This window comes from Streptomyces sp. R44, from assembly GCF_041053105.1.
GTDB lineage: Bacteria > Actinomycetota > Actinomycetes > Streptomycetales > Streptomycetaceae > Streptomyces.
Window position 1 is genome coordinate 7083045 of the sequence record NZ_CP163444.1, and the last position, 54987, is coordinate 7138031.

General features: G+C 72.0%; 56 protein-coding genes, 1 tRNA gene, 1 pseudogene and 1 riboswitch (2 of these 59 running past the window's edge). Of the genes and pseudogenes, 33 read left to right on the forward strand and 25 right to left on the reverse strand.

What is annotated here, in order from left to right; genetic code table 11:
- From AB5J54_RS33130 to AB5J54_RS33140, 3 genes are all read left to right on the forward strand, one after another.
- A protein-coding gene (locus tag AB5J54_RS33130) for an aspartate aminotransferase family protein (protein ID WP_369147596.1) crosses the window boundary here: on the forward strand, positions 1 to 1367 show its 3' portion. Its footprint begins 19 nt before the window's first position; the window shows 1367 of its 1386 coding nt (coding positions 20-1386); the start codon falls outside the window, past its left edge; its stop codon occupies positions 1365 to 1367.
- Between the two features lie 75 nt (positions 1368 to 1442).
- Positions 1443 to 2072, forward strand: a complete 630-nt coding sequence (locus AB5J54_RS33135) for a helix-turn-helix domain-containing protein (protein ID WP_369147597.1) — start codon at positions 1443 to 1445, stop codon at positions 2070 to 2072.
- A gap of 33 nt (positions 2073 to 2105) precedes the next feature.
- Positions 2106 to 2261 (forward strand): DUF6126 family protein, encoded by a 156-nt coding sequence (locus tag AB5J54_RS33140; RefSeq protein WP_189803391.1) that lies wholly within the window; start codon positions 2106 to 2108, stop codon positions 2259 to 2261.
- 6 nt (positions 2262 to 2267) lie between these two features.
- Here AB5J54_RS33140 and AB5J54_RS33145 read toward each other — a convergent pair whose 3' ends face one another.
- Positions 2268 to 3089, reverse strand: a complete 822-nt coding sequence (locus tag AB5J54_RS33145) for a tyrosine-protein phosphatase (RefSeq protein WP_369147598.1) — start codon at positions 3087 to 3089, stop codon at positions 2268 to 2270.
- 356 nt (positions 3090 to 3445) lie between these two features.
- Positions 3446 to 3618: riboswitch (cyclic di-AMP (ydaO/yuaA leader) on the forward strand.
- Positions 3619 to 3622: 4 nt separating this feature from the next.
- Here AB5J54_RS33145 and AB5J54_RS33150 point away from each other — a divergent pair.
- Positions 3623 to 4564: a peptidoglycan DD-metalloendopeptidase family protein gene (locus tag AB5J54_RS33150; protein ID WP_369147599.1), complete on the forward strand. Its 942-nt coding sequence runs from the start codon at positions 3623 to 3625 to the stop codon at positions 4562 to 4564.
- A 163-nt stretch (positions 4565 to 4727) separates the two neighbouring features.
- Positions 4728 to 5522 (forward strand): SGNH/GDSL hydrolase family protein, encoded by a 795-nt coding sequence (locus AB5J54_RS33155; protein WP_369147600.1) that lies wholly within the window; start codon positions 4728 to 4730, stop codon positions 5520 to 5522.
- On the opposite strand, the gene AB5J54_RS33160 is transcribed toward AB5J54_RS33155, so the two are convergent.
- Genes AB5J54_RS33160 through AB5J54_RS33180 form a run of 5 tightly spaced genes read right to left on the reverse strand, consistent with a single transcriptional unit; the run spans position 5509 to position 10692 of the window.
- The gene (locus tag AB5J54_RS33160) at positions 5509 to 6372 is read right to left on the reverse strand and encodes an STM4011 family radical SAM protein (RefSeq protein WP_369147601.1); all 864 of its coding nucleotides are present in this window, start codon (positions 6370 to 6372) and stop codon (positions 5509 to 5511) included. The two genes, AB5J54_RS33155 and AB5J54_RS33160, sit on opposite strands and share 14 nt — an antisense overlap.
- A gap of 9 nt (positions 6373 to 6381) precedes the next feature.
- Positions 6382 to 7713, reverse strand: coding sequence for an STM4012 family radical SAM protein (locus AB5J54_RS33165; protein WP_369147602.1), 1332 nt, complete (start codon positions 7711 to 7713; stop codon positions 6382 to 6384).
- Positions 7710 to 8531 carry an STM4013/SEN3800 family hydrolase gene (locus AB5J54_RS33170; protein ID WP_369149541.1) on the reverse strand — a complete coding sequence of 274 codons (822 nt, stop codon included), beginning with the start codon at positions 8529 to 8531 and terminating at the stop codon, positions 7710 to 7712. The genes AB5J54_RS33165 and AB5J54_RS33170 overlap by 4 nt, the downstream gene beginning before the upstream one ends.
- A gap of 11 nt (positions 8532 to 8542) precedes the next feature.
- On the reverse strand, positions 8543 to 9736 hold the full coding sequence (locus AB5J54_RS33175) for an STM4014 family protein (RefSeq protein ID WP_369147603.1): 1194 nt from the start codon (positions 9734 to 9736) through the stop codon (positions 8543 to 8545).
- On the reverse strand, positions 9733 to 10692 hold the full coding sequence (locus AB5J54_RS33180) for an STM4015 family protein (RefSeq protein ID WP_369147604.1): 960 nt from the start codon (positions 10690 to 10692) through the stop codon (positions 9733 to 9735). The genes AB5J54_RS33175 and AB5J54_RS33180 overlap by 4 nt, the downstream gene beginning before the upstream one ends.
- Positions 10693 to 10858: 166 nt before the next feature.
- On the opposite strand from AB5J54_RS33180, the gene AB5J54_RS33185 reads away from it, so the two are divergent.
- The 3 genes from AB5J54_RS33185 (at position 10859) to AB5J54_RS33195 (ending at position 13131) form a co-directional block, all read left to right on the forward strand.
- Complete coding sequence (locus AB5J54_RS33185; protein WP_369147605.1) at positions 10859 to 11185, forward strand: hypothetical protein; 327 nt, start codon at positions 10859 to 10861, stop codon at positions 11183 to 11185.
- Positions 11186 to 11226: 41 nt separating this feature from the next.
- The gene (locus AB5J54_RS33190; protein WP_369147606.1) at positions 11227 to 12228 is read left to right on the forward strand and encodes a DUF6745 domain-containing protein; all 1002 of its coding nucleotides are present in this window, start codon (positions 11227 to 11229) and stop codon (positions 12226 to 12228) included.
- A gap of 123 nt (positions 12229 to 12351) precedes the next feature.
- Positions 12352 to 13131, forward strand: coding sequence for an SIMPL domain-containing protein (locus AB5J54_RS33195; protein WP_369147607.1), 780 nt, complete (start codon positions 12352 to 12354; stop codon positions 13129 to 13131).
- A gap of 32 nt (positions 13132 to 13163) precedes the next feature.
- On the opposite strand, the gene AB5J54_RS33200 is transcribed toward AB5J54_RS33195, so the two are convergent.
- Positions 13164 to 13877 (reverse strand): TetR/AcrR family transcriptional regulator, encoded by a 714-nt coding sequence (locus AB5J54_RS33200; protein ID WP_369147608.1) that lies wholly within the window; start codon positions 13875 to 13877, stop codon positions 13164 to 13166.
- A gap of 176 nt (positions 13878 to 14053) precedes the next feature.
- On the opposite strand from AB5J54_RS33200, the gene AB5J54_RS33205 reads away from it, so the two are divergent.
- On the forward strand, positions 14054 to 15256 hold the full coding sequence (locus AB5J54_RS33205) for an MBL fold metallo-hydrolase (RefSeq protein ID WP_369147609.1): 1203 nt from the start codon (positions 14054 to 14056) through the stop codon (positions 15254 to 15256).
- Between the two features lie 45 nt (positions 15257 to 15301).
- On the opposite strand, the gene AB5J54_RS33210 is transcribed toward AB5J54_RS33205, so the two are convergent.
- Complete coding sequence (locus AB5J54_RS33210; protein ID WP_369147610.1) at positions 15302 to 15574, reverse strand: hypothetical protein; 273 nt, start codon at positions 15572 to 15574, stop codon at positions 15302 to 15304.
- 444 nt (positions 15575 to 16018) lie between these two features.
- Here AB5J54_RS33210 and AB5J54_RS33215 point away from each other — a divergent pair, with 444 nt between their 5' ends.
- From AB5J54_RS33215 to AB5J54_RS33255, 9 genes are all read left to right on the forward strand, one after another.
- Positions 16019 to 16681: a hydrolase gene (locus tag AB5J54_RS33215; protein ID WP_369147611.1), complete on the forward strand. Its 663-nt coding sequence runs from the start codon at positions 16019 to 16021 to the stop codon at positions 16679 to 16681.
- Between the two features lie 5 nt (positions 16682 to 16686).
- Positions 16687 to 17208, forward strand: a complete 522-nt coding sequence (locus AB5J54_RS33220) for a DoxX family membrane protein (RefSeq protein ID WP_369147612.1) — start codon at positions 16687 to 16689, stop codon at positions 17206 to 17208.
- Positions 17209 to 17303: 95 nt separating this feature from the next.
- Positions 17304 to 17885, forward strand: coding sequence for a Dps family protein (locus AB5J54_RS33225; protein ID WP_369147613.1), 582 nt, complete (start codon positions 17304 to 17306; stop codon positions 17883 to 17885).
- A complete protein-coding gene (locus tag AB5J54_RS33230; RefSeq protein WP_369147614.1) occupies positions 17885 to 19324 on the forward strand; it encodes an NAD(P)/FAD-dependent oxidoreductase in 1440 nt (479 codons plus the stop codon). The genes AB5J54_RS33225 and AB5J54_RS33230 overlap by 1 nt, the downstream gene beginning before the upstream one ends.
- A 47-nt stretch (positions 19325 to 19371) precedes the next feature.
- Positions 19372 to 20325, forward strand: coding sequence for an alpha/beta hydrolase (locus AB5J54_RS33235; RefSeq protein ID WP_369147615.1), 954 nt, complete (start codon positions 19372 to 19374; stop codon positions 20323 to 20325).
- Positions 20322 to 22205 (forward strand): amidohydrolase, encoded by a 1884-nt coding sequence (locus AB5J54_RS33240; RefSeq protein ID WP_369147616.1) that lies wholly within the window; start codon positions 20322 to 20324, stop codon positions 22203 to 22205. The genes AB5J54_RS33235 and AB5J54_RS33240 overlap by 4 nt, the downstream gene beginning before the upstream one ends.
- A gap of 15 nt (positions 22206 to 22220) precedes the next feature.
- A complete protein-coding gene (locus AB5J54_RS33245) occupies positions 22221 to 22961 on the forward strand; it encodes a GPR1/FUN34/YaaH family transporter (RefSeq protein ID WP_369147617.1) in 741 nt (246 codons plus the stop codon).
- A gap of 46 nt (positions 22962 to 23007) precedes the next feature.
- Positions 23008 to 23322, forward strand: a complete 315-nt coding sequence (locus AB5J54_RS33250; protein WP_369147618.1) for a GNAT family N-acetyltransferase — start codon at positions 23008 to 23010, stop codon at positions 23320 to 23322.
- Between the two features lie 183 nt (positions 23323 to 23505).
- Positions 23506 to 25764: a helix-turn-helix domain-containing protein gene (locus AB5J54_RS33255; RefSeq protein ID WP_369147619.1), complete on the forward strand. Its 2259-nt coding sequence runs from the start codon at positions 23506 to 23508 to the stop codon at positions 25762 to 25764.
- Between the two features lie 13 nt (positions 25765 to 25777).
- Here AB5J54_RS33255 and AB5J54_RS33260 read toward each other — a convergent pair whose 3' ends face one another.
- Together AB5J54_RS33260 and AB5J54_RS33265 are read right to left on the reverse strand one after the other, a co-directional pair.
- Entirely contained in the window at positions 25778 to 26782 is a 1005-nt protein-coding gene (locus tag AB5J54_RS33260) for an alpha/beta hydrolase (RefSeq protein ID WP_369147620.1), read from the reverse strand.
- Positions 26783 to 26933: 151 nt separating this feature from the next.
- Positions 26934 to 27923 (reverse strand): helix-turn-helix domain-containing protein, encoded by a 990-nt coding sequence (locus tag AB5J54_RS33265; RefSeq protein WP_369149542.1) that lies wholly within the window; start codon positions 27921 to 27923, stop codon positions 26934 to 26936.
- A gap of 293 nt (positions 27924 to 28216) precedes the next feature.
- Between AB5J54_RS33265 and AB5J54_RS33270 the strand changes: the two genes are divergently transcribed.
- Positions 28217 to 29053, forward strand: coding sequence for an alpha/beta fold hydrolase (locus tag AB5J54_RS33270; RefSeq protein WP_369147621.1), 837 nt, complete (start codon positions 28217 to 28219; stop codon positions 29051 to 29053).
- Positions 29054 to 29142: 89 nt separating this feature from the next.
- On the opposite strand, the gene AB5J54_RS33275 is transcribed toward AB5J54_RS33270, so the two are convergent.
- Entirely contained in the window at positions 29143 to 29709 is a 567-nt protein-coding gene (locus AB5J54_RS33275; protein ID WP_369147622.1) for a TetR/AcrR family transcriptional regulator, read from the reverse strand.
- A gap of 97 nt (positions 29710 to 29806) precedes the next feature.
- Between AB5J54_RS33275 and AB5J54_RS33280 the strand changes: the two genes are divergently transcribed.
- Both AB5J54_RS33280 and AB5J54_RS33285 read left to right on the forward strand, forming a co-directional pair.
- Positions 29807 to 30940, forward strand: a complete 1134-nt coding sequence (locus tag AB5J54_RS33280; RefSeq protein WP_369149543.1) for an alpha/beta hydrolase — start codon at positions 29807 to 29809, stop codon at positions 30938 to 30940.
- A 262-nt stretch (positions 30941 to 31202) separates the two neighbouring features.
- Positions 31203 to 32030 carry a glycoside hydrolase domain-containing protein gene (locus AB5J54_RS33285; RefSeq protein WP_369147623.1) on the forward strand — a complete coding sequence of 276 codons (828 nt, stop codon included), beginning with the start codon at positions 31203 to 31205 and terminating at the stop codon, positions 32028 to 32030.
- Between the two features lie 53 nt (positions 32031 to 32083).
- Here the strand turns inward: AB5J54_RS33285 and AB5J54_RS33290 are convergent, their stop codons facing one another.
- Entirely contained in the window at positions 32084 to 32635 is a 552-nt protein-coding gene (locus AB5J54_RS33290; protein ID WP_369147624.1) for a hypothetical protein, read from the reverse strand.
- A 339-nt stretch (positions 32636 to 32974) separates the two neighbouring features.
- Between AB5J54_RS33290 and AB5J54_RS33295 the strand changes: the two genes are divergently transcribed.
- From AB5J54_RS33295 to AB5J54_RS33320, 6 genes are all read left to right on the forward strand, one after another.
- Complete coding sequence (locus AB5J54_RS33295; RefSeq protein WP_369147625.1) at positions 32975 to 34726, forward strand: serine/threonine-protein kinase; 1752 nt, start codon at positions 32975 to 32977, stop codon at positions 34724 to 34726.
- Between the two features lie 533 nt (positions 34727 to 35259).
- The gene (locus AB5J54_RS33300) at positions 35260 to 37257 is read left to right on the forward strand and encodes an ATP-binding protein (protein WP_369147626.1); all 1998 of its coding nucleotides are present in this window, start codon (positions 35260 to 35262) and stop codon (positions 37255 to 37257) included.
- Positions 37258 to 37263: 6 nt separating this feature from the next.
- The gene (locus tag AB5J54_RS33305; RefSeq protein WP_369147627.1) at positions 37264 to 37698 is read left to right on the forward strand and encodes a roadblock/LC7 domain-containing protein; all 435 of its coding nucleotides are present in this window, start codon (positions 37264 to 37266) and stop codon (positions 37696 to 37698) included.
- Positions 37699 to 37700: 2 nt separating this feature from the next.
- Positions 37701 to 38072, forward strand: a complete 372-nt coding sequence (locus AB5J54_RS33310) for a DUF742 domain-containing protein (RefSeq protein ID WP_189806647.1) — start codon at positions 37701 to 37703, stop codon at positions 38070 to 38072.
- Positions 38050 to 38673 carry an ATP/GTP-binding protein gene (locus AB5J54_RS33315; protein ID WP_369147628.1) on the forward strand — a complete coding sequence of 208 codons (624 nt, stop codon included), beginning with the start codon at positions 38050 to 38052 and terminating at the stop codon, positions 38671 to 38673. The genes AB5J54_RS33310 and AB5J54_RS33315 overlap by 23 nt, the downstream gene beginning before the upstream one ends.
- Complete coding sequence (locus tag AB5J54_RS33320; RefSeq protein ID WP_369147629.1) at positions 38670 to 39242, forward strand: GAF domain-containing protein; 573 nt, start codon at positions 38670 to 38672, stop codon at positions 39240 to 39242. Before AB5J54_RS33315 ends, AB5J54_RS33320 begins: the two co-directional genes overlap by 4 nt.
- Before the next feature lie 81 nt (positions 39243 to 39323).
- Here AB5J54_RS33320 and AB5J54_RS33325 read toward each other — a convergent pair whose 3' ends face one another.
- Entirely contained in the window at positions 39324 to 40532 is a 1209-nt protein-coding gene (locus AB5J54_RS33325; protein ID WP_369147631.1) for an acyl-CoA dehydrogenase family protein, read from the reverse strand.
- Positions 40533 to 41116: 584 nt separating this feature from the next.
- On the opposite strand from AB5J54_RS33325, the gene AB5J54_RS33330 reads away from it, so the two are divergent.
- Positions 41117 to 41190, forward strand: a tRNA-Pro gene (locus tag AB5J54_RS33330).
- Positions 41191 to 41289: 99 nt separating this feature from the next.
- Here the strand turns inward: AB5J54_RS33330 and AB5J54_RS33335 are convergent.
- The 7 genes and pseudogenes from AB5J54_RS33335 to AB5J54_RS33365 form a co-directional block, all read right to left on the reverse strand.
- Positions 41290 to 41715 (reverse strand): annotated as a pseudogene (locus AB5J54_RS33335) (tyrosine-type recombinase/integrase); the annotation flags it as partial.
- Between the two features lie 582 nt (positions 41716 to 42297).
- Positions 42298 to 42909, reverse strand: a complete 612-nt coding sequence (locus AB5J54_RS33340; protein ID WP_369147632.1) for a class I SAM-dependent methyltransferase — start codon at positions 42907 to 42909, stop codon at positions 42298 to 42300.
- Between the two features lie 209 nt (positions 42910 to 43118).
- Positions 43119 to 43628 carry a hypothetical protein gene (locus AB5J54_RS33345; protein ID WP_369147633.1) on the reverse strand — a complete coding sequence of 170 codons (510 nt, stop codon included), beginning with the start codon at positions 43626 to 43628 and terminating at the stop codon, positions 43119 to 43121.
- A 46-nt stretch (positions 43629 to 43674) separates the two neighbouring features.
- Positions 43675 to 43842, reverse strand: a complete 168-nt coding sequence (locus tag AB5J54_RS33350) for a hypothetical protein (protein WP_369147635.1) — start codon at positions 43840 to 43842, stop codon at positions 43675 to 43677.
- 567 nt (positions 43843 to 44409) lie between these two features.
- Positions 44410 to 45099: a DUF4097 family beta strand repeat-containing protein gene (locus AB5J54_RS33355; protein ID WP_369147637.1), complete on the reverse strand. Its 690-nt coding sequence runs from the start codon at positions 45097 to 45099 to the stop codon at positions 44410 to 44412.
- Positions 45100 to 45187: 88 nt separating this feature from the next.
- On the reverse strand, positions 45188 to 45832 hold the full coding sequence (locus AB5J54_RS33360; RefSeq protein ID WP_369147638.1) for a response regulator: 645 nt from the start codon (positions 45830 to 45832) through the stop codon (positions 45188 to 45190).
- Positions 45823 to 47148 carry a sensor histidine kinase gene (locus AB5J54_RS33365; RefSeq protein ID WP_369147639.1) on the reverse strand — a complete coding sequence of 442 codons (1326 nt, stop codon included), beginning with the start codon at positions 47146 to 47148 and terminating at the stop codon, positions 45823 to 45825. The genes AB5J54_RS33360 and AB5J54_RS33365 overlap by 10 nt, the downstream gene beginning before the upstream one ends.
- A gap of 200 nt (positions 47149 to 47348) precedes the next feature.
- On the opposite strand from AB5J54_RS33365, the gene AB5J54_RS33370 reads away from it, so the two are divergent.
- On the forward strand, positions 47349 to 47678 hold the full coding sequence (locus tag AB5J54_RS33370) for a hypothetical protein (RefSeq protein ID WP_369147641.1): 330 nt from the start codon (positions 47349 to 47351) through the stop codon (positions 47676 to 47678).
- A gap of 232 nt (positions 47679 to 47910) precedes the next feature.
- On the opposite strand, the gene AB5J54_RS33375 is transcribed toward AB5J54_RS33370, so the two are convergent.
- Positions 47911 to 48981 (reverse strand): MupA/Atu3671 family FMN-dependent luciferase-like monooxygenase, encoded by a 1071-nt coding sequence (locus tag AB5J54_RS33375; protein ID WP_369147642.1) that lies wholly within the window; start codon positions 48979 to 48981, stop codon positions 47911 to 47913.
- A 319-nt stretch (positions 48982 to 49300) separates the two neighbouring features.
- Here AB5J54_RS33375 and AB5J54_RS33380 point away from each other — a divergent pair, with 319 nt between their 5' ends.
- Positions 49301 to 49513, forward strand: coding sequence for an MbtH family protein (locus AB5J54_RS33380; RefSeq protein WP_369147643.1), 213 nt, complete (start codon positions 49301 to 49303; stop codon positions 49511 to 49513).
- Between the two features lie 16 nt (positions 49514 to 49529).
- On the opposite strand, the gene AB5J54_RS33385 is transcribed toward AB5J54_RS33380, so the two are convergent.
- The 4 genes from AB5J54_RS33385 to AB5J54_RS33400 form a co-directional block, all read right to left on the reverse strand.
- Entirely contained in the window at positions 49530 to 50027 is a 498-nt protein-coding gene (locus tag AB5J54_RS33385; protein ID WP_369147644.1) for a hypothetical protein, read from the reverse strand.
- Positions 49955 to 50194, reverse strand: coding sequence for a hypothetical protein (locus tag AB5J54_RS33390; RefSeq protein ID WP_369147645.1), 240 nt, complete (start codon positions 50192 to 50194; stop codon positions 49955 to 49957). The genes AB5J54_RS33385 and AB5J54_RS33390 overlap by 73 nt, the downstream gene beginning before the upstream one ends.
- Positions 50195 to 50262: 68 nt before the next feature.
- Positions 50263 to 50391 carry a hypothetical protein gene (locus AB5J54_RS33395; RefSeq protein ID WP_369147646.1) on the reverse strand — a complete coding sequence of 43 codons (129 nt, stop codon included), beginning with the start codon at positions 50389 to 50391 and terminating at the stop codon, positions 50263 to 50265.
- A gap of 4 nt (positions 50392 to 50395) precedes the next feature.
- Positions 50396 to 51604 (reverse strand): cytochrome P450, encoded by a 1209-nt coding sequence (locus tag AB5J54_RS33400; RefSeq protein ID WP_369147648.1) that lies wholly within the window; start codon positions 51602 to 51604, stop codon positions 50396 to 50398.
- Positions 51605 to 51896: 292 nt separating this feature from the next.
- Here AB5J54_RS33400 and AB5J54_RS33405 point away from each other — a divergent pair, with 292 nt between their 5' ends.
- From AB5J54_RS33405 to AB5J54_RS33415, 3 genes are all read left to right on the forward strand, one after another.
- Entirely contained in the window at positions 51897 to 53480 is a 1584-nt protein-coding gene (locus AB5J54_RS33405) for an MBL fold metallo-hydrolase (protein WP_369147649.1), read from the forward strand.
- Positions 53481 to 53551: 71 nt separating this feature from the next.
- Positions 53552 to 54574, forward strand: a complete 1023-nt coding sequence (hppD, locus tag AB5J54_RS33410; protein WP_369147650.1) for a 4-hydroxyphenylpyruvate dioxygenase — start codon at positions 53552 to 53554, stop codon at positions 54572 to 54574.
- A 29-nt stretch (positions 54575 to 54603) separates the two neighbouring features.
- Positions 54604 to 54987, forward strand: the start of a protein-coding gene (locus AB5J54_RS33415) for an aminotransferase class I/II-fold pyridoxal phosphate-dependent enzyme (RefSeq protein ID WP_369147651.1). Its footprint extends 2007 nt past the window's final position; 384 of the gene's 2391 nt are visible here — the first part of the coding sequence; its start codon is at positions 54604 to 54606; its stop codon lies off the right edge, out of view.

Genomic DNA, 54987 nt, shown 5'->3' on the forward strand with positions numbered 1-54987 from the left:
TGCGGGCGCTGCTCTCCGAGCGCGGCGCGGAGCGGTACGAGCTGCACGCCAAGTACCTCAACCACCAGCTGCCCCGCATGCTGCACACCATCGGCTTCGACAAGGTCTACGAGCGGGCCGAGGGCGCCCACTTCTGGGACGCCGACGGCGTCGACCACCTCGACATGCTCGCCGGTTTCGGCGTGATGGGCCTCGGACGGCACCACCCCGTCGTCCGCAAGGCCCTCCACGACGTCCTGGACGCCCAGCTCGCCGACCTCACCCGCTTCGACTGCCAGCCGCTGCCGGGACTCCTCGCCGAGCGGCTGCTCGCCCACAGCCCGCACCTCGACCGGGTCTTCTTCGGCAACAGCGGCACCGAGGCCGTGGAGACCGCCCTCAAGTTCGCCCGGTACGCCACCGGGCGGCCGAGGGTCCTCTACTGCCACCACGCCTTCCACGGGCTCACCACCGGCTCCCTCTCCGTCAACGGCGAGCAGGGCTTCCGGGAGGGCTTCGACCCGCTCCTGCCGGACACGGCGATCCCGCTGGGTGATCTCGGGGCGCTGGAGCGGGAGCTGCGGAAGGGCGACGTGGCCGCCTTCGTCGTCGAGCCCATCCAGGGCAAGGGCGTCCACGAGGCACCGCCGGGCTTCCTCAGGGGTGCCCAGGAGCTGCTTCACCGGCACGGCGCGCTGCTCATCGCGGACGAGGTGCAGACGGGCCTCGGCAGGACCGGCGACTTCTACGCCTACCAGCACGAGGAGGGCGTCGAGCCGGACCTGGTCTGCGTCGCCAAGGCGCTCTCCGGCGGCTATGTGCCGGTCGGCGCCACCCTCGGCAAGGACTGGATCTTCAAGAAGGTCTACTCGTCGATGGACCGGGTCCTGGTCCACTCGGCCAGCTTCGGATCGAACGCGCAGGCCATGGCCGCCGGGCTCGCCGTCCTCTCGGTCATGGAGGACGAGGGCACCGTCGCCCACGCGCGCCGGATCGGCGAGCTGCTGTCGGGCCGGCTGAAGGAGCTCGTACCCCGGTACGAGCTGCTGCACGAGATCCGCGGGCGCGGCCTGATGATCGGGATCGAGTTCGGGCGGCCCTCCTCGCTCGGGCTGCGCGGGCGCTGGACGATGCTCCAGGCGGCCCGCAAGGGCCTCTTCGCCCAGATGGTCGTCGTCCCGCTGCTCCAGCGGCACCGGATCCTCACGCAGGTCTCCGGGGACCACCTGGAGGTGATCAAGCTGATCCCGCCGCTGATCATCGACGAGGGCGACGTGGACCGGTTCGTCACCGCCTTCACGGCGGTCATGGACGACGCCCACGGCGGCGGCGGGCTGATGTGGGACTTCGGGAAGACGCTGGTCAAGCAGGCGGTCGCGCAGCGCTGACCGGATCTCGCTGAAGGGTTTTGCCTCTGAGGCAAGAAACTTGCCTCAGAGGCATGATCCTGGCGGAATGGACGCATGGACCACGTCCCCGGGGACACCTCCCCGGACCCCGTCACCCCCGACGTCCTGCCCGAGGTCGCCCCCCAGCTGCGGGCCCTGCGCCGCCGCCGGGGACTCACCCTGGAGGCCGCCGCCCAGCGGGCCGGTCTCTCGCCGGCCCACCTCTCGCGCCTGGAGACCGGCAACCGGCAGCCCTCGCTGCCGATGCTGCTCGTCCTGTCCCGTATCTACGGTACGACGGTCTCCGAGCTCCTGGGCGAGACGCCCCCCGAACGCGACCCCGTCGTCCGGGCCGGCCGCTCCGAGCCCGTCGAGGCCGACGGCTGGATCTACCGCCAGGCGGGCGGTGCCGGGCGCGCCCTCCAGTGCCTGCGGGTCCACGTGCCGTACGCCACCCGGGCGGACATCGTGCGCGTCCACCCCGGCGAGGAGTGGATCCACGTCCTGGAGGGGCGGGTGCGGCTCGCGCTCGGCGAGGCCGTCCATGTGCTCGATCCCGGGGACAGCGCGCACTTCGACTCGCTCACCCCGCACCGGATCGGCGCCGCCACACCCGGCGGGGCCGAGCTGCTCTTCGTCCACACCCTGATGCAGAGCCCCGCCGCCGAGCTGTGCCTCGGCGACGGGACCCCGCATCGGCGCTGATGCTCCATGACGATTCTTCAGGAAAGGACCGATATGTCCGAGAAGTCCGTACCGGTCACCGGCGAGGAGCGCGGTGAAGGCAAGTTCCCCAAGGGGCTCGTGCTCCGTCTCTTCGCCTATCTGATCGCCGGCCACCTCTTCGCCGGTTTCCTCTACCTGCTCTTCATGCTGGGCGGGCAGAACCAGTAGCCGTGGCTACGCCTCGGTGAGGAACCGCTCCCGCAGCCGCTCGCGGGTCTCCGGGGCCAGCTTCAGGCCCTCGGAGAGATAGGCGTCCACCGATCCCCAGGTCGTCTCGATCGTGTCGAACGCGGCCCGCAGATACTCCACCCGCGCGTCGAAGAGCGGGCTGAGCAGCTCCATCACCTCGGGCGACATCGCGTCCGGGGAGGTGGAGCTGCGGCGCAGGTTGTAGCGGCGGTGCGGGGCGTTCGACTTCACGTAGTCGGCCTCGATGGCCTCCCGCTCGACCCCGACCGCGAGCAGGGTGATCGCGATGGCGACCCCGGCCCGGTCCTTGCCGGCCGCGCAGTGCAGCAGGGCCGGGACGCTCTCCTCGGCCATGGAGTGCAGAAGCCGGCTGTGCTCCGCGGTCCGCTCCAGCACGTTCCTGCGGTACGAATCGGACATCCGGGCGGCCGCCTTGCCGTCGCCGAGGATCTCCCGCAGCTGCGTGATCTCGCCCTCGCGCACCAGTCGCCAGAACTCCTTGCCGTCGGCCGGGTCGCTGAACGGTATGTTCACGTTCCGCACGCCGGGCAGCTCGACGTCCGTGCCCTCGTACTTCCGGTCCGCCTCGTTCCGGAAGTCGAAGACGGTGTGCAGGCCCAGCGAGGCGAGGAAGGCGGCGTCGTCCTCCGTCGCGTGCGCGAGGTGGCCGCTGCGGAAGAGGCGGCCGGCGCGGACGGCGCGCCCGTCCGTCGTCGGCAGGCCACCCACGTCCCGGAAGTTGCGGACCTCCGTCAGCTCGGGCTCGTCGGCTTCGGCGGGCGGGACCTGCGGCAGCTGCTGCGTCACGGCTGCTCCTGTTCTGTAGATCGGTTCCTGGGGCAATCATCTCGGGTGGGGGCCGGAACACGCACCCCCTCGGACGGGAATGGGTGATCTGTCCGTATTGAGGTGTTCGGGGTAACCCGCCCCGGTTGCAGGGGAGATGGGGATCGGCGCGTGAGCAGCGTCATAACCGTGACGGACCGTGCCTGATCGTCTTTTCCAAATACCCCCCGGGAAAAGGAGATCGAGGGGCCGTCATCCACGGAGGGTGACCGGATATCAGGCCGGATATCACGCGATTCGCGAGCACTTGAAAATCGTGGCTTGTTCACGCCGACCCCCCTCGTCTAGCGTCGCGCTCACTCCGGTCGGACCGCCGAATCCTGCCACCGCCCGGAATCCGCACTCACCCGTACAAGGCAGGAGCGGGGGACCCAGGTAAGTACGCCGATCCCTCGAAGAAGGACGGCTCGGGGTGAAGTCGCGTGAGAACGCGGCCGGACATCTCCAGTCCGAACCCGACAGCTCACCTCGCAGGCGACGGAGAGGAATTCGCCATGCCCGCGAAGGGTAAGCACCGCCGCCCCAAGGTCAACCGCCTGACCCGTGGCATCGCCGCCGCCGGCACCGGCGGCGCCGTCGTCGCCCTCCCGCTCCTCGGAGCCACCGGCGCCCACGCCGCCGAGCAGGCCGCCCCGGCCGCCGCTCCCGTCCACGCCGTCGCCCAGACGAAGGCCGCGCCCGCCGTCCAGGCGAAGGCCGCGCCGAAGACGTACTCCGTCGTCCGAGGCGACTACCTGTCGAAGATCGCCGCCGAGCACCACCTCGTCGGCGGCTGGCAGAAGCTCTACCAGGACAACCGCCAGGTCATCGGCGAGAACCCCTCGCTGATCCTGCCCGGCATGAAGCTCACCCTCGGCGCCAAGGGCACCGGGAAGGCCCACCCGAAGGCCACGCACAAGAGCACGCAGAGCGCCGGCAAGAACGGCGACACCCAGCGCGCCTCCCGCGGCAGCGAGCGCTCCTCGGCCCCGGCCGCCGCGACCACCTCCTCCTCTTCGTCGTCCTCCTCGTCGGCCGGCACGACCTCCTCCTCCGGCTGGGTCGCCCCGGTCAGCGGCGGCATCAGCACCCCGTACCGCGCCGCGGGCTCCATGTGGTCCTCCGGCTACCACACCGGTGTCGACTTCATCGCCTCCACCGGCACCACCGTCGTCGCGGTCGGCCCCGGCACCGTCTACTCCGCCGGCGACGGCGGCGCGTACGGCAACCAGGTCGTCATCCAGCACGCCGACGGCACCTTCTCGCAGTACGCCCACCTCTCCTCGATCTCCGTCTCCGCCGGCCAGACCGTCACCGGCGGCGAGCAGATCGGCCTCTCCGGCGCGACCGGCAACGTGACCGGCCCGCACCTGCACTTCGAGATGCGCACCGGGCCGGAGTACGGCTCCGACATCGACCCGCTGGCCGCGCTGCGGTCGCACGGCGTGAGCATCTGACCCCACGTCAACATGCCCTCGTCATCAGGGAGCCCGGCACGTACGTGCCGGGCTTCCGGCGTATTCCGGCTTGGCGGAATCTTTATCGGTGGCATATGTCACCCGGCGTCAACCCCTCCTTACGGTCGCGTAGGTCACACCCGAAGGGGAAAAATGTGCTCCCGTGGCAGACGATTCGAGATCAACAGACAAGAACGCATTCGGGTCGTACGCGGCGATCGGTGACAGCTTCACCGAGGGCGTCGGAGACCCCGGGCCCGACGGGACGTACGTCGGCTGGGCGGACCGCTTCGCGGTCCTGCTCGCCGACCAGCTGCCGGAGCACGACGACTTCCGCTACGCCAACCTGGCCGTACGCGGGCGCCTTCTCGACCAGATCGTGGCGGAACAGGTCCCCCGGGCGAAGGAACTCGCCCCCGACCTGGTGACCTTCTGCGCAGGCGGCAACGACATCATCCGCCCCGGGACGGACCCCGACGAGGTGGCCGAGCGCTTCGAGCGCGCCGTCGCCGACCTCACCTCCGCCGTCGGCACCGTCATGGTGACCACCGGCTTCGACACCCGTGACGTGACCCTGCTCAAGCACCTGCGCGGCAAGATCGCCACGTACAACGGACACGTCCGGGCCATCGCGGACCGCTACGACTGCCCGGTCCTCGACCTGTGGTCGCTGAAGTCCGTCCAGGACCGCCGTGCCTGGGACGACGACCGGCTGCACCTCTCGCCCGAGGGACACACCCGCGTCGCCCTGCGCGCCGCCCAGGTCCTCGGCATGCCGGTGCCCGCCGACCCCGACCAGCCCTGGCCGCCGGTCCCGCCGCGCGGCACGCTCGAGGTGCGCCGCGACGACATCCACTGGGCCAGGGAGTACCTGGTGCCGTGGATCGGGCGCCGGCTGCGCGGCGAGAGCTCCGGCGACCACGTCGAGGCCAAGCGCCCCGACCTCATGCCCCTGTAGCGGACGGTACGGCGGCGGGGATCCGCTCCAGGACCCCGCCGGCGAACACGTCGTACAGCGGCAGCGTCTCCAGGTGGACGTAGCCGATGTGGCAGTCGCAGACGGCGAGGGGGCAGGCGCGGGGACGCAGGGCGGCACGGTACGAGCCGTCGTACAGGTTCCCCAGCTCGGCCCTGACGAAGTGGCAGCGCCGCACCGTCCCCTCGCCGTCCACCGAGATCACCGATTCACCGGTGCGGCAGGGCAGCCCCGCCGAGCGGTGCGGATGCCGGCTGTACGGGAACAGCGGGTCGAGCTCCGTCCAGCCCTCGGCCTCCGCGTCGGTGTACGTGTGGCCCTCGGCCGCGTTCACCCAGAGGTAGACGTGCGGCGGCAGCGCCGCCCGCAGCCGGCGGGCCTCCTCCCGGTGCTCCGGAAGACCGACCACCCCGACGCTGTAGCGGACGTTCCGCCGGGTGAGCTCCCGGCACTTCGTGAGGAACCGCTCGTACGGAGTCTGCCCCGGGTGGTACGTGCACCAGAGCGCCACGCTCTCCGGGTCCGCCTCGGCCAGCCACTCCGTCCGGCAGCTCAGATTGGTCTGGATCGCCACCCGCTCCACCTGGGGGAGCCGCGACAGCTCGACCAGCGCCCGCCGGTACCAGGAGCGGACCAGGCCCTCGCCCCACGGGGTGAAGAGGATCCGCAGCCGGTCCCCGGTCTGCGCCGCGGCCCAGCCGGTGAACCGTTCCAGCGCCGCCCGGTCCGCGCGCAGCTGCTCCCGGCTGTCCCGGCGCTTGGCGAAGGGACAGTACGGGCAGTCGAAATCGCAGGAGGAGAGCGGGCCCCGGTAGAGCAGGGTGAGATCCACGGCCGCCCCCTACTTCGCTTCGTACGCGGCCATCGCGGCCGCCACGGAGGGGGAGAACAGCTCGGGGCCGAGCCCGTCCGAGTGCGCGAGCCCCTCGGGCGAAAGCCGCAGCAGCCCCGCCGGGGCGTCCGCCAGCCAGCCGTACTCCGCGAACCGGGCGAGCTCCGGGCCGAAGTCCGCGAACGGCGAGGACCCGAACCGCTCCTCGTACCCGGCGACCGGCATGCCCTCGGCCTGGAGCAGCGACTGGAGGAGATGACGGCGACGGGCCTCGTCCCCGTCCACCGCCCGGCCCACCTCCGCGCGGGAGAAGTCCTCCGTCTCCGTGTACGCGTCGATGATCGAGCGGATCTCCCGCATGTCGACGGCGTAGTCGAAGGAGTAGTGCAGGGCCGAGGTGTACGAGCGGGCGCCGCAGCCCAGGCCGATCATGCCGTCCGTCTGGCAGGCGTAGTCGTCCGGGCCCGCGGGAGCGGCGTCCACGCGGCGGAACATCCGCATCGACACCTGCTCGTAGCCGTGGGCGAGGAGATGGTCCCGGCCGTACCGGTAGAGGCGTAGCCGCCGCTCGTCCCACTCCCGGTCGGCGGCCGCCGGATCCTGGAGCCGGCCGAGACCGGTCAGCGGGCGCACGTACAGCGGATAGAGGTACAGCTCCTCGGGCTTCCAGGCGAGGGCCGCGTCGAGCGAGACCCGCCAGGACCGCTCCGTCTGACCGTCGATCCCGTAGATCAGGTCGATGTTGAGCACGGGCACGCCGGTGTCACGGATCCGGCCGAGCGCCGCCTCGACGTCCGCGCGGTGCTGCGGCCGGACGGCGGCCCTCGCCTCGGCCTCCACGAAGCTCTGCACGCCGATGCTGAGCCGGGTCGCGCCCCGGTCCGCGAGGAGCGCGAGCCGGTCGGCGGTCGCGGTCGCCGGCGAGGTCTCCACGGAGAGCGGCACCGCGCGCAGGTCCACGCCCATCCGCTTCTCGGCGATGTCGCAGAGCCGCTCCAGCTCGGCGGCGGTGAGGAAGGTGGGCGTGCCGCCGCCGAACGCGGCCGTGGCGAACCGCACCGGTGCCGCGTCGCCGAGGGCCTCGCGGACGGCGGTCGCCTGGCGGTCGAGGGCGTCGAGGTAGCGGGTGGTCAGCTCGTCCGGGGCGCCGATCCGGGTGAAGAGGTTGCAGAAGCCGCAGCGGACCTCGCAGAACGGTATGTGCGCGTAGAGCGAGAGCGCGTCCTTCGGCTCGGCGGCCCAGAGGGCGGCGAGCCCGGGGGGCTCGGGGAGCGCGCGGTAGGCCGTCTTGTGCGGGTAGGCGTAGACGTAGCTGCGGTACGGGCGGGGGGTCGGGCTCATGCGGCTTCACCGTCCTCGGGGCCGGGCAGGACGAACTGTGCGTACGGCACGGTCCACACGACGTCGTGGCCGAGCCGGTGGCCGGTGAAGCCGTCCTCGCCGTACGCGGTGCCGTGGTCGGAGCAGACGATCGCGAAACAGGGGCGGCGGCTGCTCATCGCGGCGAAGAGCCGCCCGATGTGCCGGTCGACGTACTCCAGGGCGGCCGCGTGGGTCTCCCGGGAGTCGCCGGCCTCGCGGGTCGCCCCCGGCAGATGGAACCAGTTGGGCTGGTGCAGCGCCGACACGTTGACGAAGAGGAAGAGGCGCTCCTCCCGGGGGAGGCCGGCGACGACCTCCTCGGCGCGTGCGACCTGGGACTCGAAGGAGGACGGGGAGGCGACGCCGAAGGAGGGCTCCCAGTGGCTCTCGCGGAACAGGCCGGGGAGTACCGAGCCGAGGGGTGGCTGCTTGTTGAAGAAGCCGACCCCGCCGACGCAGACCGTCCGGTAGCCCTCCCGCGCGAGGGCGGAGACGAAGTCGGGGGTGTCGTGGACCCATGTGCCGTCGGCGGTCGACTCGCTGCCCGCGAAGCGGGCCGCGAACAGCCGGGGGTGCGGCCCCTGCGACGCGGGGGTCGGCAGGAAACCGGCGAAGATCGCCTGGTGGGAGGCGTACGTGAAGCTCCCGGGCGCGTGCCGCCGCTCCCAGACGCCGCCGGGCAGATGCCGGGCCAGGTTCGGGATGCGGCCCTCGGCCGCGAGCTCCGCCGCCACGTCGTACCGGAGGGTGTCGAGGGTGACCAGGAGCAGATCGTGGCTGCCGACGATCGCGTTCATGTCGGGCTGGTTCACGTGGTGCTCGTTCCTGTGGTGCTGGTACCTGTGGTGCTGGTTTCGTAGGGGTGCGGAAACTGCGCCGCGACCTGGGCACCGTACGTGTCGAGCCCCTCGGCTCCGCTGCCGGGCAGGCCCGTGAGGCCGGGCAGCAGATCGCCGAAGGCGTTCACCTCGCCCACCGCGAACCGGCGCCAGCCGCTCGCGGGCAGCAGATCGACGCCCACGCACCGGGTGCCGGGGAAGGCGGCGGCGGCCCGCTCGCACACCCCGAGGGCGTCCGCCCAGCGGCCGCCGGCCGCGGCGATCGCCGTGCGCGCGGCGGCCAGATCGCCCCGGGTGCCGCCCAGGTGCAGATTGGTCATGGGGGAGCGGCTGGTGCGGAGCACGGCATGGGTGGCGCGCCCGTCGACCACCACCACCCGCAGATCGGCGGCCCGGCCGTCCTGCGTGGCCTTCGGCAGCCAGCGCTCCACGTGCAGACCGTCGGGGGCGAGGGCGTCCACGATCGCGGCGACCTCCCGCTCGCTCGTGTAGCGCCGTACCCGCAGGGAGTTGAAGAGCCGTCCGTCGGCTGCGCGCTCCACCGAGGTGGTGGCCTGGACGCGGCCCGCGCCGTTCGTCTCCAGCGCGAGGACCCCCGAGGCGGAGGAGCCGTGCGCGAGCTTCACGAACACCCGGCGCATACCGCTCTCGGCGGTCAGCGTCCTGACGTCCGCCCAGCCGCGCACCACCGGGGCGCCGGGTCCCGACGTCGGCGACTCGGGCACCGGGACACCGGCCGTCCTTAGCCGGCCGTGGCTCAGCCGCTTGTCGAACAGGACCGCGAGCTCGGCGGGGTCGTCGACGAGGACGGCGCCCGCCTCGGCGACGGAGCGGGCGAGGTCCGCCACGGCGGCGGTGAACCGCCCGTACCAGCGGCCGGTGCCCTCGACCCGGGCCGGATCGTCGACCCCGCGCAGCAGCCGGTCCGCCTCCGGATCCTCGCCGGGGGAATCCAGCCGCACGGTCTCGCCCGCTTCGAACCGCGCCCGGCCCCGGAGCACGTCCGGCCACGTCACCGCCCGCGCCTCGGGCAGCCCGGCGGTCCGCAGCGCGTCCTGGAAGAACGCGACGCGGCGGCCCGCCGGATCGCCGACGACGACGAGGCGCGACCTTCGGCGGTCCGTCGGGTCGCCGACGGCCACGGGGCGCGGGCCGGAGGTCATTCGGCGACCGCGACGTAGCGCCAGACGTCCCCGTCGCCGTCGTCCTCCGCCACCTGCGCGTCGGCGAGGTCGACCGTCACCCCGTGCGGGACGAGCGCGGCGCGGACGCGCTCGCACATGGCCTCCGACAGGTAGTGGTGCGAGAGGTCGAGGTGGGCGAGATGGGTCAGCGGCTGCCCGTCGAGGAGGGCCGCCGCGCCCTCGTCGGTGAGCACGCCCATGGAGAGGTCGAGCCGCTCGATCCGGGCGACGACGGGCGCGCCCGCGACAGCGGCTGCCACGGCGTCCTGGATCACGCTGTCGCACAGGCCCAGGTCGCGCAGGGCGGGGAACGCCGTGCCGGCGAGCAGCGGCGCCAGGTCGTCGGTGGTGCTGTCGCCGCCGTACTCGTCGGTGCCGAGCCAGAGTTCCAGCTTCTCCAGGGCGGGCAGGTCGCTGCCGACGATGCCGCGCACCACCTCGGCGCGCAGGCCGCCGGTCTGGACGACCAGGGTCCGCAGACCGGTGTGCCGGATCGACGGGAACGCCAGCTCCGAGCCACCGCGCACCCCGAACTCCGCCAGAGCCGGGTAGGCGGCGAGCAGCGGAGTCACGTCGGACTGGATGATCCAGGAGATCTCGCAGTCCTCGCCCGTCATGTCGCCGAGGAACACCGCCTCCAGGGCCGACAGCCGGTTGTTGGCGCCGATCAGCGCGGTGACGATGTCGGCGGACGAGTTCTCGTAGGCCTCGTCCCAGCCGCCGACGACCAGCGCGCGCACCCGCCCCGGGTCGACCGTCTTCAGGAACCGCTCGAACTGCTGCCCCCACAGCTCGTCGCCGGGATCGGAGTACGTCGGGGCGGAGATCCGCCAGGCGACCGTGTCCGTCGCGGGCAGCTCGACCTGTGCGTCCGCGCCCGGGAAGTCGAACACGGGCAGGCCGTGGAATTCCTGCAGGTGGGTGCCAACGGTCATGACGGTGCTCCAGACAACGGTCGGGGTGGGTCGGCTGATGGAGAGAGTTCTACCAAGCCGCACCGACAACGCCCTTCGCCGGGTGGTGTCCGGACCGATTGTCAGTGCCGGGCCCTAGCGTCGTTCTCGTGTTCGGCCGCACGTGCCGGACGGGGAGGGGAGAGCCATGTACCGGCAGGGAGACGTGCTGATCGCGCCCGTCGCGGAGACCGCGGTTCCGGAGCGGGCCAAGGCGGCGGCGGGGGAACCGAGGGACGCCCGGGGGCGCCTGCTCCTCGCCCTCGGCGAGGTCACCGGGCACGCCCACGCGATCCCCGGCCCCGGCCGGCTCGTGCGCGAACCGGGACCATTGGGCCCGCTCCTGCTCGAACTGCCCGAGGGCGGGCGGGTGGTGCACGAGGAGCACGCGCCGATACCGCTGCCCAAGGGCTGGTACCGGGTCGTGCGGCAGCGGGAGTACGTGCCGGGGGCGTACCGGATCGTGGCGGACTGATGTCCGCCGGAGAGAAGCGAAGGGCAATGGGGGAGAACGAGATGAACCGCACCACCGCCGCGGACACATGGCCGGCCGTCGCCGCCGCCACCGGGCCCGCCGACCGCGCCGCCGCCGAGGCCGGCGTCCGGTTCGCCTACCGCTCGGCGGCCCTCGTCCCTCCGGAGCGCGTGCTCTGGGCGGACTCGCCGCTCGCCGCCGTCACGCTCGTACGGGGCCTGGCGGACCGGGGGCGTTCGGTACGGGACGAGGTGCGCACCCGGCCGTGGGCCGAGGAGCGCCGCCGCCTCCACGACGCGCTCGGCCCGGCCGGCTGGGCAGCACACTGGCAGGCGACCGGAGCCCAGCTCTGGGACCTGACGCGGAGCCTCGCGGACCGGATACGGGCGGGAGTGACGGAAGCGGCGGGCGCCGACGCGGCCGACGTGCGGCTGCTGCTCCTCGACGCCGTCCTCGGGCAGCACGACGCGGCCTGGCTCGCCGCCTTCGACGGACACGGCGTACGGCTCGCGGGACTCGTCACCGCCGCCGAGCACGCGGGCTGGTGGTGGCCCTACGAGAACGCCGTCGTGATCTGCGAGCGGCCCGTCGAGCTCCACCGGGACGAGGCCGGCCGCCTCGACCGGGGCGACGGCCCCGCGCTCGCCTTCCCGGACGGGTTCGCCCTCCATGCCTGGCGGGGCATGCCGGTGCCCGCCGAGTTCCTCGCCGGCCTCGCCGGACTCGCCCCCGAGCGGATACGCGAGGAGGAGAACGCCGAACTGCGGCGGGTGATGCTGGAGTACTACGGCTACGACCGCTACCTCGCCGCCTCCGGCGCCCGGCACGAGCACAGCGACGAGACGGGCGTCCTCTGGCGGATCGAACTCGCCGACGACGAGGACGTGGTGATGGTCGAGGTCGTCAACTCCACGCCCGAACCGGACGGCACCCACCGGACGTACTGGCTGCGGGTGCCGCCCACGACCCGGACCGCGCGGGAGGGCGTCGCCTGGACCTTCGGGCTCCGGCCCGAGGAGTACGAGCCGCTCGTCCAGACCTAGGGCACGGTTGGTGCGGAGAGGTGAAGGGAGCCGCCGGTCAGGAGTGGCGCGCGGGAGGCGGCGGCGCCGGGTGCTGGGATGTGCCCGCCGGAGCCCCGGCACCCACCCCCGAAGGGACCGCCTGTGAGATTCCGCCGGCCCAGCGCCGCCCGCACCGCCCGTCTGCTCGCCGCCACCGCCGTGCTCGGCGGCCTCCTCGCCGGCACCGCGGCCCCCGCCCTGGCCGCCGCGCCCGGTCGGACCGCCCTCCGTGCCGCCCCGGACCCGGCCACGACCCCAACCACTGCCACCGTCACCGTCACGGGCAACGGGCGCGCGTCCGCCGCGCCCGACCTGGCGATCCTGTCCGTCGGGGTCGAGGCCAGCCGCCCGACGGCGAAGGAGGCGATGTCGGCGCAGACCACCGCCGCCGAGGCGCTCCTCGACGTCCTGCACAAGCAGGGGATCGCCGACCGGGACATCCGGACCGACAACCTCTCGCTGGCCCCGGTCTACACCCAGAACACCGCCGGGGACAGCAAGGTGACCGGTTATCAGGCGGGGCAGTCCTTCTCGGTGAAGGTCCGCGACCTCGACAGGACCGGCCAGGTCATCGGCGCCGTCAACGAGGCCACCGGCAACGCGGGCCGGGTCAACGGTGTCGTCTTCGACGTCGCCGACCCCTCGGCGCTGCGGGCGAAGGCCCGGGAGGCCGCCTACCGGGACGCGTACGACAAGGCCTCGCAGCACGCCCAGCTGAGCGGCCACCGGCTCGGCCGGCTGGTCTCCCTCAGCGAGGGGGAGTCGGTCCGCCCGGGACCGGGCGCGGCCCCCACGATGCCGGTGGACGAACCGACGGTGCCGCTGGCTCCGGGCGAGATCGAGGAGCAGGTCACGGTCTCGGCGGTCTACGAACTGATCTGACGGGCCCGCGCGCCGACCGCGGGCCGGTCGGATCAGACCGGCGACTCGCCACCGGCCCCGGCCGCCGGGTTCTCGGTGGTTCCCGTCTCGCCGGCCCCGGCCGCCGGGTTCTCGCCGTTTCCCGCCTCCCCGGCCTCCGCCATCGCGGCCTCGGCCGGGAGGGCCAGTTCCCGGGTGAGGGCCTCGTCCGCCCAGCGGAGCAGGGCGGCGCGGGAGAGGGCACCGGCGTAGGCCGTCGTCTGTACGGCGAGGCCGTCGAGGAAGGCGGTGAGCCGCCAGGCGGCCGCGGCCGGATCCGGGCAGCGGAACTCCCCGGCGGCCGCCCCCTCCTCGATCACCCGGGCCAGAGCCGCCTTCCACTCCAGGTCGAGGGAGGCGGCGACCCGGCGCAGCTCGGGGTCGCGCAGCGAGGCCGCCCAGCCCTCGATCCACAGCCGCCAGCCCTTGGCCTGGCCGGTGGGGGCGTACCAGCGGACGGCGGCCCGCAGCCGCCGCACCGCCGTGGAGCGGCGTCCGAGCAGCTGCCGCAGCCGGGCGAGGTCGGCCTCGGCGGCGTGCGCGAAGGCCGCGGCGACCAGCTGTTCCTTCGACGAGAAGTGGTAGAGCACGAGCGCGTTGCTCACCCCGAGCGCGGCGGCCACGTCGGAGATCCGGACGGCCGCGACACCGCGCGCCTCGATCTGCTCGACTGCGGCCCTCAGCAGTTCGTCCCGCCGCTCGGCCACGCTCAACCGCACTCTCGCCACGCTCTGCAGCCTACACAGCACATGACAAGAGCATGATCATCAAAGGTCACGGCGCGTGTCGGGTTCACCACCGGCCGCAGTGCCGTACTGAACGGGCTTTCAGCATGGCCGACCGCCCGGCCGTCTCCGTCCCGGGCCGCCCATAATGGAACGACCCCCAGAGATCAGGAGGTCCTGTGACCGGTACCGGCTCCGACCGTTCGCCGCGGGCCCGGCTGCGCGCGCTGCGCCCCGAGTCCTTCGGCGCGGAACCCACGGGCGAGCGCCTCGCCCGGATCCGCCGCTCGCCGAACTTCGCGGACGGGATCTTCCAGAACCCCGAACCGGCGCGACGCGGCCCCTCCGGGTCCAGCATCGAGTTCGCCAAGATCTACTTCGAGAAGGAGGGACGTGCGCGCCGAGCCCCCACCGGCGCGATCCCCGTCCACCCCACCACCCTGGCCGACCTGGCCCGGCCGCCGGCCACCGGTCTGCGCCTGACCTGGATGGGACACTCCGGCGTCCTCGCGGAGATCGACGGCCACCGGGTCCTCTTCGACCCGGTCTGGGGCGACCGCTGCTCCCCGTTCCCCTTCGCGGGCCCCAAGCGGCTCCACCCCGTACCCGTGCCGCTGGCCGAGCTCGGCCCGGTCGACGTGGTCGTGATCTCGCACGACCACTACGACCACCTCGACCTGCCGACGATCAAGGCGCTGGCCGGCACGGACACGATCTTCGCGGTGCCGCTCGGCGTCGGCGCGCACCTGGAGCACTGGGGCGTGCCCGCGTCCCGGCTGCGCGAGCTGGACTGGAACGAGTCCACCGAGATCGGCGACCTGCGGCTCACGGCGACACCGGCCCGGCACTTCTGCGGGCGGGGCCTGCGCAACAAGCAGCACACGCTCTGGGCGTCCTGGGTCGTGCGGGGACCGGCCCACCGGATCTTCCACAGCGGCGACACCGGCTACTTCTCCGGCTTCAAGGACATCGGCGCCGCCCATGGCCCCTTCGACGCCACCATGATCCAGATCGGTGCCTACTCGGAGTTCTGGACGGACATCCACATGACGCCCGCCGAGGGCGTCCAGACCCACCTCGACCTCCAGGGAGGCGCTCCGGGCGGGGTGCTGCTGCCGATCCACTGGGGCACGTTCAGCCTGGCTCCGCACGCGTGGGCGGAACCGGGTGAGTGGACGAGGGACGCGGCCGAGGAGGCCGGCCAGGCGGTGGCCTTCCCCCACCCCGGCGAGCCGTTCGAACCCGCGGGGAAGCTGCCCGGGGAGTCGTGGTGGCGCGGAGTGTCGCTCCCGATCCCGAGCCCGTGGCGCAGCCCCAGGGGCGTCGAGGTAGCGACCGAGGAGACCCGCAGCGACGCCCTGGACCTCGCGGGCGACCGCTGAGGCCTGGCGGGACCTGACGCACCTGGATCGCTGTGCCGGTGCGCGTCAGGTCCCGTCCGCGACCGTGAGATGGTGACGGAGCTCGTCGGCCAGAAGCGCCGCGTCCCCGCGGGCAGGCAGGCGCCAGTCCGCCTCGATGCCCCGCTCCACGGCCGGCTCGCTGCTGAAGCGGACGCGGTCGGGAGCGGGCAGGTGGCCGTCGCGCAGCCAGAGGAGAAAGCGGGCCGCCTCACCGGCCGTGGCGTCGGTCAGCATCAGGCAGTCCCGTCCGTGGACGGCGGCGGTCCCGTCGTACTCGGTGCCGTCGCCGGTCGCCACCCAGAACGAGAGGTACGGCTCTCCCGGACCTGGTACCGGACCTCGGTGAACGATTCCCGCAGGGCTTCGCCCAGGCCGGCGAGGTCGAGGGCCCAGGCATGCGGTTCCCGTTCCGGGGCGTAGAACAGGAAAGTGGTCCGGTGGTCGTCGTCATGCGCCATCCCGTGTGTCCTTCCTGAGGCGGCATCACTTCCCGTACCGGAAGCCGTCGGAGCGGGCACGGAAGGGCTTTCGCGTCGAGCTCCCGTGCCCCCTCGTGGTCGGGGCCGAGCCTACGAGACCGGTCGGCCGGGCGTGACGTTCGTGCGGGGCGGGGTGTGCGCTGTCGTGCCAACTCCTGGGCACGGGGAGGAAAGTCGGTCGGGCCGGATGGTCCTAGTTTTCGGGTGTGCCGGGCCGCGAGGTGCGGACGGCACCGTACCGACCGCTCCGAAAGGACCCCTCATGTTCGACATCGCCCAGGTGCAGGCCGCCCCGAGCAAGGACCTCCTGACGCCCGACAACTCGGTCATGCTCTTCGTGGACCACCAGCCGCAGATGTTCTTCGGCACGGGCAGCGGCGACCGTGCCGCGATCATCAACAGCACCGTGGGTCTCGCCAAGGCGGCCCAGGCGTTCGACGTGCCGGCCGTTCTGACCACGGTGGCCGCCGAGTCGTTCTCGGGGCCCCTGCTGCCGCAGCTCGCCGAGGTGTTCCCCAAGCACGAGGTCATCGACCGCACGACCATGAACGCCTGGGAGGACGAGGCGCTCGTGGCGGCGGTCAAGGCGACCGGTCGCAAGAAGATCATCCTGTCGGGTCTGTGGACCGAGGTCTGCCTGGTGCTGCCCGCGCTCTCCGCCCTTGAGCAGGGTTACGAGGTGTACGTGGTCTCCGACGCCTCCGGCGGCGTCAGCCCGGCCGCCCACGAGCACGCGCTCCAGCGGATGATCGCCGCCGGCGCGGTGCCGGTGACCTGGGTGCAGGTGCTCCTGGAGCTGCAGCGCGACTGGGCGCGCCAGGAGACGTACGGCGACGTCATGGAGATCGTCAAGGCCCACGCGGGCGCGTACGGCCTGGGTGTCGTGTACGCGCAGAGCGTCATCGGCGCGCACGCGGCGGGCTGACCTCCTTGGACACCGGCATTCTGATCCTGCGTCTGCTGGTGGGCCTGCTCGTCGCCGGCCACGGGGTGCAGAAGATCAGCTCGCATCTCGGCGGCAGGGGACTGCGGGGCGGCACGGAGGAGTTCCGCGCCGACGGCTTCCGGGGCGGAGCCCTCACCGCCCTGGCGGCGGGCGGCGGCCAGATCGGATCCGGTCTGCTGCTCGCCACCGGCCTCCTGACCCCGCTCGCCGCGACCGGGGCCATCGGGGTCATGACGGTCGCCCTCACCGTGAAGTGGCACAACGGCCTCTGGGTGCAGAACGACGGCTACGAGTACCCGCTCGTCCTCATCGGCACCGCCGCCGCCCTCGCCGCCACCGGACCCGGCGCCTGGTCCCTCGACGCGGCCCTCGGCCTCACCCCGTACCCCCTGTGGTGGGCCGCCCTCGCGCTCGTCGCCGGTCTCGGCAGCGGGCTCCTCACCCGGCTCGTCCTGCACCGGACCGCCCCTGCGGCTCCGCGGACCGCCACGCCCGGCGCGCACTGACCGCTCGCCGCGCAGCCGGGTCCGGTCGTCGTCCACGCCCCGCCCGTGCCGACGGCCGGACCCTCTCCCCCTTCCCCTCCGACCAGGAGTCGTCGATGGACACCACCACCGCACCCCCGCTCGGCGGCGGCCAGCCGCTGCTGCACCAGAAGGGCGCCGAGACCCAGGCGTTCGGCACGCTCAAGCAGCTGCCGATCGGCCTCGGCCACGACACCCGCATGTACGCGTGCCAGCGGCTCAACCGCGTACTCGCCGACACACAGATCCTGTACTCCCTCTACAAGAAGCACCACTGGCTGATGCGCGGGGCGACCTTCTACTCGCTCCACCTCATGCTGGACAAGCACGCGGAGGCCCAACTGGCCATCGTGGACGCGCTGGCCGAGCGGATCCAGAGCCTCGGCGGCGTCGCCGTCGGAGACCCGCGCCACGTCGCGGAGCTGACGTCGATCCCGCGGCCGCCGGACGGCGTGGAGCCGGTTCCCGTCATGCTGTCGCGGCTCCTCGACGCGCACGAGCGGATCCTGATCGACGCCCGGGACGCCGCCGCCCGGCTCTCCGGGGAGGGCGACGAGGGCAGCACCGACCTGCTCGTCTCCGACGTCATCCGTACCGGCGAGGCGCAGGTGTGGTTCCTGGCCGAGCACCTCGTCGACACCCCTCTGGTACGCGGCTGATGGAGGACGCGTACGGGGACGCGTACGACGTGGTCGTCGTCGGCGGCGGACCCGGCGGTGAGGTCGTCGCCGACCGGGTCGTCCGGTCCGGGCTGACCGCCGTCGTCGTCGAGGCCGACGAGGTCGGCGGCGAGTGCTCCTACCGTGCCTGCGTGCCCAGCAAGGCCCTGCTGCGGCCCGCCGCCGCCCTGGAGGCCGCGCGGTCGGTCGACGGGGCACGCCAGGCGGTGACCGCGGCGCCCGACCCGGAGCGTGTCCTGGCCCGCCGCGACCGGTTCACCGGGCGCGGCGACGACTCCGGTCAGGCCGACTGGCTGCACGGCGCCGGCATCACCCTCGTACGAGGACACGGGCGGCTCGCCGGAGAGCGCCGCGTGGAGGTGACCGGGGCCGACGGCACGGTCCGCACCCTGCGGGCCCGGCTCGCGGTCGTCCTCGCCCCCGGCACGGAACCCGCGCTGCCGCCGGTCGACGGGCTCGACCGGATCGGTGTGTGGACCAACCGGCAGGCGACCACGGCCGGCGCGGTGCCCGGGCGGCTCGTCGTCATCGGCGGGGGAGTGGTGGCCTGCGAGATGGCCACCGCGTGGCGCTCGCTCGGCTCCTCCGTCACCCTGCTCGTCCGGGACCAGGCCCTGCTGACCGGCTGGGAGCCGTGCGCCGGCGAAGAGGTCACCCGGGGGCTCACCGGCCTGGGCGTCACGATCCGCTTCGGGGTCTCGGCCACCCGGGTCGCCCGCGACGCGACCACCCGCACCGTGACCGTGGAGACCGACGACGGCGCCACCCTCGTCTGCGACGAGCTCCTGGCCGCGGTGGGCCGTCGCCCGCGCACCGCCGGCCTCGGCCTGGAGACCGTCGGACTGCCGTCCGGTGACTGGCTCCCGGTCGACGACACCTGCCGCGTCACCGCCCTCGACGGCGACTGGCTCTACGCCGTCGGCGACGTCAACCACCGTGCGCCGCTGACCCACATGGCCAAGTACCAGGCCCGCGCCTGCGCGGCGGCGATCGCCGAGCGCGCCGCGGGCCGCCCCGCCGACACCGGCCGCCGCCAGGCCTGGAGTGCGGAGGCCGACCGCTTCGCCGTCCCGCAGGCCGTCTTCACCCAGCCCGAGATCGCGAGCGTCGGTCTCACCGAACGCGCGGCACGCGAAGCCGGAGTCGCCGTGCGCGCGGTGGAGTACCGCATCGACGACGTCGCCGGAGCCGCGCTGCACGCGGACGGCTACCGCGGCCACGCGAAGCTCGTCGTCGACGAGGCCCGGGGTGTCGTCGTCGGCTGCACACTCACCGGCCCGATGGCGACCGAACTGATCCACACGGCCACCGTCGCCATCGTCGGAGAAGTCCCGCTCGAACGGCTGTGGCACGCCGTCCCCGCCTTCCCGACGGTCAGCGAGGTCTGGCTGCGCCTCCTGGAGGCCTACGGCCTCTGAGCACCCATCAACCCCCGCCCCGCACCCCCTCCGAAGGAGACCCCCTCATGACGGACCGGCCGACCCTCGAACCCGCCGCCCAGGCCTTCGCCGACGCCACCGCCCAGCCGCCGTACCTCTACCAGATCCCTGTCGCGGACGGCCGCAAGGCCGTGGACGGCGTCCAGAGCGGTGAAGGCGTCCCGCTGCCCGACGTCGACGAGGAGTGGACCACCGTCCACGGCGGACCGACCGGCGACGTCCGCGTCCGGATCGTCCGGCCCCGCGGCGCCTCCGGCCCGCTCCCGGTCATCCTCTACATCCACGGCGCCGGCTGGGTCTTCGGCAACGCCCACACCCACGACCGGCTCGTCCGCGAACTCGCCGTGGGTACCCGGGCGGCCGTCGTCTTCCCCGAGTACGACCTCTCGCCCGAGGCCCGCTACCCCGTCGCGATCGAGCAGAACTACAGCGTCGCCCAGTGGATCGCCCGCGAGGGCCACCACAAGGACCTCGACGGCACCCGGATCGCCGTCGCGGGCGACTCGGTCGGCGGCAACATGACCGCCGCCCTCACCCTCATGGCCAAGCAGCGCGGCGACGTGACGCTCGTCCAGCAGGTCCTCTTCTACCCGGTCACCGACGCGAGCTTCGACACCGACTCGTACCACGCCTTCGCCGAGGGCTACTTCCTGCGCCGCGACGCCATGAAGTGGTTCTGGGACCAGTACACGACCGAGGAGGCCGAGCGCGCCCAGATCACCGCCTCGCCGCTGCGCGCCACCACCGAGCAGCTCACCGGCCTGCCGCCCGCCCTGGTCGTCACGGCCGAGGCCGACGTCCTGCGCGACGAGGGCGAGGCGTACGCGGCGAAGCTCCGCGCCGCCGGCGTCCCCGTCACCGCCCTGCGCGTCCAGGGCGTCATCCACGACTTCGTCATGCTGAACGCGCTGCGCGAGACGCAGGGCGCGGAACTCGCCATCGGCGTCGCCACCGACGTCCTGCGCAAGGCCCTCGCATGACCGGGCCGTCGACCAGCATGCCGGTGGCGGGCCTCGTCCCCGCCCCGCGCCGGGAGCATGCGCACGCCGATCTCCTCGTCCGCAACGCCAAGGTGTTCACGGGCGACCCCGACCGTCCCGAGGCCCGCGCCGTCGCGATCCGCGACGGCCGGGTCGCGGCCCTCGGCGACGACCACGACCTCGCCCACCTCGTCGGGCCGGGCACGAAGGTCGTCGACGCCCTGGGCCGCCGGGTGATCCCCGGACTCAACGACTCGCACCTGCACGTCATCCGGGGCGGCCTCAACTACGTCCTGGAGCTCCGCTGGGACGGCGTACGCAGCCTCCGCCACGCGCTCGCGATGCTGCGCGAGCAGGCCGGCCGCACCCCGAAGGGGCAGTGGATCCGGGTCGTCGGCGGCTGGACCGCCGAGCAGTTCGCCGAGCGCCGGATGCCGACCGTCGCCGAGCTGAACGCCGCCGCCCCCGACACCCCGGTCTTCGTCCTGCACCTGTACCAGTCGGCCCTGATGAACCGGGCCGCCGTCAAGGCCGCCGGCTTCACCCGGGAGACCCCCGACCCGCGCGGCGGCCAGATCGTACGGGGCAGGGACGGCGAACCCAACGGCGTCCTCCTCGCCGCCCCGGGTGCGCTCATCCTGTACTCGACCCTGGCCAAGGCACCGGCCCTCGACGAGGCCGACAAGCGGACGTCGACGCGGCACTTCCTGCGCGAGCTGAACCGCTTCGGCCTGACCTCGGCGGTCGACGCCGCCGGCGGGTTCCAGAACTTCCCCGACAACTACGCCACGGTCGTCGACCTCGCCAGGTCCGGCGAGCTGTCGCTGCGGATCGCCTACCACCTCTTCCCGCAGACGGCCGGGCAGGAGCTCGCCGACCTCAAGCGCTGGACCGAGATGGTCAAGCCCGGCGACGGCGACGAGTGGCTCCGGCTCAACGGCGCGGGCGAGAACCTGACCTGGGCCGCCGCCGACTTCGAGAACTTCTCCGAACCCCGCCCCGAACTGGGGTCGTACGAGCCCGAGTTCGAGCAGGCCGTCCGGCTCCTGCTGGAGAACGGCTGGGGATTCAGGCTCCACGCGACCTACGACGAGACGATCCGCCGCGACCTGGCCGTCTTCGAGAAGCTCGCGGCGGAAGGCCTGTTCCCCGGCGGCAACCGCTGGCTCTTCGACCACGCCGAGACCGTCTCGGCCGACAGCCTGGACCGGATCGCGGCCCTCGGCGGCGCCCTGTCCGTCCAGAACCGCATGTCCTTCCAGGGCACCGCGTTCCGCGACCGATACGGTGCCGAGGCCGCCGCCCACGCCCCGCCGGTCCGCGCCATGCTCGACCGGGGCCTGACGGTCGCCGCCGGAACCGACGCCACCCGCGTCTCCTCGTACAACCCCTGGGTCGCCCTCCACTGGCTGGTCACCGGCAGGACCGTCGGCGGCACGGCGCTCTCCCCGGCCGGCACCCTGATCGACCGGGAGACCGCCCTCGACCTCTACACCCGCGGGGGAGCCCGGCTCACCGGCGAGCAGGACGTCAAGGGAAGCCTGCGGGAAGGCTGGTACGGCGACCTCGCGATCCTCTCGGACGACTTCCTGACCGTGCCCGAGGACGTCATCCCCGACATCGAGTCCGTCCTCACCGTCGTCGGCGGCCGCATCGTCCACGCGAGCGCGGAGTACGAGGGCCTCGACGAGTCCGTCCCGCCGGTGAGTCCCGCATGGAGCCCCGTGGCCCACTTCGGCGGCTACCAGAGCGGTGCCCGCCAGGCGACGCTCGTGGCCGAGGCCGTCGCCGAGTCCGAAGAGCACCGCCGGTGGCGCGTCGCCCGCGGCACCACTCCCGACACGCCTCCGCCCTTCCTCGACCCCTGCTTCGAGCACTGAGCGAAAGACCCCACGATGAGTACGGAATCATCCCCGGCTTCCGCCTCGGCCCCCGCCCCCGACGACGGACCCGAGGCCGCCCCGGGCCGCCGCTTCGAGCCCGACCTCCGGTCCATGACCCGGATCAACCTGCGCCCCATCGCCTCGCCCATGCCGCTCGGCTTCTTCACGGTCGCGATCGCCTCCGTGATGACGGGATGCCTGCAGCTCGGGCTCTTCGAGGCCGACGCCCGCGGCGCGGTCGCCCTGTGCGTACTGCCCGCCTTCGCCCTGCAGTTCCTGGTGAGCGTCCTGGCCTTCGGGGCCCGGGACGTGATCGCGGCGACGCTCATGGCCGTCTTCGCCGGCAGCTGGCTGGCCTACGCGCTCGTCATGTTCAGCGGCGCGGCCGACGGCCTCCGCGTCCTCGGCGTCTTCAACCTGGCGCTGCTCTGCTTCGGGGCCCTGATGACCGCCGTGACCCGGCCCAAGCGGGCGCTGTGGCTCGTCCTGGCGGTCTCCCTGCCCCGCTGGGCGACCACCGGCCTGTCGGGTCTCACCGGCGCCGAATGGCTCACGCGCACCTCCGGGGCCCTCGGCCTCCTGGTGGCGCTCGTCGCCATGTACGCGGCGTTCGCCCTGATGCTGGAGGACATGCGCAGCGAGGAGGTCCTGCCCATCGGCCGCAGCGGCCCCGCCCACGCCGCCGTGGAGGGCGACCTCGCGGTCCAGCTCCGGAACCTCGAACGCCAGGCCGGTGTGCGCCGCACGCTCTGAACCCCTCCGATCACCGACCGAACACCCACATCGCACAGGAGCACCCATGGAACCGCAGGTGGTGGACCGCCCGGAGAAGTCCCGCTACGAGGTCCTCGCCGGTGACGACGGCACCGAGACCGCCGGCTTCGCCGAGTACTTCCTCTCCGAGGACGAGATCGCCTTCATCCACACCGAGACCGACCCCCGGTTCGCCGGCCGGGGCCTGGGCGGGCTGCTCGCCCGCGGCGCCCTCGACGACGCCCGCGCACGCGGGCTGCACGTCCTGCCGTACTGCCCCTTCATCCGGGGGTGGATCCGCAAGCACCCCGAGTACACCGACCTCGTGCCGGAGCCGCGGCGCGCACGCTTCGGCCTCTGACCCACGATTCCGCCCTCCCCTTCTGATCCAGGACGTGGTCCGCTCCGCCGTCCACTGACCTGCGCATCGTGCCGGGTCCACCCTCCGGGGTGGGCCCGGCTTCCTGGTTCACGCCGCTGGCCTGCGACTTTGCCCGAAATGACACACCGTATTCTTTCCTCGGGGCGGGAGGAATGAGGAGTTGTGTACGGGGACAGGTCGTTCGGTGCCGTTCTGCGGGATGTGCGGCAGCGACGCCGGTTGACGATGGAGGAACTGGCCGAGGCGTCGGGTGTGAGTGTCCGGGCCATCGGCGACATGGAGCGGGGGCGCAGTCGCGTACCGCAGCGGCGCACGGTGGTGGCCCTCGCGGAGGGCCTCGGGCTTCCGGAGACGGAGCGGGAGGCGCTGCTCGCCTCGGCGCGGACGGCGCGTCCGACGCGCTCGGTCGCGGCGGCGGGGACGGTGGTGCCGCCGCGAACGGTGGGCGACTTCACGGGGCGCGCACCGGAGCTGGCACTGCTGCGGAACGCGGCGGAACGGGCCCGTACCGGCGAGGAGGAGTCGGTGTGGGTCGTCTCGGGTCCTCCCGGGTGCGGGAAGACGACACTGGCGCTGAAGGCGGCGGCGGATCTGGCGGAGGGGTTCCCCGACGGGTGCTTCGTCGTGGACCTGCACGGGGTGGACGGGCCCGTGGACACGGGCGAGGCGCTCCTGAAGCTGCTGAAGGCCCTCGGCGTGTCGGACCGCAGGCTGGCGCAGGAGGATCCCCAGGGCCGCGCCGGGCTGCTGCGGGCGCTGCTGGGTGACCGCCGGTGCCTGGTGGTGCTGGACAACGCCCGCGACGAGGGCCAGGTCCGTGAGCTGCTGCCCGTGGGCGGGCGGAGCCTGGTGCTGATCACCAGCCGGCGGCCCCTGACCGGCCTGGAGGACGTCGGCCGCCTGATGCTCTGTGCGATGGCGCAGGACGAGGCGGTCGGCCTGCTGCGCCGGATCCTGGGCGAGGAACGGGCGGACGCAGAACCGGCGGCCGTGGCACGGGTGGCCGAGCTGTGCGGGCGGCTGCCGCTGGCCCTGCGGGTGGCGGGCAACTGGCTGACGGTCCGTTCCGGCTGGAGCGTCGACCACCTGGTCCGGCGCCTGGCCGACGAGGAGCGGCGCCTCGGCGCGCTCGCCGCGGGCGACATACGGGTGGAGGCGGCCTTCGAGCTGTCCTACCGTCAGCTGACCGGGCAGGCCGCGCGGATGCTGCGGCTGCTGAGTCTGGTGCCGGGGCCGGACATGACCGCCGCCTACGGCGCCGCCCTGACCGCGACGGACGTCTTCGAGGCCGAGGACGTGATGGAGGAACTCGTCGAGGCCGGGCTGCTGCAGACCACCTTCACCGGCCGCCACCAACTCCACGACCTCATGCGGCTGTTCGCCCGCGCCCGGCTGTCCCGCGAGGAGGAGCCCGGCGAGCGGGACGCGGCCGAGGACCGGCTGCGCACCTGGCTGCTCGACACCGCCGTGGTCGCCGGCCGCTGGTACAAGCCCAAGTACGGTGCTCCGCCGCCCTCCTGGCAGGGCCTGGTCCCGCTGGCGAGCGCCGAGGAGGCCCGTGCCTGGCTCCAGAGCGAAGCCCCGTCCTGGCTCGCGGCGCTGCGCGGCGCCGCCCGGCGGGGCGAGCACACACAGGTCGTCGAGACCGCCTATGCGATGGAATGGTTCTGCGACCTGTGGGTCCACTGGGGGCACTGGCCCGAGGTCTTCGGCCTGGCCGCCGAGGCCGCCGCCGCGCTCGACGACCCGTACATGCGGGCCTTCCACCTCAACTGTCATTCGTGGGCCCTGAGCGGCTGCGAGCAGCGACACCTCGAAGCCATCGCACAGGCCGACGAAGCGCTGATTCACGCCCGCCGGGCACAGGACGTCCACCAGCAGGCCTCGGCACTGGTGCAGGGGGCGAGCGCACACTGGCAACTCGGCAACACCCAGATGGTCGCGGACAGGACTCTCGCCGCCGTCGAGCTGTCGGAGGCAGCCGGGTACTACGAGGTCTGGCCCCAGGCCGTGCGCCTCTACGGAACCGCCCTGCGCATGCTCGGCCGTGCCGAGGAAGCCCTGAGACAGCAGCAGCGCGTCATCGCCTTCCTCGACGAGCCCGACTGCCCGGTGAGCGGGCACGTCGCCGACATCTTCCGTGCCCACACGACTCAGGCGCTCGGCGCCGCCTGCTTCGCGCTGGGGCGGTGGCGGGAGGCGGCCGACCACCTTCGCAGTGCCCAGGCCCAGTCGAGTCGCCTCGGCATGTTCCACAGGGAGGCCGAACAGCTCCTGCTTCTGGCGGAGACCCTGATCCGACTGGGTGAGACCGAGGAGGCCCGCTCGTTCCTGCGCCAGGCCCTCGCCCTCGGCGAAGCCGCCGACGACAAGGAGCTGAAGGCCGCGCAGAAGCTCCTGGACACGCTCCCCGCCGAGTGACGGCCGAGGGGGCTCAGCCGCGGTGCCGGTGCAGGGCGACGTGCACGGTGTCGAGGGCCTGGACGAGCGCGGCGCGGGCGGCATCCGTGTCGCGGAGCGGATCGAGCACCATGAAGCCGTGGATCGTCCCGTGGTAGCGCATGGAGACCACCGGCACCCCGGCCGCCCGGAGCTTCGTCGCGTACGCCTCGCCCTCGTCGCGCACCACGTCGGCCTCGCTGGTCACCACCAGCGCCGGCGGGAGGCCGGTGAGCTGCTCCAGGGACGCCCGCAGCGGTGACGCGGTGGCCTGGCTCCGCTGCCGTACGTCGGGCAGGTACTGGTCCCAGAACCAGCGCATGGTCTCGCGGCCGAGGAAGTAGCCGTCGGCGAACTCCTCGTACGACGGGGTGTCGCAGCCGGCGTCGGTGACCGGGCAGAGCAGCACCTGCTGCCGCAGCCGCACCCCTCCCCGCTCCTTGGCGAGCAGGGTCAGGGCCGCCACCAGGTTGCCGCCCGCCGAGTCGCCCACGGCGGCCATCCGGCTGCCGTCCAGGCCGATCTCGCCGCCCCGCTCGCAGATCCAGCGTGCGACCGCGTAGCACTGCTCGACGGCGACCGGATACCGCGCCTCGGGGGCGCGCTCGTAGTCGACGAAGACGACGGCCGCGTCCGCGCCGAGGGCGAAGGCCCGCACCAGGCGTTCATGGGTGCCGGCGTCGCCCAGGGTCCAGCCGAGGCCGTGCAGGAACAGCACGACGGGGAGCTCGCCGACGCTGTCGGCGGGCCTGACCACCTGCACCCGTACGTGACCGGTCGGCCCGCCCGGCAGTGCGAGCCACTCCGTGGAGGTGGCTGTCTCGTCGAGACGGTCGACGGGGTCGGGGACGTCGTTCCGCTGGAGACGCGCCAGGTCCAGACGGGCCTGCTCCGGGTCCGTGCCGGGCGCCGACGGCGGGCAGGCGTGCCGGGCCACGAAGGCGCGGGTGGGGTGGTCGAGGACCGGCATCCGGGCGGACGAAGGGGCGAAGTCGGTCACACACGGTCTCCTGCCGGGAGGGCCTGAAGCGAAGGGGCGGTTCGGTGCGCACCGGGCGCTGGTCGAGCGGCGGGGCGCGGTGCGGCGGCCGCCGGGCCGGGGCACTGCCGCCGCGGGCGCGGGGTGGCCGGCGCGGCTCCGAGCGGGGACCTTACCCGCTGGACGGCGGAAGGTCAGCCCCTTCCCGCTCGGTTCCGTGTCCGGTGCGCCGGTCGCGCCATTCACGCGGGGAGACGCCGTAGGCGGCGCGGAAGGACCGGCTGAAGTGGGCGGGGTTCACGAAGCCCCACCTCTGGGCCACGGCGGACACGGTCGGAGCGGTCCTGCCGCGGCGGGCCAGTTCGCGGCCGCACTCCTCCAGGCGCCGTTGCCGGATGAGCTGGCCGACCGTGATCCCCTCGCCTTCGAAAAGCCGGTGCAGGTACCGGACGGAGATCCGGTGCGCCCGGGCGATGCGCTCCGGCGACAGCTCCGGGTCGCCCAGGTTCCGGTTGATGAAGTCGCGGACGCGCGGCATCAGATGGCTCCGGCCGTCCGCGTCCGTGCCGCCCGGGTGGGCCCGCTCGGCCACCAGCGTGGCGAACAGGTCGACGACATTGCCGGCCAACCGGTCCGCGAGGGCCGGCGGGTAGCCGTCGGCCGGGGAGGAGGCCAGGGTGGCCAGGAACGGCCGCAGCATCGCGCCGAAGCCGTTCCCGGTGCCGATGGCGTTGCCCGTGACCTGTCGGATGTCGCTGTCCGGCACGCCCAGCGCGTGGCGCGGAAGCTGGAAGACGTGCGTGGCGAACCGTCGGGGATAGTCGAAGGAGTACGGCCGGTCCGTGTCGTACACCACCAGGTCGCCCTCACCCACCTCGGCCCGCCGGCCGTCCTGGACGAAGGTGGCCGTGCCGGATATCTGGACACCGACCGCCACCAGCGCCTCGGACGACCTGGCGATCAGCGCCGGCGTGCGGCTGACCCGCTTCGCGTCGGCCTCCATCGTGGAGACCTGGAGGTATCCGACGCGGCGGGTGGTGATCCGGCCGTCGAAGGGCCCGTCGCCGCGAGGGGCGACCGTCATCGGCACCAGCGTCCGGCTCACCGCGTCGTTCCAGTACGCGACCTTGTCCCGGTCCGGCACGGAGGCGGTCGTCAACACCAAGCTCAAAATGCTCTCCGCTCAGGGGAAGTGGCTCCGGGGGGGCGCCGGGCCGGAAGCCCGGCTTCCGACCCGCACGAACAGCCAAGCAGCGGGCCGTTTCCACCTCCAGGCAGAACCACAGGCAGGAATCGCGCACAGGCAGAACGCTGCACTCAGGGGCAAGTCGTGGTGCGTGGCGCGACAACACGCGGCGCTTCCCCGGCCGTAGCGTGAGGGCGTTCCGTACCGCACAGAGGTGCGGGGCGGCGACTTCGCACCGATACGCAGCTTTCGCATCGAGGAGACAACCCATGCCGTACATCACCGTCGGCCAGGAGAACACCACCTCCATCGACCTCTACTACGAGGACCACGGCGCCGGACAGCCGGTCGTCCTCATCCACGGCTTCCCGCTCGACGGCCACTCCTGGGAGCGGCAGAGCGCCGCCCTGCTCGACGCCGGCTACCGCGTGATCACGTACGACCGCCGGGGCTTCGGCCAGTCCTCCCAGCCGACGACCGGCTACGACTACGACACCTTCGCGGCCGACCTGAACACCGTGATGGAGACCCTCGACCTGAACGACGCCGTCCTCGTCGGCTTCTCCATGGGCACCGGCGAGGTCGCCCGCTACGTGTCCCGGTACGGCTCCGCCCGCGTCGCGAAGGTCGCCTTCCTGGCCTCGCTGGAGCCCTGCCTGCTCAAGACCGACGACAACCCGGACGGTGTGGCTCCGAAGGAGTTCTTCGACGGGATCGTCGCCGCCGTGAAGGCCGACCGCTACGCCTACTACACCGCCTTCTTCAAGGACTTCTACAACCTCGACGAGAACCTGGGCAGCCGGATCAGCGAGGAGGCGGTCCGCAACAGCTGGAACACCGCGGCCGGCGGCGGCTTCTTCGCGGCGTCCGCCGCGCCGTCGACCTGGTACACCGACTTCCGCGCCGACATCCCGTCCGTCGACGTGCCCGCCCTGATCCTGCACGGCACGGCCGACCGCATCCTGCCCGCCGAGAACACGGCGCGCCCCTTCCACCGGGCGCTCCCGTCCGCCGAGTACGTCGAGATCGAGGGCGCCCCGCACGGCCTGCTGTGGACGCACGCCGAGGAGGTCAACACCGCCCTCCTCGCCTTCCTGGCGAAGTGACGCCCCACCCGCCGGTTCGCACCGGGTGAGCGCGGGGCCGCGCGGCAGCCGGGGGAACCGGCCCGGCTGCCGCGACGGGCGGTCCTGCGTCAGGGCGTTCCGTACACCGTGTCCAGCAGGTTGCCGACGAAGGCTTCGAGGTCGTCGAGTCCGGCCGCCGTCCGGCTCGTGGGGGCCTCGGCGACCAGATGGGGAAGCGCGGCGTGCAGGGCCATGGTGACGGTGGCGGCGCGCTCCGGGGTGACGGGCAGGCCCGCACTGCGCTGGGCCTGCTCGAAGTACGCGAAGTCGGCGGCCGCGAAGGCGTCCAGGGGCGCGGCCAGCCACGGGGTCCGCGTCGCCTCGCGCTGGAGCTCCAGGAGGGCGAGCACCCGCACGCGGCCGGGACCCCGGACGTGCTCAAGGAGCGTGCGCAGCAGGTCGGCCAGACCCGCCCGGTCGACGGGCGCGGGCCGTGGGATCGCCGCGTACAGCTCGATGATGCGCTCAGCCGCGGCCCTCAACAGCGCGTCCCGGGTGGGGAAGTAGTTCTTGGTGGTGCCGAGGGGCACATCCGCCGCGGCGTCGACGGCCCGGTGCGTCAGGCCCCGGCTGCCGGATTCCGACAGTACGTCGATGGCCGCGTCGCCCAGGCGATCCCGTCTTTCCTGATTCACCTGTCCAAAATACCTCATCCGTGGTACCACAGAAGAGGTACTACGGATGGGGTACCACAGATGAGGTACTTCGGGATGGAACGGGGGAGTGGTCGCGATGGCCGTGGGCTATCTGGTGACGGTCGTGCTGGCCGCACTGATCGTGGTGTTCTGCCTGGTGCGCATCCGGGGGCCGAAACCCCTCTTCTTCTTCAGTTACCGGCTCGGTCTGGTCTTCAACGAGATGCCGTTCGTCGTCCTCTACGCGCTGGCCGCGTCGACGGCGCTCGCCTTCGCGGAAGGCGACATCGCCACCGCTGCCGACCGGGCGGCCGTCGGGCTGGCGGTCGTCTCGGCCGCCGGGCTCGTCGTGGTCGCCCGGCGCGGGATGCGGACGGCGACCGTGGTCCGGGGCGCGCTGGACGAGGCGCTCGGCGCCGGTACGGCCACGCGGCGCCGGCCGCCACTGGCACGCATCCTGCTCAGGCCGTTCTTCCGGCGCCGCGGTGACGTCAGGCGCGTGGGCAACCTCGGCTACGGCGACGCCGGCCGCCGCAACCTCCTCGACGTCTACCACCACCGCTCCCGCCCCCAGGGCGGTGCCGTACTGATCCACTTCCACGGCGGCCACTACGACCAGGGACGGAAGAGCACCCAGTCGCTGCCCCTGCTCCACCGGCTCGCGAGCCGGGGCTGGGTCTGCATCAGCGCCAACTACCGTCTGCGGCCAGCCTTCTCCCACCCGGCCCATCTGATCGACGCGAAGAAGGTCATCGCCTGGGCGCGCGAACACGCCGAGGAGTACGGCGCGGCCCCCGGGGCGGCCGTGTTCGTGGCGGGGAGTTCGGCGGGCGGGCACATGGCGGCACTCGCCGCCCTCACCCCCGGCGAACCCGCGTACCAGCCCGGTTTCGAGGAGGCGGACACCTCCGTGACCGCCGCCATCGCGCTCAACGGCTACCTCGGGACCTACTTCGACGGCGACCCGGCGACCTCGCCGGTGAACCTCGCCCGCCCGGACGCGCCCCCCTTCCTCATCGCCCACGGCGACCTCGACGAACTGGTCGACACCGAGAACCCCAAGGCCCTCGTCGGCGCCCTGCGCGCCGTCTCCACCTCACCGGTCGTGTACGCCGAACTCCCCGGCGCACACCACGCCTTCGACCTCCTCCACTCCTTCCGCTTCGAGGCGCTCATCGACGGCATCGAGGACTTCGCCGCGTGGGTGAGGGCGAGGGAGAAGCCGCTCTAGAGGCGTCGGTGTCCGCCGTGGCCGACGGGGCGTGGAACGCGGTCGGCCGGCGGCGTCTCCGGGGCGGGTGACCCGGGCCGTCGACGGGCGACCGGCGTCCGTTACAGTGCGGTCTGCTCCGAACGTACGGAGCGCACAGCGCACTGCGCCGCTCCCGGGCGGCGGGCACGGCTTCGGCGGGTCGGTACCCGCCTCGCACACCCGTCGTCCTCGGCCGGCGTGGAGGACGCGGCCGCGAGCCGCGTGGGTGAATGGGGTGGGTATGGCCGGACATCGGCTTTCCAAGAAGCGTCGCTACATCGCCGCGACCGCGGGATGCGCCGTCGCCGTCGTGGGTGCCGTCGTCGCGGCGCAGACCTCGATGGCGGCCACGGTCTGGCCCGCCCAGAAGACCTTCACCGGCCGGGCGTTCGACACCTGCACGGCCCCTTCCCTCGCCGCCATGAAGGCGTGGAACACCGGCTTCTACGGAGCCGCCGCGGTGTACGTCGGAGGAAAGAACCGCGGCTGCTCCCAGCCGAACCTCACCGCGTCCTGGACGAAGTCGGTCAGCGCCATGGGCTGGAAGCTCATCCCGATCTACGTCGGCGCCCAGCCGCCCTGCCAGACCAGCTCCAATCCCGAGAGGCTCACGGCCTCGACGGCGGCGTCCCTCGGCGTGACGGACGCCAACGACGCGGTCGCCAAGGCGTCGGCGCTCGGCATGAAGGCCGGCAGCCCGATCTTCCTCGACATGGAGCCGTACGACATCACGAACAAGGCGTGCAACGACGCCGTGCTGACGTACGTGCGCTCCTTCACCAGGACGCTGCGCGCCAAGACCTACCGCGGCGGCTACTACGGCTTCTCCAGCTCCAGCGCCAAGGCCGTCGCCACCGCGACCGACCGCACCGACCTGCCGGGCAACCTCTGGTACGCGCTGTGGGACAAGCAGTACACCACCACCGCCGACTGGCCCTGGGGCGCCACCCAGTACACCAACCACAGCCGCGGCCACCAGTACCTGGTCAACAGCAGGGAGACCCGGGGCGGCTACACCCTCACCGTCGACCAGGACGCCTGGGACGGCCCCGTCGCCCTCATCGGCTGACCCGAAAGACACCTCCTAGGGCCTGTCCGGACCCGCCCGAGCCGCGACAGGCCCTAGTCCCAGCAGCCGGTCCTGGCGCCGTCCGCCTCCGAACCCGCCTCGATGCGGAAGCCCGAACCGGAGGCGAACTCGGGCCCGGTCTCGTAACCCTCGAACGCGAGCTCCCGGGCGGTCATGAAGGACACCGTCAGCAGCATGGCCTCCCCGTCCCCGCCCCTGGTGAAGCACAGCCCCGCGATCTCCTCGGGCACGGGCGGCCGCTCGGGCTGTGGCTCCAGTCTCCAGCCGTCGCGCGCCGCCGCGGTCCGGTAGTACTGGATCACCTCGGCCCTGCGGCCGGGGAAGGCGTACGTGCGCTCGGCGTACAGCCAGGCGTCCCCGCTGTCGTCGATGCAGCCGGACGTACCGTCCTCGAAACCCCGGGGGACGGTCGCCGCCGCGGGCCTGGAGGTGAGAACGCCCTGTGATTCCAGGCCCTCGACCCGGCTCGCGGTCCCTTCGCAGCTCGTGAAGGGGGAGAGGAACGAGCAGCCGGTCAGCGCTCCGGCGGCGAGTGCGGCCGACAGCAGCGGACGGGCGAGGCGGCCCGGCCGTATGGAGAACAACGCGACGACTCCCCGATCGATGGTGGACGGATGACGGCGCCGGCGGCCGGCGGCATCCGCCGGACAGTATGAGGGCGCTTCGTCGGACCGGGGAAGCGCCGGACTCGTGGGCGACACCCTCGGCCGTGGCCCCTTCCCGCGCACCAGCCCGTCGCGTGCTTGCAGAGGCGGAGCCCGCGTCCGTCCTGATCTCGGGTGAGATGTCATGCTGACCACGGCTGTTGGGCGGCGGAATCGGCGCGGAGAGCCGGGCCGTGCGCACTCGCACATGCGCGAACCCCTACCCTGGTGCCCGCCACACGGCGTCTTTCGAACAGTGCGACGAACGGGATGTGACAGGTGACGGGGGCGAACGGCGCGGATCTGGTCGGCGAGGTTCTGGGCGGTCGATACCGCGTGACCGCGATGATCGGCCGCGGTGGAATGGGCGTGGTCGCCCGGGCGGTGGACCAGTTGCTGAACCGCGAGGTCGCCGTCAAGGTCCTGCGGGCCTACACCGACGCCTCGCCGGCCGAACTGGCCGATCTGCGGGTCCGGATGCAGCGGGAGGCGCAGGCCGCCGCCCGGGTCCGGCACAGCGGTGTGGTCACGGTGCACGACGTGGTCGAGGAGCGGGGGCTGCCGGTCATCGTCATGGAGCTGGTCGAGGGGCCCTCCCTCGACGACGTACTGGCGGAGCGCGGGTCGCTGGAGCCGCGCGAAGCGGCCGCGATCGGCGCGAAGCTGATGGACGCGCTCGACGCCGCCCACCGGGCCGGGGTCCTCCACCGGGACGTCAAGCCCGGCAACGTCCTCCTCGAACCGGGCGGCCGGGTCGTGCTCACCGATTTCGGCATCGCCAGCATGGAGACCTCCGGCGACGAGGCCCTGGCCAAGCTGACCCAGAGCGGTCAGATCGTCGGCTCCCTCGACTATCTGCCGCCGGAGCGCGCACAGGGCCAGGTGCCGGGTGCCGCCTCGGACATCTGGGCACTCGGCATGACGCTGTACGCGGCCGTGGAGGGCGCCGCGCCGTTCCGCCGTACGTCGGTGTGGTCGACGCTCGCGGCGATCGTCGGCGAACCGCTGCCGGAGCCCCGGCGCGCCGGACCGCTCACCCCGGTGCTGCGGGCGCTGATGGCCAAGGACCCGCTGCAGCGGCCCGACGCCGGGCAGGCGCGCGAGATGCTGGAGGCGGTCGCCGGGGGCGGTGCGGTGGACCTCGCGGCGGCACCGGCGCCCCAGCCGGTGACCCCGCCGGGCTTCGGCCCCGCCCTGGCCGCGCCGTACTCCCCGCCGCCCCCGCAGCCCGTCGCTCCCTATCTGCCGCCGCCCGGCGCGTATGCCGCCCCGCCGCCGCCGGCGGGGGCCGGGCAGCCGGGCGGGGTGCCCGCCGCGGCCGCCGGGCGGCTCAGCCGTTCCGAGACCCGTGCCACGACGGTACGGGCCCGGCGCACCCGCACCATCGCCGCGGCGGCCGCCGCGACCGTCCTCGTCTGCGGCGGAGTCGCCTACGCCCTGATGGACACGCGGGGCGACGGGGGCGACGGCTCCGACACCGCCCTTCCCACGGCGAGCACCTCCACCGGCGGGGGCATGCCCGGCGCGGGCGGCACGACCGACGGCCCGACCTCCCCGGGGGACCTGACGTCCCTCCGTCCCGGCGAGACGGCGTCCACCACCCCCGGCGAGACGCCGTCCGGCCCGCCCTCGAAGAAGGGTGAGGACCCGAGTAAGGGCTCCGCGTCGGCGTCTCCCGGCGCCGGAGGCGGCCGGCCGGCCGGCTCCCCGTCGGCCTCGCCGAAGGCGACGCCCAGCGCCACCGTGAAGGAGCCCACGCCGGTGTCGACGGCGTGCACCGGCTGGGCCCACTCGAACCGCAGCGACGGCTACGGCCGCGCGTCCCAGAACACCCATCTCTACGCCGGGCCGTACGCGGAGTGCTCCTACGTGACCGAGCTCAACTCCGGGACGAAGGTCTACTACCACTGCTACATCACCAACGCCCACGGCAACAAGTGGATCTACGCCCGCATCGCGGGCACGGAGACCGAAGGCTGGGTGTTCGGCGACAAGTCCACCCTGGACAGCGGCACGCTCGCCCGCTGCTGAGACCCCGGGCCGACTGTCGTACGCGAGGTAGCCGATCGTCCGCTCTCACCGTCGGTTACCGGCCAGTTGTGGGTGAGGCGGCCGGAACCGCCGCGGATCCGTTCGCCGGAGCGAGGTCCGAGGAGTCCGTACGGACCCGGGCCGGGGCGGGGCCCGAGGCCGCCCGCACCCCTTGGGGGCCGGCCCGCCCGCACCGTTCCCGGGGATTCCGGTCGGGGGCGGTTTCCGCGCAGGGCGGGGGCGTGCAGACGCCTCCGCCCTCTTCCGTTCCGGCCCTTCGGCGACTCCTCCGGGCCACGGCGTCGACTTTCGGCCGATCATTCTCGGCCTGTCGTACGAGGGTCGATACCAGACGGGCCCGCTCTACGGGTAAGTTTGTCAACTGCGCACCGCACATGAACGGTTGACGACTACAGTGTGTGGCTGATGATCATCGGTAGGCTCATCGAACGTCTGTAGAACACCTCCCCCGTAGACCCCCTGCAGAACTCCCCCGCAGTACGCCGATTCCTGGGCACGTACCAAGGACACTCATGTCTCAACTTCGCGCACCCGCCTCGCGGTCCGAACGACGCGAGGGCGGGCGGCACGGCCGGCCAGGCGCCCGCTCCGCCACCGGCACCCACAGCAACCCCCCGGCGCAGGCCTCCGCGCCCCTTCCCGCGGAAGCCCGCATACGCCCCCAACTTCTGCGCACGTCCGTGCTCCCCGCCGTCGCGGTGGCCCTCGGCGGGGCGGCGGCCGTCCTCTTCACCATCCGCTCCACGGGAGCCAGCCCCACCCCCGGCCTCTGGGCCGCGCTCACCGGAGCCGCCGCCCTCACCGTGGCCTCCGTGACCGCCGCCGCGCTCGGCGCGGACCGGGCCGCCAAGTCCGTCCTCGACCGCTGCAACTCCCTGCGCCGCGCCAGCGCCCGCGGTCAGAGCGAACTCCGGACGGTCGTCGAACAGTTGCGCAGGGGAGAAGGTCCCCCGCCCCGCCCCGCGCAGCCGACCACGCCCACCCCGGGTGACGAGTTCGACCTGCTGTCCCAGGAGCTGACGCGCTCTCACGAGGCCGCCGTCGCGGCCGTCGTGCAGGCCTCCCGGCTCTCCAGCAGCGTCGGAAACGAACAGAAGGTCGAGGTCTTCGTCAACCTCGCCCGGCGCCTGCAGTCCCTGGTCCACCGCGAGATCCAGCTCCTCGACGAGCTGGAGAACGAGGTCGAGGACCCGGAGCTGCTCAAGGGCCTGTTCCACGTCGACCACCTGGCCACCCGCATCCGCCGCCACGCCGAGAACCTCGCCGTGCTCGGCGGCGCCATCTCCCGCCGCCAGTGGTCGAACCCGGTCACCATGACCGAGGTGCTGCGCTCCTCCATCGCCGAGGTCGAGCAGTACCCGCGCGTGAAGCTCGTACCCCCGATCGACGGTACGCTCCGGGGCCATGCCGTGGCCGACGTCATCCACCTCCTCGCCGAACTCGTCGAGAACGCGACGCTGTTCTCCGCGCCGCACACCACCGTGCTGCTGCGCGCCCAGTACGTCACGGCGGGCCTCGCGATCGAGGTCGAGGACCGGGGCCTGGGCATGCCCGTCACCGAGCAGAACAAGATGAACGCCCTGCTCGCCGATCCCGACCAGGTCAACGTCGCGCACCTGCTCCAGGACGGTCGCATCGGCCTCTTCGTCGTCTCGGCGCTCGCCCGCCGGCACGGCATCGCCGTACGCCTCCAGTCCAACATCTACGGCGGCGTCCAGGCCGTCCTCGTGCTCCCGCAGGGCCTCCTCGGCTCCGACCCCGAGGGCCTCGCCCAGCACGAGCGCCAGACCGCCGCCACCGCCGGCTCGGCGGCGATCCCGCCCGGCCAGGTGCAGATCCAGCCCCAGGGCCGGCCCGCGGCCACCGCCCCGACGCAGACCCCGAGCCACCCCACCCCGGCGCCGAGCCCCGTCCCGGCGCACACTCCCGGCCACACCCCGGCCCAGGCTCCGACCCCCACGCCGAGCCAGGCGCCGGCCCCGGTCGCGGCGCACGCCCAGGGCCACGTCTCCGGTCACGTCTCCGGCCCCCCGCAGACGCCCGCGCAGGCCTCCCTGAGCGGAACGGCCGCCACCGCCCCCGTACCGCAGTCCGTACCCTCGCCCTCCCCGGAGCGGGCCGCCGCCCGTCACGAGGAGACCCCCATGCCCGGCTCGCACCCGTACCTCCGTACGAGCGCGCAGCCGAGCGGGTACGGGGACCCCGGTCCCGCCCCCGCGATACCGGCCCAGCCGGCCGGATCCGAGCACATGGGCCCGCCGGACCACCTGCTCTCGCCGCTCCCCCCGGCCCCCCTCGCCGAGGACGACGGCCGGCCCCTGCTCCCCAAGAGGCGCGCACAGGAGCACATCGTCCCGCAGCTGCGGGACGAGCCCGTGACCCGCAAGACCGAGGAGCACGCCCTGCACGACCCGGGCCTGATGGCCGCGTTCCAGCGCGGCATCGGCCTCGCCGAATCCCAGCCCGCCCCCCATGAATCGCTGCGTCCCGGCGACGCGCACAAGGAGTAGATCACCATGGCGAGCAATGTGCCGAACGGCCATTCCTCGGACCTCGACTGGCTGCTCAGCGGCCTGGTCCAGCGGGTCCCGTACACCCGCAACGCCGTCCTGCTCTCCTCCGACGGTCTCGTGAAATCCGTCCACGGCCTCGACCCCGACGCCGCCGACCACATGGCGGCCCTCGCCTCCGGGCTCTACTCGCTCGGCCGCAGCGCCGGCGCCCGGTTCGGCGACGGCGGCGAGGTCCGTCAGGTGGTCGTGGAGCTCGACTCCACCCTCCTGTTCGTCTCCACCGCCGGCTCCGGCACCTGCCTGGCCGTCCTCGCCGGGCGCGAGGCGGACGCCGCCGTCCTCGGCTACGAGATGGCGATGCTCGTCAAGAGCGTCCGGCCCTACCTGGTCACCCCCGCCCGGCAGGCCGCCGGCGCGGTGGGCGGTCTCGGGCAGTAGACGTGACGTCTCATCAGGAAGGGCCCTGGCTCGACGACGCGGCCGGGCGGCTGATCCGCCCGTACACCGTGAGCGGCGGCCGGACCAAACCCACCACCGCCCTGGACCTGCTGTCCATGGTGATGGCGACCGGATCGACCCCCCAGGCACACATGGGTCCCGAGCACAGCCTGGCCCTCGGGCTGTGCGACGGGCCCACCTCGGTGGCCGAGATCGCGGCGCACTTACGGCTCCCGGCCGTCGTCACCAAGGTCCTGCTCTCCGACCTCGTGGACTGCGGGGCGCTGACCGCCCGCGCGCCCCGCTTCCACGCCAATCCCACCGACCGTTCCTTGCTGGAGGCAGTGCTCGATGGCCTACGACAACGGCTCTGAGCGCCACGACAGTTTCGCCACCGACCCCTTCCCCACCGCCCTCAAGATCCTGGTGGCGGGCGGATTCGGCGTGGGCAAGACGACCCTCGTGGGCGCGGTCAGCGAGATCGAACCGCTGAGCACCGAAGAACTGCTCACCTCGGTCAGCGCGGCCACCGACAGCCTGGAGGGCGTGGAGTCCAAGACCACGACCACCGTCGCCATGGACTTCGGGCGCATCACGCTCGACGACCGCCACGTCCTGTACCTCTTCGGCACCCCCGGCCAGGAGCGCTTCTGGTTCATGTGGGACGAACTCTCCGAGGGTGCGCTCGGCGCGGTCGTCCTGGCCGACACCCGAAGGCTCCAGGAGTGCTTCTCCGCCGTGGACTTCTTCGAACGGCGGGGGATCCAGTTCATCGTGGCGGTCAACGAGTTCGACGGCGCCTACCGCTACGAACCGGACGAGATCCGGGCCGCCCTCGACCTCAAGCCGGAGGTGCCGGTCGTCCTCTGCGACGCCCGGATCTCCAGCTCCGGCATCCGCACCCTGCTGACCCTCGTCCAGCATCTGCTCACCACCATCCCGGACACCGTGCCGAGCTACGGAGCCACGCCATGACCTACGACCCGACCGGTCACCTCCTGCTGACCCCCATCGACAAGGACGCGCCCGCCCGCGTGCAGCGGCTGCGCGAACTCGGTCTCGGGGAGCGACCGGACCCGGCGTTCGACGACTTCGCCCACCGGCTCGCCGAGGTGACCGGCGCCCCGTTCTCGATGGTGAACTTCATCGACGAGAACCGGCAGTTCTTCGCGGGTCTGCACACCCCCCAGGGCACCCACTCCGGCAGCGACCTGGGCGCGGCCGCCGCGGGCGGGGGCGGCGTCGGCCGCTTCATGGCCCGCGACCACGGCTACTGCCCGCACGTCGTGGTGCGGCGCAAGGCGCTCGTCCTCGAGGACGTCTGCGACTACCCGCGCTTCGCGGGGAACCCGGTCGTGGACGAGATCGGCATCCGCTCCTACATGGGGGCGCCGCTGATAGACCGCACCGGTGTCGCGCTCGGCACCATCTGCGTGGTCGACACCGACGTACGGCCGTGGGGGCGGGCCGGTCTGGAGACGATCAAGGCGATGGCGGCGGAGCTCGTGGAGCAGATCCACCGCCGCGAGGACGGCATGTTCTGACCGTCACCTCCTCGCACACGCCCGGGAGCCCCGGTACGGCAGTGGCCGTACCGGGGCTCCCGGCCCGTGGGGGTGGGGCGATCAGACGCGCGCAGGCTCCCGCTCCGGGGTGCGGACCAGCTCGGACAGCCGCTCCGACCAGCTGCCCTTGTCCTGGCCGAGGGCGACCTCGGCCAGTCGCAGGAGCTGGATGTCGGAGGTGCCGGCCGGGGCGAAGATGTGGTGCGCGTCACGGAGGTAGCGCTCGATGGCCCGGTCCGTGAAGAGGCCGGCGGCGGCGTGGATCTCCATGGCGTTGCGACCGGAGTCGATGGCCGACTCGACGTTCACGAGCTTGGCGTTCATCAGCTCGGTGTCACAGGAGAGGCCCTGGTCGAGCAGGTGCACCGCGTGGTACGCGGCCAGCCGGGCGGTCATCAGCCGGGACTGCATCTGCCCGAGCTTCAGCTTGACCGTGGGCAGGTCGTGGAGCGGCTTGCCGTAGCGGATGCGCTCGGAGGCGAAGCGGGTGGTCTCCTCCAGGATCGCCTGGTGGATGCCGAGCGAGACGGCGGTGAGGTTGGCCCGGCCGTACAGCACGCTGGAGGAGTACGCGACGGCGAGGCCGTCGCCCTCGTCGCCGAGCCGGTTGGAGGCGGGCACCCGGCAGTTCTCGAAGATCAGCTCACCGAAGCTGAAGCCGTGGAGACCCATGGCCGGCTGCTGGGGACCGGTCCTGAAGCCCGGGCGATCGGATTCGACCAGGAAGGCGGTGAGTCCCTTCGACCCCGGACCGGTCCTGACCACGACACCGTGCAGATCGCCGACGTGGCTGTTGCCGACGTAGACCTTGCTGCCGTTGAGGATGTAGTCGTCGCCGTCCCGGACCGCGCTGGCGCTCATGCCGAGGACGTGACCGCCGGACTCGGGCTCGGTGACCGCGATCGTCGGCAGGCAGGCGCCGGCGGCTATCTCCGGGAGCCAGGTCTTGCGCTGCTCGTCGCTGCCGAAGTGGACGATCTTGGCGGTGCCCAGCTGGGAGGCCTGGACCATGGCGCCCATCGCGCCGCTGACCCGGGAGAGCTCCTCGATGATGATCGTCTTGGCCAGGTGGCCGGCGCCCATACCGCCGTACTCCTGGCTGATTGTCGCGCCCAGCCAGCCCTGCTCGGCGATCTTGCGCGACAGCTCGTGGTGGACCGTGCGGGACGCTTCCATCTCGGCTATCCGCGGCCGGACCTCACGCTCTGCGAAGTCGCGGACGGTTTCCCTGAGCTCATGATGCAGTCGCCTGCTGAAGTAGCTGTCCATCCGAGTCCTCACCTGCGAGACGCCTGCTCGGCGGGGTTGTCCGAACAGGTGGTGCATCGGCAGTGGTCCCGTCCCGAACAGGCCGACCTCTTCATGGTGTTGATCTTTCCGGAACGGATCAATATCGCCACGAAGTTTGTCCGAAACCGGAGCGGTTGACGATTGGATCTGACTGTGTTTCGCGTGGTCTTGGCGCTGTCGGTCGGATTTCGGGTTCCATCCCCATGGTCAACTTTCTGCCACATGCCGATGGCAAGGAAGTCGATGGCATATGGCGATGAGACCCTCCGTATCGCCACATGCGCCCCTTCCTCCCCAGAAGGGCGGTATTCCGGAACCTCTCCGTCCCCTCTTCCTGCCCAGGTCGCACCCGCCTCCGACCTCCCGGACCCCCCTCCGGGCCCACCGGAGCGGGCGCACGGGCGTACTCGAAGGCGCGGAGGCGCGTCACGGAGAGTGAACACACCTACCCGGCGCACCCCGCGCACGAGGGCGCCCAGGAAACGCGTGCGTGACCACCCAGGAAAGTGCGGTATTGTTCTCATGCGCGTTCGGCCAGGGGAAACCCCAGGTCAGACGGGTATCGGGACGTGGCGCAGCTTGGTAGCGCACTTGACTGGGGGTCAAGGGGTCGCAGGTTCAAATCCTGTCGTCCCGACTCGAAAGAGTCGTAGATCAGGGGCCGTTTCAGAGAGATCTGAAACGGCCCCTGACGCGTTCATGGGGACCGCTTGGGGGCCGACTCGCCATGATCCGGTCAGCGGGCCACCAGGCTCGGGCCCGTCCAGGACCGCGTCGCGCAGAGCGCGCCGAGAGGCGCCGGGGGTGCCGCGCCGGCGGCGGTGATCTTGTGGACGTCGGGGTGCAGGTACCGCTGGGTGGTGGTCAGCGCGCCATGACCGGCGATCTTCCGCAGGACGTGTACCTGAACGCCCGAGTCGGCGATCCGCGTGAGTCCGGTGTGCCGGAGGTCGTGGCGGCGCGGGTGCTCGTAGCCGAGCCTCGTGACGACGCCATCCCAGTGAGTGACGTGGCGCAGGACGGCGGTGGAGATGCGGCCGCCTAGGGGTCCGGTGAACCTGCGCGCGTCGGGATCGGGGCCGGCGGCCAGGATGCGCTGGGCGACCAGCGGGCGGATCTCCTCGATGATGGGCACCTGACGGGCCCGCTTGCCTTTCGTCCCACCGCGATCCCGTTCTGCACGGTGCGGTCGACGGCACCGTTGTGATCATCCGGACCGGCAGGTGGCCCAGGGCCGGCACCACACACACGCGCCGCCCCGAGGGATGCGGGTCACGTGTATCACGCCGCCCGGCGAGGGTGATGCGGCGACATCCACGAGGCTTCAAAGTCGCCCACGGACAGGCCCATCCCCCCAAGAGCAGCGTGGCGTGTGGGTCTTGAGCGCCGCCGAGCAAGGCTCTCGCCGGTCCCGGACCTCAGTGAACGGGGTCGGCGCCGGCCGCCATGTGCTCGGCGGAAGCCCGTCGCAGACACAGCAGTTCGCCCCGTCGTCGACCCCGGCGGTAGTGGCCGGCCTCGCCGCGGCTTTCGCCGCCGATGGCGCCGGGACCCTGAAAGCCCGTAGGGCATGTAGGGCGCCGAGCAGTCCACACCGGCCTGGGTATGCACCGCCGGTCGCCTGCTGTGCGCGGACCTCGGCAATCCGTGGAGTTCGTCGCCCGGAGGCTGCTGTCGGGTCCTACGGCTACGGTTACGGCCGTCCAGCCTACGGTTCGGTCGGGCGGGAACCGCCCGAGCGGCGTCAGGCGTCGATCGGGCGCAGCACCGCGTAGTACGCGAACGGCGGACCGTACAGCCGGGCGACCCGCAGCCCGGCGGCCTCCGCCAGGCTGATCAGCGAGGACGGCCGAATCTGATGCCGGTCGAAGAACTCGCCGACCACCAGCCGCCCGAACGGCTTCAGCACCCGGCGCAGCTCGGCCAGCGTACGCGCCGGATCCGGGATCTCGCCCAGCGCCGTCACCAGGTAAGCCGCATCGAACAAGCCATTCCCAAAAGGGAGTTCATGCGCGTCGGCGCAGTTCGGCACGATGTTGTCGACGCCCTGCTCCTTGGCCCGGCGGCCCACGTGGTCGAGCATCTCCTGCTGGATGTCAAGGATGTCCAGCCGGCCGTTCGAGCCCAGCTGCGGTGCGACGTGCAGCGACTGCAGGCCGGTTCCGGGGCCTATCTCCAGGATCCTCTCGCCCTCCCGGGCCTGCAGCACGTGGTCCAGACGCTTCAGAGTCAGGAACGGCAGCGGCAGGTCGAGCAGCCGGCGCTGAGAGTACGGGTACGGCGCGGAGTCGGTGAACCACCAGGTGGCGACGGCGGCGGCAGCGCCCGCGCCGATCAATGCCCGCGAATGCCTCATCATTCCTCCATACATGTCTGATTGGGTCGTTGAGGCGTCTCTGGTGGTCCATCAGTTGCGTTTGTGTGCCACCTGCTTGCGTCAGCGCCGACTTGTCAGCCGACCCGAGCGGACCGAACGAACCGCCCGTGGACCGCCGTTGCGGCAGGCGGGGGACTTCCCGAAACAGACCGGACCGCAAGCGCCGATCACTGCACGAGCTCTTCCACTCAGCGGCCCGGCCGAGGGAAGGTCCGGGTCGCGAGAACCGCGCAGGCCACCGCCAGCGGCAACTCGGCGAAGACCGCCATCAGCACGGCCTGCTTGAAGTCCGAACCCGGGGCAGCCGTCATGGTGTCGAACCAGGCGTCGACCAGCAGCAGGGCCGAGGTAGCGGCGGAGGTCAGGCAGGCCCGGCAGTCGCCCCGCCTGAGGAGCAGTCCGGTGGAGAGCAGGCCGAGCGCCTCGAAGCTGTCCAGACCCGTCCATGTCCAGGCCCAGTGCGAGGCCTGAGCGGTGGCCGGCAGCTCGGTGTTCAGGAAGACCAGCCAGGGAATCATCGCCAGCCCGAGCACGGTGAGGACCGTGGCCGCCCGGCGAGGCAGCAGGGGGAACGTCGAAGCGGCGGCGGCCTTCGGAACGATCCGCGGGACACCGGAGCCCGAACCGGAGGCGCCCGCAAGGGCCCAGATGCCGGTCTTGCCCAACGGGGCGCGCAGGGGTGAGGAGGGGTGGCGCATGGTTCTTCTCCAACGTTGGTCGTCGGCGTGGGGCGGTCGTGTCCGCTCAGCGGATGTGGATGCCGCCGTGGGAGGCGGCCCCGGTGAGGGAGGTCGACGCGCCGTCGGAGTTCGGCAGGTCGATCTGCGGCGCTGAGCTGCTGCTGTGGGCGTCGATCCGGTAGCCGGTGCTCGAGGGCACCGCGAGGCCTACCGCGCCGTGGCCGGTCGTCATGGTGCACCGTCGGGCGGTGCGGCTGGAGGTATTGATCGCTCCACTCCTCTTTCTCGGGAGGGCCGGTGGCCTTCACCGGTGGTCCGCGGTGGCGCTGCGGAGCGGGGCACCTGCGCCGCCCCGCTCCGGCTATCTGCCCTTCAGCCAACAGCAGTTCGGCGAGGCCGGACACGTGGCCGACCCACCGAACCGGGGTAGGGATAACCCACCTGTCGGTCCCAGCCGTTGTTGTCGGGCGGGGTGGTGGTGCCAGTGGTGTCGGCCGCGCGGCAGCGGCCCGCGGCAGCGCTGACTCCGGATGCGACGGCGGGCGTGACGAGGGTGAGGGTGATCGCCGCCGGTGCGGCGGCGGCCGCGGCCACGAGGTTGGCCCGTCGTGTGTGGGTGTTCATGCCGCTGTTCCGCCGAATCGTGTGCTGAGGGTGATCCGCAGGCCGCCTCGGCGAGCCCGAGCGGCACGCGAAGATCGTCGTCGACCCCCCGCTGGTCGCCGGCTGATCGCCCGAACGACGGTGGCGTCCCCGGGATGTCCCGGGGACGCCACCGTCGTTCGCGGCACGTGCGTGCTCAGTGGACCGTGATGCTGCCGCCCGTGGTCTTCACCACCACGCTGTGCGGCGCGTCCGTAGCGGTGTTCGGCAGCGAGACGCTCGGCGACCAGTGGGGGCTCTGCGCATCGACGTGGTAGGTGGCGTCGTGAGGGACCTGGAGGTCGACCCGGCCGTAGTCCGTGGTGACCTTCAGGGAGGCGGGTGCCGCCGTGAAGGAGGCGCTGACCGCGCCGCCGGTGGTGATCACCTCGGCGTTCGGGGCGCTGCTGTCGGCGAGGGTCACCGCGCCGTACGCGCTCCGCACGGTCAGCGGGCCGGACGACTGGTCCACCTCCACCCCGCCCAGCTCGGTGGTCAGATCCAGCCGACCGGTCAGGCCCTTCGCCTGGATCGCGGCGTCCCCGGTGTTCACCTGCGCGGCCAGGCCGGCCGGCACCGTGATCCGCAGGTGCTCCGAGCAGTCGTTGGAGCAGCCGGCGGTGACCGTGACGTCCGACCCGGACCGGGTGACGGAGACCTGCGGGACACGGCCCGTGTAGCTGCCGCTCATGGCCACCGTGACCTGCGAGGAGCTGTCCTGACTGAGAGTCACGTCAAGTCCGTCGGCCTGGACCGTCACCTGCCTGGCGCCGGCCGCGTCCTGCTGCCAGTTGCCGCTGTACGGGTGGTGCGCCGGAAGCAGGGCGATCACACCCCAACCGGCCACGGCGACGACCGTGACGAGGACGGCCAGCCCTATGAGGAGGAATCCGCGGCGGAGGAATCCGCGGCGCTTCTTCGGGGTGGTACTGATCTCAAGCTCCCAGGTAGCGCAAAACGGCGAGCACGCGGCGGTGGTCTCCCACCTCCTGCTGCAGATCGAATTTCACGAAGATGCTGCGGATGTACTTCTCCACCGCCGCCGTGCCGATCACCAGATCGGCCGCGATCCCGGCGTTGGAACGGCCCTCCGCCATGGCCGTGAGGACCTCCCGTTCGCGCGGCGTCAGGGTGGACAGCGGATCCCGCTGCCGGCTGCCGGCCAGCAACTGCTTGACCACCTCCGGGTCGAGGACCGTCTCGCCCGCGGCGACCCGGCGCAGCGCGTCCACGAACTCCTCGGCGTCCGACACCCGGTCCTTGAGCAGGTAGCCGACCCCGTTGTCGTTGGTGTTGACCAGGTCGATGGCGTAGCGCTCCTCGACGTAGTGGGAGAGCACCAGGACGCCGGTCTCCGGCCAGCGGGCGCGGACCGCCAGTGCGGCGCGCAGGCCCTCGTCCAGGAAGGTGGGCGGCATCCGGACGTCCGTCACACAGACGTCCGGCCGGTGTTCGGCCACCGCGCGCAGGAGCTGCTCCCCGTCGCAGACCGCGGCGACCACCTCGATCCCCTGTTCGCTGAGCAGCAGTTCGACGCCCTGGCGTAGCAGCGCGGAGTCCTCGGCCAGCACTACCCGCATGGCAATTCCACCTCGATCACGGTCGGTCCACCCACGGGACTGCTGAGCCGGAACCGCCCGTCCACCCCGGACACCCGGTCCGCCAGACCGGTCAGACCCGTGCCGGCCGCGAGATCGGCTCCGCCACGCCCGTCATCGCCGACCTTAACGTCCAATCGGGCGCCCTCCCGCCGGATCTCCACCCAAGCGCGGGTCGCATGAGCATGTTTGGCCACATTGGTGAGCGCCTCGGTCACCGTGAAGTAGGCGACCGCCTCGATGGTGGAGGAGGGGCGCGGCTCCACCAGGACGTCAAGGCGCACCGGCACCGGAGCCAGCGCGGCGACGGCGGAGAGCGACCCCTCCAGGCCGCGGTCGGTCAGCACCGGCGGGTGCAGGCCACGGGCCAGGTTGCGCAACTCGGCGATGGTGCTGAGGGTTTCCTGCCGGACGTCCTCGACCAACTTGTTGGTCTCGTGGTCACCTGACTTCTTCAACCGCGAACTGGCCCGGCCCAGGGTGATCGACATCGCCACCAGCCGTTGCTGGGCACCGTCGTGCAGGTCCCGCTCGATCCGTTTGCGCTCCGCCTCGGCGGCGTCCACCACCCGGGCTCGACTCTCCGTCAGATCGATGACCCGCTGCTCCAGTTCCATGCCGCGGGGCCGGGAGAGCAGTGCGACGGCCAGCGCGGTGTCCAGCGCCACCAGGAGTTTGACGATCAGGGGGGAGAGGACCGTGCCGACCAGCAGCGCCACCGCCGCGACCAGCAGCGCCCGGGGCAGGGAATCCACCACGAACGGCCCGAGCTGGGCCTCTCCGCCGGGCACTTGCCGGTAGTAGGCCGGAAGCAGCACCAGGGTCAGCGGCACGGCCCAGATCAGCGCCACCCCGACCAGGGTCACCGCCCCCACCGGCATCAGCAGTACGAAGTAGCCGATCAGCCGCCAGGTGCAGAGGTTGTGGACGAGGGACTGCAGCGACTTGGCCAACCGCCACGAACAGACCGGCGCCGGCAGCTCGTCGAGTTCCAGCCCGCAGGTCACGGCGAACCGGGCGCGCTCGACGGCGGCCAGCCGGAACAGCGCCCACCCCGCCGCCACCGTGAGCGGCAGGCCCACCAGGCCGGCCGGCGCCAGGCAGACGGCGACGACCAGCACGACCAGCACGGCCAGTCCCGCCAGCGCCACCAGACCGTCAAGCGCCAGGTGGATCGACGCCCGCCACAGCACGGGGGAGACCAGAGCGCGCAGCGGATTGCCCGGTACCACCTCGCGGAGTGGCCGGGCGTCCGTCCGGGCTCTGCCGATGGCACGACCGGCGATGTTCTCGGTCAACTGCTTCAGACCCGCTCTCGTGGGCAGTGCGGGGGGCGACCAGGTCACCGTCCGCGCCTCGATTCGACAAGGGGACGGTACCCAACCCGACCACCCGTCGGCAGAGAGGAGAGCCCGTCAGCGGGGGTAGGGTTTACCCCCGTCCAACCGGTGGGTTCACGCTGCCGACCCGGCGCCGCCCGGTGCGACATCGTGGGGACATGACCGATCGACACGTGAGCGCCGCCGGCCGTCCCTGCCCCGCCGGCAGGACCGACGACATCGAGCAGTTCCTCGTGCACTACGGGGACACCATCGACGACCGGGTGGCCGAGATCGTCGCCGAGGTCGTCGAAGAGGTCCTCGGCGAGCAGCTGAGGCGGCACCGGCGCGACGTTGTGCTGCCGGTCACCGTCGCGCTGGTGGCGGCCGCGGCCGTCTCGCTGGCGCTCATGTGGTGGAGCCCGTGGACAGTCCCCCTGGTGTGGGCCGCCACCTCCGTCATCTGCGTGTCGCTGTCACAGACCGCCCGGATCCCGCGCCGCTCGTAACGGGCCACGGGCGTCCGGGCTGCGGCCGCCCCTCCGCGCGTACCCCTGACGCACGGCGGGGCGGCCGCGACCGAGTGCTCGGTCACGACCGCCCCGGACATCGACCTAGCCCTCGCTCCGGTCGATCGGGTCGGGCCACGACGGCGCCGCGCACGAGCTGTACCAAGTCTCCAGCACAGTGCTCCGGGGCCTCTCAGACGCCCCGGGACTCGGTGTCGGCCCACGGGTGCGCTCAGCGCCCGGTGTGCGCACGCCAGGTGTCGTGCAGCCGAGCGAGGTGCTGGAAGCCGTCCACGACCTGGTCGGTCGCCACGCCGAAGTCCACCAGGCACGCGACCTCGTCCACGCCGGCGTCGGCGAGCTGCTTGAGCGTAGCCATGCACTCCTCGACGGTCCCGAACATGCCGCTGGTCTCGAAGTACCGGTCGAAGGCCTGGGCCACCAGGAAACGGCGGTCCTCCTCGCTCACCTTCTTCAGCTCCCGCATCATCGCGGCGCCGTCGGCTCCCGCGGCCTCGGCAGCCTTGACCAGCAGGTCGAAGGAACTGGCGAGGTAGCGGGAGAACGGCTCGCGCACGGTCTCCCGTACGGCCTCGCGGTCAGTGCCTACGAAGGTGTGCACCATCACCGCCACGTGGGCGCGCTCTCCGTCGCCCTGGTGCTCCTGGTATGCCGCCCGGTACTCGGCGATCCGCTGTGCCAGTGTCCCGACCTCCTGGCCCAGCAGGTGGGTGAGGACGCCCAGGCCGTGCCGTCCGGCCAGTTCGAAGGTCGCCGGGGAGCCGCCGGTGGTCAGCCATACCGGCAGCTCGGGCTGAACCGGCGGCGGGAACACCGTCAGCGACACCGACTCGCCCGCGCCGTCGACGAGTTCGATCGACTCACGCCGCCACAGGCGGCGAATCGTGTCGACCGTGTCCATCAGCGCGCTCTTGCGGGTCTCGTAGTTCTCCGGGCGCAGCGCGAAGTCGGCGGCGTGCCACCCCGAGGCGATCGCCACCCCCGCCCGCCCGTTGGAGAGGTTGTCGACGACCGACCACTCCTCGGCGATCCGCATCGGGTGGTGCAGCGGTGCCACCACGCTGCCGGCCCGCACGGCCACCCGCTTGGTCACCGCGGCGACCGCGGCGCCCGTGACCGCGGGATTGGGGTAGAGCCCACCGAAGGCGTGGAAGTGGCGCTCCGGGGTCCACACCGCGGTGAAGCCGTGGTCGTCGGCGAAGCGCGCGCCCTCCAGCAGCAGCCGGTAGCAGTCCTGCTGCTCGGTGTCGTTGTTGGCGAAGTAGAAGAGGCTGAAGTCCATCCGCGTCTCCGGATCGTGTGCACGTGGAGTGCAGTTGAGTGAAGGAGGAGGCCGGGTCGCCGCGCCTGACCACCCGGCGGGCCGAGACTGGCAGGCTCCGCCGCGGCCACCTTGGCACCAAGCGCGACGTGGATCAATACCGACCGCTGATGGTGTGAAGTGCCCTGTTCAACCGGCTCCGGGCCGCAGTTAGACGGTTGATCGGGGCCACGGCGTGCTCGGTGCGGCGGTTGTTTGACTCCGACTCGGCACCCTGGGCCATAGTGGGTCGCGGTGTGACCGGACGGTCCCACATCATGCCCGCAGGAAGGACGACGTGATGACGAACCCGTTCGAGGACCCTGACGCGAACTACCTGGTCCTGGCCAACGACGAGGGCCAGCACTCGCTGTGGCCGGTCTTCATCGAGGTGCCGGCCGGCTGGACCTCGGTGTTCGGCGAGGCTGCGCGGCAGGAGTGCCTTGACTACATCGAGGCGAACTGGACCGACATGCGCCCCAAGAGCCTGATCGCTGCGATGGCCCAGAGCTGATCGGCCTACACCCCCGTCAGCACCCCCGAAGGCCGCTCCCCTCGTGGAAGCGGCCTTCGGGGTGTCGCGACCGGGTTGAGGTCGGGTGAGCAGGCGGTGCAGGAGGAAGACCGTCAGCCAGGTGCACTCGGAGATCAACTCGCGCATGGCGTGGGAGACATGGGTGGTCAGGCGGTCCCGGGCCGGCACGATCGGCGCCTTGACGAGGTGGTGCACCGGCCATGCCGAACCAGCGCGAGCCGTGCGGTTGTTCTAGCTCGCCGGGCACCTGGATGAGGTGGTGGTCCGAACCGTCACCGCAGGGGTCGAGCGTCGGCAGCGCGCCCTGGTCCGCGGTGATGTCGCGGCGCAGCACCACCGCGCCCGCGCCGTCGCCGAAGATCGCGGACGTGTCGCGGCCCGTCGGGTCGACGATCCGGGAGTGGATTTCGGGCGCCACGATCAGGACGCTGTCGACGACGCCACTGAGATCAGGCCGTTGGCCACCGCGGTGGCGTAGACGAACCCGCTGCACACGAACGCCGTGAAAACCTGGCCCAGGTCGAGGCGGTGCGCGACCTCGGGCGCTGCGGCCAGGCACGGGCGGTCCGGTGTCGTGGTGGCCGGCACCACGCCGCCGAGCGTTCGCAGGCCCGGCGAGCTCAGCGCGTTGGCGCCGGCCCAGCAGGCCGGGTCGCGCATGGACACCCCGGGGCCGCCCGGCGCCGAGCGGCGATGCCGGTGCGACTGCGGATCCACTCGTCGGTGGTTTACAGCTGGGCCACCAGCGCCGCGTTGTCGATCTCGGGGCTGGGCAGGCAGGTGCCGGGGCCGACCAGTACCGAGGTCGGCCGGTCGCTGCGGTCCCCGGACGATGAGATGGAATCCGCCGTGGACATCGAGTCACGCGCCCCGCGACGTCAGGCGGACCGGCAGGGACTCGGGGCCGTTGACGACGATCGATTCCAGCAGTTTCGGCTCTCCGGCCAGCTCGATGTCGACCCTGCTGTTGAGCAACTCGCCGAAGAGGAGGCGGAGTTCGGCCTTGGCCAGCACACTGCCGAGGCAGAAGTGCTCGCCGAAGCCCAGCGCCAGATGCCGGTTCGGCTTGCGCAGCACATCGAAGCGGTCCGGATCGTCGAACACCGTCTCGTCGCGGTTGGCCGACGGGAGCCAGAACACCACGCGGTCGCCGGGCTCGATCCGTTTGCCGTGGATCTCGATCGGCCTGGCCGCGGTGCGCATGATGTGGGTAGCGGTCGAGGTCCAGCGCAGCACTTCCTCGACGGCGGACGGCAGCAGGCTCGGGTCCGCCCGCAGGATGTCCCACTGCTCGGGGTGCTGGAGGAAGGCGAGCATACCGCCGGCCGCTGAGATCCGGGTGTTCTCGGTGCCGCCGACGAGCAGGTTGTCGCAGTTCAGGATGATGTCATCCGGGCTGAGCCGATCACCGTCGATGACGGCGGTGGCGAGTGCGCTCACCAGGTCGTCGCCCGGATCCGCCGCCTTCTCCTCCTGGAGATTCTCGAAGTAACCCATGATGTCGAGGTGGGCGAATCGGCGGGTCAGTGGGTCGCCATCGGCGAATGCCTTGCTGGTGAGATCGTACAGATACTGCCAGTCCGACTCTGGGATACCCATCATCTTGCAGATGACATACAGCGGAATGCGCGCGGCGATTTCCGCGACGAAGTCGCAGGACTCCTGGGCCAAGGCGTCGTCGACCACGGCGCGCGCGATGCCCCGCATTTCCTCCTCGAGTGTCCGGACCGACCGGACGGTGAACCACTCGTCCACCACGCCGCGCAGTTGGCGGTGGCGCGGCGGATCGGTGAGGGCCAGGGTGCGGCCGCCCCCGGGGTCGACTCCGTGGTCGGCGGGCCGCAGCAGGATTCCGTGCGCGGAGCTGAAGGTCTCGTGATCGCGGTAGGCGGTCCGCACGTCCTCGTACCTGGTCAGCGACCAGTAGCCGGGCAGTTCGGCCGGTTCGTGCCAGTGGGCCGGGTCGTTGGCGCGCAGCCACCGCCACTGCACAAAAGGGTCGCCATGTGAATAGAGTTCTGGATCGACCAGGTTGATAAGCGGTGGCGGCTCGATCGGCTTGCTTTGCACGCGATGCCTCGCAGGGGTCTAAGGATTGATTTCACGGTGGCACGCTGTTTCGCGCAGCGTCAAGGCTTGCCGAGCCGCCCGCTCCAGGTCGTCCGAGCGGCCTGTTCAAGTGCCGCAAAAGCGCACTTGAACACCGCTGCCGAGCGGTGTCCCCAGTCATTGAGGAGTGTTGATCTCTTCAGCGCTGGGAGGCTATGTTCCCCAGTCGGTTGGAATTATTCCGGGCTGAGGTGCGCCGAATCGTCGGCTGCCCTGTTGATGGTGTCGTTTTCTCTGGCAAGGAGGGGTGCAGATGGCTGATGAGCAGTTGTTTCTGCGGTCCAAGGTCATAATCGAGCCGCTGGTGGACAGGTTTGTCGCCCAGCCGCACACCATGGCGCCGGTGCAGGCGGCGATGAACCTGGCGTTCCTGCATGTCCCGCTGCTCGAGTCGTACCTGCAGTCCCCGCAGGTGCATGTCGCGGCCAGCAACAACCCGGAGCTGCGCGGCGGTTACTTCATCAACATCCCGGAGGAGCGCGCCGACGAGGTGCGCGAGCTGCTCGCCACCATCAAGCGTGACCGGGCTGACATGCTGAAGTTCGCCGAGGCGATCGCCGCCGGCCAGGAGATCCTGCGGGCGAACGCCACCGGCTTCGACCTGACCCCGCTCTACCCGAAGCTGCCGGACGAGCTGGGTGGTCTGGTCGAGCTGGCGTACGACACCGACAACCAGGCGCAGCTGCGCTTCATGGAGCCGGTGCTCTACACCAGCCCCTACTACCAGGAGTCGCGCCAGTCGGTGCAGCTCTCCTTCGAGACCGGTATCGAGCGCCCGTTCATCCTGAGCACGCCGCGGCTGCCCTCCGAGGACGTGCTCGAGCTGGACATCCCGTTCCGCCACCCGGGCCTGACCGAGCTGTTCAAGGCCCGGGTCAAGCCGACCACGCTGGCCCACCTGCGCGAGGCCCTGGAGCTGAACGACGAGCAGGCGGCCGTGCTGCGCACCATGCTGAGCGAGACCCCGGCCCTGAACGAGGACCGCCACATCGAGTCCGGTGGCCGGATCCGCTACTTCGGCCATGCCTGCCTGGTGCTGCAGACGCCCGAAGCCGCCATCGTCACCGACCCGTTCATCAGCGCGGACAGCGACGCGGGCGACCGCTACACGCTGGACGACCTGCCGGACTACATCGACCTGGTGCTGATCACCCACGGCCACCAGGACCACATCGTCATGGAGACCCTGCTGCAGCTGCGGGGCCGGGTCGGCAAGATCGTCTGCCCGCGCTACTCCCGCGGCAACCTGGCGGACCCGTCGATCGCGCTGATGCTCAAGCACCAGGGCTTCGAGGTGGTCGAGGTCGACGACTTCGACGAGGTCGAGTTCCCCGGCGGCAAGATCACCGCCACCCCGTTCCTCGGTGAGCACTGCGACCTGGACATCCGCGCCAAGTCGACCTACTGGGCGGAGCTGGCCGGCAAGAAGGTCTTCATCGGTGCCGACTCCTCCGGCATCGCCCCCAAGCTCTACCGCTACATCAAGGGCCACCTGGGCACCGCCGACTTCGCCTTCCTCGGCATGGAGTGCGACGGCGCCCCGCTGACCTGGCTCTACCAGGCGCTGCTGACCATCCCGGTCACCAAGAAGATGAGCAACTCCCGCAAGCTGTCCGGCTCCAACGCCGAGCAGGCCGCCGCGATCATGGTCGAGCTGGGCGCCAAGGAGGCCTACGTCTACGCGATGGGTGAGGAGGACTGGCTGGGCCACGTCATGGCCACCACCTACACCCCGGACACGTACCAGATCAAGCAGATCGAGGAGTTCCTCGGCTGGTGCAAGGAGCGCGACATCCCGGCCGGCCACCTTTTCAAGCAGCAGGAGTGGCGCTGGTAGCAGGCCCGGAATGACCGCGGCCCCAGGCGAACACCTCGAACTCCGCTCCCGGCTCCCGCAGGAGGTACTTCATGGCTGTGCACGACATCGGCTACGTCGAGCTGTACACGAGAGACAAGGTTGCGACCGTCGACTACTTCGTCTCCGCCATGGGGTTCACCCGGGTGGCTGACTCGGTTGAGGCGGAGCGGAGTTCGGTACTGCTGCAACAGGGTGGGGTTCGCCTGGTGGTCACCTCCGGGCGGGGGACCGTGAGGTTCCTGGAACAGCACGGCGACGGCATCGCCGACATCGCGCTGACCTGTGACGACGTGGCGGAGACGGGTGCGGCGGCCGCCGCAGCCGGCGCCACGGTGACCGACTCCGCACAGGGCCTGCCGGTCGTGTCCGGCTTCGGAGACGTCGTACACACCCTGCTGCCGGCCGATTCCCCTCTGAACGGCCTGTCCAGCGCCAGCAGTTGGGTCCCCATACCCGGGGCCGCCTCGGCGGCGGCGACCGGCCGGATCACCGATCTGGACCACGTCGCGGTCTGCCTGGAGGGCGGCACCCTGGAGAAGTACGCCGACTTCTACCGTGAGGCCTTCGGCTTCTCGCGCTACTCCTCGGAGTACGTCGCGGTCGGCGACCAGGCGATGGACTCCATCGTGGTGCGCAGCGGTCGGGGCAGCGCCATCTTCACCCTGGTCGCACCGGACCCCGGCAAGGAACCCGGTCAGCTCGACAACTTCCTGGAGCGCAACGGCGGCGAGGGCGTCCAGCACCTCGCCTTCCTGACCGAGGAGATCATCCCCGCGGTGCACGAGTGCCGCGACCGGGGCGTCGTGTTCCTCGACACCCCGGACAGCTACTACGACGTGCTCGCCGAGCGGCTCCCGGGCCTGCGCGTGGAGATCGAGGAGCTGCGCGAGACCAAGGTGCTGGCGGACCGCGACGAGTGGGGCGACCTGCTCCAGCTCTTCACCCGCTCGCCCTACCCGCGCAACACGCTCTTCTTCGAGCTCATCCAGCGCAACGGATCGCGCGGCTTCGGCAGCGCCAACATCCGCGCCCTGTACGAAGCGGTGGAGCGCGATCGGCTGACCGCCGGATGAGCACCGAACCCCGCGTACAGTCAGCTCTGTTGACCCTGTCGGACTACGAAGAAGCCGCCAAGCACTGCTTCGACCGGGCGAGTTGGGACTTCATCGCGGGCGGCGCCGGTCAGGAGCGCACCCTGGCGGCCAATCTGGCGGCCTTCGACCGGGTGCGGCTGCATCCGCGGGTGCTGTCCGGTGCCGGCCTTCCCGAGACCAAGACCAGGGTACTGGGACGCAGTTGGTCCGCGCCGATCGCGGTGGCGCCGATGGCGTACCACACCCTGGCCGACCCGGAAGGCGAGGTGGCCACCGCGCGGGCCGCCGGCCGGGCCGGCCTCCCGCTGGTGGTGAGCACCTTCGCGGGCCGGACCTTCGAGTCCATCGCCGAGGCCGCCAGCACCCCGCTCTGGCTCCAGGTCTACTGCTTC

Excerpts from the sequence above, each read along its gene's own strand:
- AB5J54_RS33150 (WP_369147599.1), top strand. The coding sequence starts at position 3,623 with ATGCCCGCGAAGGGTAAGCACCGCCGCCCCAAGGTCAACCGCCTGACC.
- AB5J54_RS33405 (WP_369147649.1), top strand. The coding sequence starts at position 51,897 with ATGGCTGATGAGCAGTTGTTTCTGCGGTCCAAGGTCATAATCGAGCCG.
- AB5J54_RS33190 (WP_369147606.1), top strand. The coding sequence starts at position 11,227 with ATGAACCGCACCACCGCCGCGGACACATGGCCGGCCGTCGCCGCCGCC.
- AB5J54_RS33360 (WP_369147638.1), bottom strand. The coding sequence starts at position 45,832 with ATGCGGGTAGTGCTGGCCGAGGACTCCGCGCTGCTACGCCAGGGCGTC.
- AB5J54_RS33345 (WP_369147633.1), bottom strand. The coding sequence starts at position 43,628 with ATGCGCCACCCCTCCTCACCCCTGCGCGCCCCGTTGGGCAAGACCGGC.
- AB5J54_RS33230 (WP_369147614.1), top strand. The coding sequence starts at position 17,885 with ATGGAGGACGCGTACGGGGACGCGTACGACGTGGTCGTCGTCGGCGGC.
- AB5J54_RS33250 (WP_369147618.1), top strand. The coding sequence starts at position 23,008 with ATGGAACCGCAGGTGGTGGACCGCCCGGAGAAGTCCCGCTACGAGGTC.
- AB5J54_RS33235 (WP_369147615.1), top strand. The coding sequence starts at position 19,372 with ATGACGGACCGGCCGACCCTCGAACCCGCCGCCCAGGCCTTCGCCGAC.
- AB5J54_RS33315 (WP_369147628.1), top strand. The coding sequence starts at position 38,050 with ATGGCCTACGACAACGGCTCTGAGCGCCACGACAGTTTCGCCACCGAC.
- AB5J54_RS33375 (WP_369147642.1), bottom strand. The coding sequence starts at position 48,981 with ATGGACTTCAGCCTCTTCTACTTCGCCAACAACGACACCGAGCAGCAG.
- AB5J54_RS33300 (WP_369147626.1), top strand. The coding sequence starts at position 35,260 with ATGTCTCAACTTCGCGCACCCGCCTCGCGGTCCGAACGACGCGAGGGC.
- AB5J54_RS33325 (WP_369147631.1), bottom strand. The coding sequence starts at position 40,532 with ATGGACAGCTACTTCAGCAGGCGACTGCATCATGAGCTCAGGGAAACC.
- AB5J54_RS33340 (WP_369147632.1), bottom strand. The coding sequence starts at position 42,909 with ATGAGGCATTCGCGGGCATTGATCGGCGCGGGCGCTGCCGCCGCCGTC.
- AB5J54_RS33240 (WP_369147616.1), top strand. The coding sequence starts at position 20,322 with ATGACCGGGCCGTCGACCAGCATGCCGGTGGCGGGCCTCGTCCCCGCC.
- AB5J54_RS33285 (WP_369147623.1), top strand. The coding sequence starts at position 31,203 with ATGGCCGGACATCGGCTTTCCAAGAAGCGTCGCTACATCGCCGCGACC.
- AB5J54_RS33280 (WP_369149543.1), top strand. The coding sequence starts at position 29,807 with ATGGCCGTGGGCTATCTGGTGACGGTCGTGCTGGCCGCACTGATCGTG.
- AB5J54_RS33270 (WP_369147621.1), top strand. The coding sequence starts at position 28,217 with ATGCCGTACATCACCGTCGGCCAGGAGAACACCACCTCCATCGACCTC.
- AB5J54_RS33180 (WP_369147604.1), bottom strand. The coding sequence starts at position 10,692 with ATGACCGTTGGCACCCACCTGCAGGAATTCCACGGCCTGCCCGTGTTC.
- AB5J54_RS33390 (WP_369147645.1), bottom strand. The coding sequence starts at position 50,194 with ATGCGCGACCCGGCCTGCTGGGCCGGCGCCAACGCGCTGAGCTCGCCG.
- AB5J54_RS33170 (WP_369149541.1), bottom strand. The coding sequence starts at position 8,531 with ATGAACGCGATCGTCGGCAGCCACGATCTGCTCCTGGTCACCCTCGAC.
- AB5J54_RS33245 (WP_369147617.1), top strand. The coding sequence starts at position 22,221 with ATGAGTACGGAATCATCCCCGGCTTCCGCCTCGGCCCCCGCCCCCGAC.
- AB5J54_RS33215 (WP_369147611.1), top strand. The coding sequence starts at position 16,019 with ATGTTCGACATCGCCCAGGTGCAGGCCGCCCCGAGCAAGGACCTCCTG.
- AB5J54_RS33370 (WP_369147641.1), top strand. The coding sequence starts at position 47,349 with ATGACCGATCGACACGTGAGCGCCGCCGGCCGTCCCTGCCCCGCCGGC.
- AB5J54_RS33380 (WP_369147643.1), top strand. The coding sequence starts at position 49,301 with ATGACGAACCCGTTCGAGGACCCTGACGCGAACTACCTGGTCCTGGCC.
- AB5J54_RS33140 (WP_189803391.1), top strand. The coding sequence starts at position 2,106 with ATGTCCGAGAAGTCCGTACCGGTCACCGGCGAGGAGCGCGGTGAAGGC.
- hppD (WP_369147650.1), top strand. The coding sequence starts at position 53,552 with ATGGCTGTGCACGACATCGGCTACGTCGAGCTGTACACGAGAGACAAG.
- AB5J54_RS33320 (WP_369147629.1), top strand. The coding sequence starts at position 38,670 with ATGACCTACGACCCGACCGGTCACCTCCTGCTGACCCCCATCGACAAG.
- AB5J54_RS33175 (WP_369147603.1), bottom strand. The coding sequence starts at position 9,736 with ATGACCTCCGGCCCGCGCCCCGTGGCCGTCGGCGACCCGACGGACCGC.
- AB5J54_RS33225 (WP_369147613.1), top strand. The coding sequence starts at position 17,304 with ATGGACACCACCACCGCACCCCCGCTCGGCGGCGGCCAGCCGCTGCTG.
- AB5J54_RS33350 (WP_369147635.1), bottom strand. The coding sequence starts at position 43,842 with ATGACGACCGGCCACGGCGCGGTAGGCCTCGCGGTGCCCTCGAGCACC.
- AB5J54_RS33165 (WP_369147602.1), bottom strand. The coding sequence starts at position 7,713 with ATGAGCCCGACCCCCCGCCCGTACCGCAGCTACGTCTACGCCTACCCG.
- AB5J54_RS33185 (WP_369147605.1), top strand. The coding sequence starts at position 10,859 with ATGTACCGGCAGGGAGACGTGCTGATCGCGCCCGTCGCGGAGACCGCG.
- AB5J54_RS33395 (WP_369147646.1), bottom strand. The coding sequence starts at position 50,391 with ATGTCCACGGCGGATTCCATCTCATCGTCCGGGGACCGCAGCGACCGG.
- AB5J54_RS33305 (WP_369147627.1), top strand. The coding sequence starts at position 37,264 with ATGGCGAGCAATGTGCCGAACGGCCATTCCTCGGACCTCGACTGGCTG.
- AB5J54_RS33135 (WP_369147597.1), top strand. The coding sequence starts at position 1,443 with ATGGACCACGTCCCCGGGGACACCTCCCCGGACCCCGTCACCCCCGAC.